Annotated in this window: 59 protein-coding genes and 1 tRNA gene (2 of these 60 cut by a window edge); 32 read left to right on the top strand and 28 right to left on the bottom strand. The window is 66.3% G+C overall.

The features are described from left to right. Positions 1-1,607 carry the 5' portion of a phycobilisome rod-core linker polypeptide gene (locus KBZ19_RS12215; RefSeq protein ID WP_255101111.1) on the bottom strand. It extends 1,411 nt beyond the left edge of the window, so only the first 1,607 of its 3,018 coding nucleotides appear in the window; the start codon lies at positions 1,605-1,607; the stop codon falls past the left edge of the window. A gap of 116 nt (positions 1,608-1,723) precedes the next feature. Here KBZ19_RS12215 and KBZ19_RS12210 point away from each other — a divergent pair, with 116 nt between their 5' ends. The 13 genes from KBZ19_RS12210 (at position 1,724) to KBZ19_RS12150 (ending at position 11,734) form a co-directional block, all read left to right on the top strand. Then, the gene (locus KBZ19_RS12210) at positions 1,724-2,971 is read left to right on the top strand and encodes a class I SAM-dependent methyltransferase (protein WP_261346542.1); all 1,248 of its coding nucleotides are present in this window, start codon (positions 1,724-1,726) and stop codon (positions 2,969-2,971) included. Between the two features lie 51 nt (positions 2,972-3,022). Continuing rightward, on the top strand, positions 3,023-3,616 hold the full coding sequence (locus KBZ19_RS12205) for an ATP synthase subunit I (RefSeq protein WP_255101109.1): 594 nt from the start codon (positions 3,023-3,025) through the stop codon (positions 3,614-3,616). Positions 3,617-3,688: 72 nt separating this feature from the next. After that, positions 3,689-4,417: a F0F1 ATP synthase subunit A gene (atpB, locus tag KBZ19_RS12200; RefSeq protein WP_094512732.1), complete on the top strand. Its 729-nt coding sequence runs from the start codon at positions 3,689-3,691 to the stop codon at positions 4,415-4,417. Positions 4,418-4,566: 149 nt separating this feature from the next. Next, positions 4,567-4,815 carry an ATP synthase F0 subunit C gene (atpE, locus tag KBZ19_RS12195; protein WP_010315318.1) on the top strand — a complete coding sequence of 83 codons (249 nt, stop codon included), beginning with the start codon at positions 4,567-4,569 and terminating at the stop codon, positions 4,813-4,815. 141 nt (positions 4,816-4,956) lie between these two features. After that, positions 4,957-5,427, top strand: coding sequence for a F0F1 ATP synthase subunit B' (locus KBZ19_RS12190; RefSeq protein ID WP_094512731.1), 471 nt, complete (start codon positions 4,957-4,959; stop codon positions 5,425-5,427). After that, the gene (locus KBZ19_RS12185; RefSeq protein ID WP_094512730.1) at positions 5,424-5,966 is read left to right on the top strand and encodes a F0F1 ATP synthase subunit B; all 543 of its coding nucleotides are present in this window, start codon (positions 5,424-5,426) and stop codon (positions 5,964-5,966) included. Before KBZ19_RS12190 ends, KBZ19_RS12185 begins: the two co-directional genes overlap by 4 nt. Next, positions 5,966-6,514, top strand: a complete 549-nt coding sequence (gene atpH, locus KBZ19_RS12180; protein WP_094512729.1) for an ATP synthase F1 subunit delta — start codon at positions 5,966-5,968, stop codon at positions 6,512-6,514. Before KBZ19_RS12185 ends, atpH begins: the two co-directional genes overlap by 1 nt. 79 nt (positions 6,515-6,593) lie before the next feature. Beyond that, complete coding sequence (atpA, locus tag KBZ19_RS12175; protein ID WP_094512728.1) at positions 6,594-8,111, top strand: F0F1 ATP synthase subunit alpha; 1,518 nt, start codon at positions 6,594-6,596, stop codon at positions 8,109-8,111. Between the two features lie 26 nt (positions 8,112-8,137). Further along, the gene (locus KBZ19_RS12170; RefSeq protein WP_094512727.1) at positions 8,138-9,091 is read left to right on the top strand and encodes a F0F1 ATP synthase subunit gamma; all 954 of its coding nucleotides are present in this window, start codon (positions 8,138-8,140) and stop codon (positions 9,089-9,091) included. Then, entirely contained in the window at positions 9,072-9,797 is a 726-nt protein-coding gene (locus KBZ19_RS12165; protein WP_255101108.1) for a TIGR02466 family protein, read from the top strand. Before KBZ19_RS12170 ends, KBZ19_RS12165 begins: the two co-directional genes overlap by 20 nt. A 260-nt stretch (positions 9,798-10,057) precedes the next feature. Then, positions 10,058-10,381, top strand: a complete 324-nt coding sequence (locus KBZ19_RS12160) for a 2Fe-2S iron-sulfur cluster-binding protein (protein WP_094512726.1) — start codon at positions 10,058-10,060, stop codon at positions 10,379-10,381. Positions 10,382-10,505: 124 nt separating this feature from the next. Continuing rightward, positions 10,506-10,637: a hypothetical protein gene (locus KBZ19_RS12155; RefSeq protein ID WP_255101107.1), complete on the top strand. Its 132-nt coding sequence runs from the start codon at positions 10,506-10,508 to the stop codon at positions 10,635-10,637. Further along, on the top strand, positions 10,634-11,734 hold the full coding sequence (locus tag KBZ19_RS12150; RefSeq protein WP_255101106.1) for a DUF3326 domain-containing protein: 1,101 nt from the start codon (positions 10,634-10,636) through the stop codon (positions 11,732-11,734). The genes KBZ19_RS12155 and KBZ19_RS12150 overlap by 4 nt, the downstream gene beginning before the upstream one ends. A 28-nt stretch (positions 11,735-11,762) precedes the next feature. Here KBZ19_RS12150 and ald read toward each other — a convergent pair whose 3' ends face one another. From ald to KBZ19_RS12125, 5 genes are all read right to left on the bottom strand, one after another. Further along, a complete protein-coding gene (ald, locus tag KBZ19_RS12145) occupies positions 11,763-12,902 on the bottom strand; it encodes an alanine dehydrogenase (protein ID WP_094512724.1) in 1,140 nt (379 codons plus the stop codon). Between the two features lie 75 nt (positions 12,903-12,977). Further along, positions 12,978-14,675 carry an NAD+ synthase gene (locus tag KBZ19_RS12140; RefSeq protein ID WP_255101105.1) on the bottom strand — a complete coding sequence of 566 codons (1,698 nt, stop codon included), beginning with the start codon at positions 14,673-14,675 and terminating at the stop codon, positions 12,978-12,980. Continuing rightward, complete coding sequence (locus KBZ19_RS12135) at positions 14,675-15,289, bottom strand: nicotinate-nucleotide adenylyltransferase (protein WP_094512816.1); 615 nt, start codon at positions 15,287-15,289, stop codon at positions 14,675-14,677. Before KBZ19_RS12135 ends, KBZ19_RS12140 begins: the two co-directional genes overlap by 1 nt. Next, positions 15,286-16,602: a GTP-binding protein gene (locus tag KBZ19_RS12130; protein WP_255101104.1), complete on the bottom strand. Its 1,317-nt coding sequence runs from the start codon at positions 16,600-16,602 to the stop codon at positions 15,286-15,288. The genes KBZ19_RS12135 and KBZ19_RS12130 overlap by 4 nt, the downstream gene beginning before the upstream one ends. Next, positions 16,599-17,615 (bottom strand): CNNM domain-containing protein, encoded by a 1,017-nt coding sequence (locus KBZ19_RS12125; protein ID WP_094512721.1) that lies wholly within the window; start codon positions 17,613-17,615, stop codon positions 16,599-16,601. Before KBZ19_RS12125 ends, KBZ19_RS12130 begins: the two co-directional genes overlap by 4 nt. Positions 17,616-17,725: 110 nt before the next feature. Between KBZ19_RS12125 and KBZ19_RS12120 the strand changes: the two genes are divergently transcribed. Next, on the top strand, positions 17,726-19,045 hold the full coding sequence (locus tag KBZ19_RS12120) for an aminopeptidase P N-terminal domain-containing protein (protein WP_094512720.1): 1,320 nt from the start codon (positions 17,726-17,728) through the stop codon (positions 19,043-19,045). 28 nt (positions 19,046-19,073) lie between these two features. Here the strand turns inward: KBZ19_RS12120 and KBZ19_RS12115 are convergent, their stop codons facing one another. Then, complete coding sequence (locus KBZ19_RS12115; RefSeq protein ID WP_255101156.1) at positions 19,074-19,850, bottom strand: TIGR01548 family HAD-type hydrolase; 777 nt, start codon at positions 19,848-19,850, stop codon at positions 19,074-19,076. 99 nt (positions 19,851-19,949) lie between these two features. Between KBZ19_RS12115 and KBZ19_RS12110 the strand changes: the two genes are divergently transcribed. Continuing rightward, the gene (locus KBZ19_RS12110; protein ID WP_255101103.1) at positions 19,950-20,408 is read left to right on the top strand and encodes a 30S ribosomal protein PSRP-3; all 459 of its coding nucleotides are present in this window, start codon (positions 19,950-19,952) and stop codon (positions 20,406-20,408) included. A gap of 762 nt (positions 20,409-21,170) precedes the next feature. On the opposite strand, the gene atpC is transcribed toward KBZ19_RS12110, so the two are convergent. Together atpC and atpD are read right to left on the bottom strand one after the other, a co-directional pair. Next, positions 21,171-21,578 (bottom strand): ATP synthase F1 subunit epsilon, encoded by a 408-nt coding sequence (gene atpC / locus KBZ19_RS12105; RefSeq protein WP_255101102.1) that lies wholly within the window; start codon positions 21,576-21,578, stop codon positions 21,171-21,173. Positions 21,579-21,620: 42 nt separating this feature from the next. Continuing rightward, complete coding sequence (gene atpD / locus KBZ19_RS12100) at positions 21,621-23,087, bottom strand: F0F1 ATP synthase subunit beta (protein WP_094512716.1); 1,467 nt, start codon at positions 23,085-23,087, stop codon at positions 21,621-21,623. A 244-nt stretch (positions 23,088-23,331) separates the two neighbouring features. On the opposite strand from atpD, the gene groES reads away from it, so the two are divergent. Then, on the top strand, positions 23,332-23,643 hold the full coding sequence (groES, locus tag KBZ19_RS12095; protein WP_255101101.1) for a co-chaperone GroES: 312 nt from the start codon (positions 23,332-23,334) through the stop codon (positions 23,641-23,643). Positions 23,644-23,761: 118 nt separating this feature from the next. After that, positions 23,762-25,399, top strand: coding sequence for a chaperonin GroEL (groL, locus tag KBZ19_RS12090; protein WP_094512714.1), 1,638 nt, complete (start codon positions 23,762-23,764; stop codon positions 25,397-25,399). Positions 25,400-25,673: 274 nt separating this feature from the next. Here groL and msrB read toward each other — a convergent pair whose 3' ends face one another. The 3 genes from msrB to gpmI form a co-directional block, all read right to left on the bottom strand. Then, positions 25,674-26,156 (bottom strand): peptide-methionine (R)-S-oxide reductase MsrB, encoded by a 483-nt coding sequence (gene msrB / locus KBZ19_RS12085; RefSeq protein WP_094512815.1) that lies wholly within the window; start codon positions 26,154-26,156, stop codon positions 25,674-25,676. A 16-nt stretch (positions 26,157-26,172) separates the two neighbouring features. After that, positions 26,173-26,403: a preprotein translocase subunit SecG gene (gene secG / locus KBZ19_RS12080; protein WP_094512713.1), complete on the bottom strand. Its 231-nt coding sequence runs from the start codon at positions 26,401-26,403 to the stop codon at positions 26,173-26,175. Positions 26,404-26,495: 92 nt separating this feature from the next. Next, on the bottom strand, positions 26,496-28,172 hold the full coding sequence (gpmI, locus tag KBZ19_RS12075; RefSeq protein ID WP_399220217.1) for a 2,3-bisphosphoglycerate-independent phosphoglycerate mutase: 1,677 nt from the start codon (positions 28,170-28,172) through the stop codon (positions 26,496-26,498). Between the two features lie 147 nt (positions 28,173-28,319). On the opposite strand from gpmI, the gene pyrR reads away from it, so the two are divergent. Further along, complete coding sequence (pyrR, locus tag KBZ19_RS12070) at positions 28,320-28,868, top strand: bifunctional pyr operon transcriptional regulator/uracil phosphoribosyltransferase PyrR (RefSeq protein ID WP_255101100.1); 549 nt, start codon at positions 28,320-28,322, stop codon at positions 28,866-28,868. 11 nt (positions 28,869-28,879) lie between these two features. Here the strand turns inward: pyrR and KBZ19_RS12065 are convergent, their stop codons facing one another. The 3 genes from KBZ19_RS12065 to KBZ19_RS12055 form a co-directional block, all read right to left on the bottom strand. Then, positions 28,880-29,101 (bottom strand): ferredoxin-thioredoxin reductase variable chain, encoded by a 222-nt coding sequence (locus KBZ19_RS12065; RefSeq protein ID WP_094512711.1) that lies wholly within the window; start codon positions 29,099-29,101, stop codon positions 28,880-28,882. 45 nt (positions 29,102-29,146) lie between these two features. Continuing rightward, positions 29,147-29,941 (bottom strand): hypothetical protein, encoded by a 795-nt coding sequence (locus KBZ19_RS12060; RefSeq protein WP_255101099.1) that lies wholly within the window; start codon positions 29,939-29,941, stop codon positions 29,147-29,149. Between the two features lie 193 nt (positions 29,942-30,134). Further along, entirely contained in the window at positions 30,135-31,730 is a 1,596-nt protein-coding gene (locus KBZ19_RS12055; protein ID WP_255101098.1) for an Hsp70 family protein, read from the bottom strand. Between the two features lie 110 nt (positions 31,731-31,840). Between KBZ19_RS12055 and KBZ19_RS12050 the strand changes: the two genes are divergently transcribed. From KBZ19_RS12050 to KBZ19_RS12040, 3 genes are all read left to right on the top strand, one after another. Next, on the top strand, positions 31,841-32,071 hold the full coding sequence (locus tag KBZ19_RS12050) for a DNA-directed RNA polymerase subunit omega (RefSeq protein WP_094512708.1): 231 nt from the start codon (positions 31,841-31,843) through the stop codon (positions 32,069-32,071). Positions 32,072-32,188: 117 nt separating this feature from the next. Beyond that, positions 32,189-32,605, top strand: a complete 417-nt coding sequence (locus KBZ19_RS12045) for a DUF1818 family protein (protein WP_094512707.1) — start codon at positions 32,189-32,191, stop codon at positions 32,603-32,605. 415 nt (positions 32,606-33,020) lie between these two features. Further along, complete coding sequence (locus KBZ19_RS12040; protein WP_255101154.1) at positions 33,021-33,239, top strand: DUF2811 domain-containing protein; 219 nt, start codon at positions 33,021-33,023, stop codon at positions 33,237-33,239. Here the strand turns inward: KBZ19_RS12040 and KBZ19_RS12035 are convergent. The 6 genes from KBZ19_RS12035 to KBZ19_RS12010 form a co-directional block, all read right to left on the bottom strand. Continuing rightward, positions 33,226-34,026, bottom strand: a complete 801-nt coding sequence (locus KBZ19_RS12035; protein WP_255101097.1) for a hypothetical protein — start codon at positions 34,024-34,026, stop codon at positions 33,226-33,228. The two genes, KBZ19_RS12040 and KBZ19_RS12035, sit on opposite strands and share 14 nt — an antisense overlap. After that, complete coding sequence (locus KBZ19_RS12030; RefSeq protein WP_255101096.1) at positions 34,023-34,484, bottom strand: EVE domain-containing protein; 462 nt, start codon at positions 34,482-34,484, stop codon at positions 34,023-34,025. Before KBZ19_RS12030 ends, KBZ19_RS12035 begins: the two co-directional genes overlap by 4 nt. A 35-nt stretch (positions 34,485-34,519) precedes the next feature. Continuing rightward, a complete protein-coding gene (gene murD / locus KBZ19_RS12025; RefSeq protein WP_255101095.1) occupies positions 34,520-35,962 on the bottom strand; it encodes a UDP-N-acetylmuramoyl-L-alanine--D-glutamate ligase in 1,443 nt (480 codons plus the stop codon). A gap of 18 nt (positions 35,963-35,980) precedes the next feature. Next, a tRNA-Val gene (locus tag KBZ19_RS12020) sits at positions 35,981-36,052 on the bottom strand. Positions 36,053-36,130: 78 nt separating this feature from the next. Continuing rightward, positions 36,131-36,946 (bottom strand): photosystem II S4 domain protein, encoded by an 816-nt coding sequence (locus KBZ19_RS12015; RefSeq protein WP_094512703.1) that lies wholly within the window; start codon positions 36,944-36,946, stop codon positions 36,131-36,133. Next, complete coding sequence (locus KBZ19_RS12010; RefSeq protein ID WP_399220212.1) at positions 36,943-37,461, bottom strand: hypothetical protein; 519 nt, start codon at positions 37,459-37,461, stop codon at positions 36,943-36,945. The genes KBZ19_RS12015 and KBZ19_RS12010 overlap by 4 nt, the downstream gene beginning before the upstream one ends. 109 nt (positions 37,462-37,570) lie before the next feature. Between KBZ19_RS12010 and serA the strand changes: the two genes are divergently transcribed. The 4 genes from serA (at position 37,571) to KBZ19_RS11990 (ending at position 41,134) form a co-directional block, all read left to right on the top strand. Continuing rightward, on the top strand, positions 37,571-39,157 hold the full coding sequence (gene serA / locus KBZ19_RS12005) for a phosphoglycerate dehydrogenase (protein ID WP_094512701.1): 1,587 nt from the start codon (positions 37,571-37,573) through the stop codon (positions 39,155-39,157). Then, the gene (prmA, locus tag KBZ19_RS12000) at positions 39,154-40,119 is read left to right on the top strand and encodes a 50S ribosomal protein L11 methyltransferase (protein ID WP_255101094.1); all 966 of its coding nucleotides are present in this window, start codon (positions 39,154-39,156) and stop codon (positions 40,117-40,119) included. Before serA ends, prmA begins: the two co-directional genes overlap by 4 nt. A gap of 145 nt (positions 40,120-40,264) precedes the next feature. Next, positions 40,265-40,564 carry a ferredoxin gene (locus tag KBZ19_RS11995; protein WP_094512700.1) on the top strand — a complete coding sequence of 100 codons (300 nt, stop codon included), beginning with the start codon at positions 40,265-40,267 and terminating at the stop codon, positions 40,562-40,564. Positions 40,565-40,699: 135 nt separating this feature from the next. Next, entirely contained in the window at positions 40,700-41,134 is a 435-nt protein-coding gene (locus KBZ19_RS11990) for a hypothetical protein (RefSeq protein WP_255101093.1), read from the top strand. Between the two features lie 160 nt (positions 41,135-41,294). Here the strand turns inward: KBZ19_RS11990 and psbV are convergent, their stop codons facing one another. Together psbV and rnz are read right to left on the bottom strand one after the other, a co-directional pair. Then, the gene (gene psbV, locus KBZ19_RS11985; protein ID WP_094512699.1) at positions 41,295-41,816 is read right to left on the bottom strand and encodes a photosystem II cytochrome c-550; all 522 of its coding nucleotides are present in this window, start codon (positions 41,814-41,816) and stop codon (positions 41,295-41,297) included. A 127-nt stretch (positions 41,817-41,943) separates the two neighbouring features. Next, positions 41,944-42,894, bottom strand: a complete 951-nt coding sequence (gene rnz, locus KBZ19_RS11980) for a ribonuclease Z (protein WP_094512698.1) — start codon at positions 42,892-42,894, stop codon at positions 41,944-41,946. Between the two features lie 113 nt (positions 42,895-43,007). Here rnz and KBZ19_RS11975 point away from each other — a divergent pair, with 113 nt between their 5' ends. Then, on the top strand, positions 43,008-44,462 hold the full coding sequence (locus KBZ19_RS11975) for a SpoIID/LytB domain-containing protein (protein ID WP_255101092.1): 1,455 nt from the start codon (positions 43,008-43,010) through the stop codon (positions 44,460-44,462). Beyond that, on the top strand, positions 44,420-45,262 hold the full coding sequence (locus KBZ19_RS11970; RefSeq protein WP_255101091.1) for a glucosamine-6-phosphate deaminase: 843 nt from the start codon (positions 44,420-44,422) through the stop codon (positions 45,260-45,262). Before KBZ19_RS11975 ends, KBZ19_RS11970 begins: the two co-directional genes overlap by 43 nt. Positions 45,263-45,311: 49 nt before the next feature. Here KBZ19_RS11970 and KBZ19_RS11965 read toward each other — a convergent pair whose 3' ends face one another. Beyond that, the gene (locus tag KBZ19_RS11965; protein WP_255101090.1) at positions 45,312-46,160 is read right to left on the bottom strand and encodes a YebC/PmpR family DNA-binding transcriptional regulator; all 849 of its coding nucleotides are present in this window, start codon (positions 46,158-46,160) and stop codon (positions 45,312-45,314) included. A 49-nt stretch (positions 46,161-46,209) separates the two neighbouring features. Beyond that, the gene (gene truB, locus KBZ19_RS11960) at positions 46,210-47,136 is read right to left on the bottom strand and encodes a tRNA pseudouridine(55) synthase TruB (protein WP_255101089.1); all 927 of its coding nucleotides are present in this window, start codon (positions 47,134-47,136) and stop codon (positions 46,210-46,212) included. Between the two features lie 129 nt (positions 47,137-47,265). Between truB and KBZ19_RS11955 the strand changes: the two genes are divergently transcribed. Together KBZ19_RS11955 and KBZ19_RS11950 are read left to right on the top strand one after the other, a co-directional pair. Then, on the top strand, positions 47,266-48,009 hold the full coding sequence (locus KBZ19_RS11955) for a queuosine precursor transporter (protein WP_255101088.1): 744 nt from the start codon (positions 47,266-47,268) through the stop codon (positions 48,007-48,009). Between the two features lie 74 nt (positions 48,010-48,083). Continuing rightward, complete coding sequence (locus tag KBZ19_RS11950) at positions 48,084-48,848, top strand: bifunctional 2-polyprenyl-6-hydroxyphenol methylase/3-demethylubiquinol 3-O-methyltransferase UbiG (RefSeq protein ID WP_255101153.1); 765 nt, start codon at positions 48,084-48,086, stop codon at positions 48,846-48,848. Positions 48,849-49,115: 267 nt separating this feature from the next. Here the strand turns inward: KBZ19_RS11950 and rpmA are convergent, their stop codons facing one another. Together rpmA and rplU are read right to left on the bottom strand one after the other, a co-directional pair. Beyond that, complete coding sequence (gene rpmA, locus KBZ19_RS11945; RefSeq protein ID WP_094512693.1) at positions 49,116-49,379, bottom strand: 50S ribosomal protein L27; 264 nt, start codon at positions 49,377-49,379, stop codon at positions 49,116-49,118. Positions 49,380-49,430: 51 nt separating this feature from the next. Then, positions 49,431-49,829: a 50S ribosomal protein L21 gene (gene rplU / locus KBZ19_RS11940; protein ID WP_255101087.1), complete on the bottom strand. Its 399-nt coding sequence runs from the start codon at positions 49,827-49,829 to the stop codon at positions 49,431-49,433. A 177-nt stretch (positions 49,830-50,006) separates the two neighbouring features. Here rplU and KBZ19_RS11935 point away from each other — a divergent pair, with 177 nt between their 5' ends. From KBZ19_RS11935 to kaiC, 3 genes are all read left to right on the top strand, one after another. Continuing rightward, positions 50,007-50,885 (top strand): circadian clock protein KaiA, encoded by an 879-nt coding sequence (locus tag KBZ19_RS11935; protein WP_255101086.1) that lies wholly within the window; start codon positions 50,007-50,009, stop codon positions 50,883-50,885. Next, positions 50,882-51,238 carry a circadian clock protein KaiB gene (kaiB, locus tag KBZ19_RS11930; protein ID WP_094512690.1) on the top strand — a complete coding sequence of 119 codons (357 nt, stop codon included), beginning with the start codon at positions 50,882-50,884 and terminating at the stop codon, positions 51,236-51,238. The genes KBZ19_RS11935 and kaiB overlap by 4 nt, the downstream gene beginning before the upstream one ends. A gap of 66 nt (positions 51,239-51,304) precedes the next feature. Next, entirely contained in the window at positions 51,305-52,846 is a 1,542-nt protein-coding gene (gene kaiC, locus KBZ19_RS11925) for a circadian clock protein KaiC (protein WP_094512689.1), read from the top strand. A gap of 26 nt (positions 52,847-52,872) precedes the next feature. On the opposite strand, the gene nblS is transcribed toward kaiC, so the two are convergent. After that, positions 52,873-54,509, bottom strand: partial view of a two-component system sensor histidine kinase NblS gene (gene nblS, locus KBZ19_RS11920; protein WP_255101152.1) — the 3' portion only. 400 nt of this gene lie beyond the right edge of the window; 1,637 of the gene's 2,037 nt are visible here — the last part of the coding sequence; its start codon lies off the right edge, out of view; its stop codon occupies positions 52,873-52,875.

Here is a 54,509-nt window from a genome sequence, read left to right as displayed (position 1 = left end):
ACGGAGGCGCCACCGGTGGAAATCTGCTGGAGGCGAACCACCTTCGGCCCCACCCGTCGCGGAGTGGACGCGCGGAATTGGGGGCTGTCCATCTGACCCGGCTGCTTCATGCCGTTGCCCACCAGGATGCGGCGGGTGTCGTAGCCGAAGGGCGCTGGCCGGGTGGCCACCGAGGCCGTGGACGACGGAAAGATTGCCCCGTACGTGAGGCCCAGAGGGTCGTTGCCGCCGCCGTAGACGTGCTGGTCGGGCAGAGGCTGCCTGTAAGCGGCGTAGAGGGTGATGTATTGAGGCGCGCCTTCGAACGGGGCGCTGAACCGAAAGAGTTTGCGGTTGGAACCCCAGCCGGCACTCTCCTGAGCTTCTTCACCGAGATCGCGCAGGTAAGGAACCGTTTCCTCCCCGAACACCTGGGCGTACTCCATGGAATTGATCAGGGAGTCGACCAGGCCGGCCAGGCCCTGGGCGCTGACAATCGCGAAGTAGCGGCGGAACTCCTCAATCGAACTGACACCGCGTCCGAGGAAATGACGGAAGGCCAGCTCCACCACCCGGCTGTTGGAGAATCTGCCGTAAAACTGGCGGCGGTATTCCTTGCTGCGACCGAGGGCGCGGATGAAATCGCGCATCGCCAGCTGGCCCTGCCGCAGCTGGGTGGCTTCCACCGGGCACACCACCTGGGAGTAGCCCTTGACGATGTCGCGTTCGAAGACCTGGCGATAGGCGGCCCGGATCACCTCGGCCTTCTCACGCCCGGAGAGGCCTGGCTTCATCACGAAGCGCTGGGGGGATTCGGCTGCGAGGGCGTAGATCGCCGGCAGCTGCAGGCCCTGGTTCTCCGGGCTGCCGAGGCGCTGGCGCGGTGAAGGCGTGGGAACGTCCAGTTCCTTGAGCAGGACGTTGAAGCAGTCGATCACCAGCTGACGGGCCTCTGATTCCTGCCGGAAAAGATTGGCCGCTGCTGCACGCATTTCCTGCAGCGCCACATTGGTGGCGGCCAGGGAACAGGCTTTCTCCAGGACATCGCGGAGGCCCCGGGTGTTCACCGCCAGGATGCTGGGATCACCCGCCACGACGGCGTATCCCACGTAGCGCAGAAACCAGCCCATGTCCCGCAGGGACTTGCGCATCCGCTCAGTGCCGTAGCGAGCCACGCTGATCGGCGTGAAGCCCGTGGGCAGCACCACCCGTACGTCGGCGTCGGCTTGCAGACCCTCGAGCACCCGCCCGAGCAGGCCACTTCCGCCGGTTCCCTGGGCGAAGGTGCGCACCGAACGGCTGAAGGCGGCCTGGTCGGCGGCAAGTACGGCCTCTTCAGGCACGGTGACCGCAAAGGGCGTCAGCGGCTCATCGAGATAGGAGAGCGGTGTGCCGCCGGCGAAGATGCGGTTGGCCGCCTTGGCGACGATGGCATCCGCATTGGCCGAGAGTCTGCGGGCCGCTTCCATGCGGGTGGCGCCGCTCTGAAAGAAGGTGAGGAGCGTGTCGAGCTCCCCCTTTTCGGGAAAGCGATCCTGCTGCTCCGCCTGACGGACGCTGGAGAGCGGCAGGGTGTCGTAGCGCTGAGGGCTGACCCTGTTGCTGCCGCTGCTGGCGGTCACGGTCATGGAGAGGGGCGTGTACCAGGCCTGGCCAGGGTACGGCTCAGCTTCCGGCCCTTTTGAACGCCATAGACAAATGTTTGCAGCCCTGAGGGCACGAGGGGCACAGGCTGGGCCCGGCCATGAAAAGCTCGCCTTTCCCCTTCTCCATTCCTTTGCCTGTGTCCGAGCCAGTCGCCGATGCCGCCACACCGGCGGTGCGCTCCTTCTACGACCGCTTCCCTTATCCCGGCGATCCCCTGCAGGACGGCCCACCGCCCGGGTACAACTGGCGCTGGTGCTACCCCTGCGTGGTGAGCGCCTGCACGGGGATGCTCCCGGAACAGGCGGGGCCCTTGCGCCTACTTGATGCCGGCTGCGGTACGGGCGTGAGCACCGACTATCTCGCCCATCTCAACCCTGGAGCCGAGATCCTCGCGGTGGACATCAGCCCTGGCACGCTGGAGGTGGCCCGCCGGCGGTTGGAGCGCTCGGGCGGCACCAGGGTGGCCGGCTCCTTGCGGATCGAGCAACGCAGCCTGCTGGACCTCCAGGGCGAAGGCCCCTTCGACCTGATCAATTCCGTGGGAGTGCTGCACCACCTGCGGCAACCGGAAGCTGGCCTGAAGGCCCTGGCAGCGTTGCTGCGCCCAGGCGGACTCCTGCACCTTTTCCTCTATGCCGATGGAGGGCGCTGGGAGATTCATCGTGTTCAGGCCGCCCTCTCTCTGATGGGGGTCAATGGCGATGGCGAAGGACTGCGCCTGGGGCGCCAGCTGTTCGATGCTCTGCCGCCAGCCAACCGCCTGCGTCTCCACCATGAGCAGCGTTGGGCGCTCGATACGGCGGCCGACGTCAACTTCGCGGACATGTATCTCCACCCGCAGGAGACCAGTTACGACATCAAGCGTCTCTTCGATTTCGTCGATCAGGCCGACCTGAGTTTCGCTGGCTTCTCCAATCCCCAGGTCTGGGATCCGGCCCGGCTGTTGTCAGGAGAACTGCTCGAACGCGCTCGTGCCCTGCCCGAACGGGAGCGTTGGGCGCTGGTGGAGGCCCTCGACCCGGACATCAGCCATTTCGAGTTCTTCCTCAGCCGTGGCGAGCTGCCCAGGCAGACCTGGGAGGACGACTCCACGCTGCTGGCTGCGCACGGCTGCCGCAACCCCTGCCTCTGGGGCTGGCCCGGTGCCAGCCTGCTGGACCCCGATCTGCGGCCACGCGATCTCACCCCGGATGCCGTGGAGCTGCTCACTCAGATCGAGCAGGCGCCACTGGGCACAGCGCTCAGGGCACTGCCGCTCGACTGGGAGCCCGCCCGCATCGCCGGTACTGCCCGCTGGCTCTGGCAGCACCGTTTGCTGTTGCTGAGCGCACCAGTGCCAGCCTGAAACGTCAAGGGAGCTGTGCGGGCTCCGTGATAGATTCCGGCCGCCTTTCCAATGGATTTGGAGCGTTTGCAGGCTCTTCCCGACGCGTCCAAGATCACATCCGGCATGCCTGCCGGGGGTGTTTCGGGCGGCTCCCGTCAGGCCCTGAGCCTCGAGCCCACCACAGACGTTTTTCCTCCTCAGGAAATCAATGATCTGCGGGCAGCGCTCCTGCGCGATCTCTCCGGGCGTTCCTCGGAAGTTCCGCTTCTGATCCAACCGGTTCAACCTGACGCAACGCTCCCAACCGAGGCCCCGCTGGCCAACGGTATGGACGACTACGCCAGGTTGCAGCGCCGCATTCAGCTGGCCACGCTGATTCTTTCCGCGTTTGCCGTTGTTCTTGCTGCCCTCCTGTTCGATCGTTCCACGGCTTTGAGCCTCGCTGTAGGCGCACTGGCCGGCATGCTCTACATGCGGATGCTTGCCCGCAGTGTCGCTCGCATCGGCGGCGACAAACGCGCGGTCGGCAAGTCCCAGTTGCTTGTGCCGATCGTGCTTGTGCTGGCAGCCTCCCGGTTGCCATATCTGGAGATCGTGCCTTCGCTTGTTGGATTTCTTCTCTACAAGCCGGCCTTGATTCTTCAGGCTCTCACCGACCGCTGATTCCCGGCCACCGTCCCGTCGATCCGGGCCTCCTGTCCTTTCTCGTCGCTTCTGCGTCACCCCAGCACACCGATGGCACCGTTGTCTCTCTTGCTGCCCCTGGCCGAACTGGAGGTTGGAAAACACCTCTACTGGAAGATTGGTGGTCTGGTGATCCACGGTCAGGTGTTCATCAGTTCCTGGGTTGTGATCGGCGCCCTGCTGGCACTGGTCGTGGTGGGCACCCGCAAGCTGGAGAGAGATCCCAGGGGTGTTCAGAACCTGCTGGAGTTCCTCTGGTCCTACGTCCGTGATCTGGCTCGTGAGCAGATCGGCGAAAAGGCCTACCGCGATTGGTTGCCGTTCATCGGCACCCTTTTTCTGTTCATCTTCGTCAGCAACTGGGGCGGCGCCCTGGTTCCCTGGAAGTTGATCCACCTTCCGAGTGGAGAGCTCGGTGCTCCCACCGCCGACATCAACACAACCATCGCCTTGGCGCTGCTTGTTTCTCTCGCCTATTTCTACGCAGGTCTCAGCCGGAAAGGTTTCCGGTATTTCGAGTACTACGTGGAGCCCACTCCGATCATGCTTCCATTCAAGATCGTTGAGGATTTCACCAAGCCTCTCTCCCTTTCTTTCCGTCTGTTCGGCAACATTCTTGCTGACGAACTTGTGGTGGCCGTTCTGGCCTTCCTGGTGCCCCTGATTGTGCCGCTGCCCGCCATGTTTCTTGGCCTCTTCACCAGCGCCATTCAGGCCCTGATCTTCGCCACCCTTGCTGCCTACTACATCGGCGAGGCTGTTCACGAAGAAGCTCACTGAACCTCTGCCGCCCAGGCACGTCCCAGCGATCTGCTAAACCTCCTGCGCGTAGGTCCGGCCATTGCCGGGCCCATCTCCGATCCGGGGATGTCCCAAGCGCCAGGTCCAACCCGCGCTTCACCGGCGCCTTCCATCCCCCCCGTTCCAAAATGGATTCCATCACTTCCGCCGCCTCCGTCGTGGCTGCCGGTCTTGCCGTCGGCCTCGGCGCCATCGGCCCCGGCATCGGTCAGGGCACCGCTGCCGGCGGCGCTGTTGAGGGCATCGCCCGCCAGCCCGAAGCCGAAGGCAAGATCCGCGGCACCCTGCTGCTGTCGCTGGCCTTCATGGAAGCTCTGACCATCTACGGCCTTGTTGTGGCCCTGGTGCTCCTGTTCGCGAACCCTTTCGCAGGCTGATCGCCGTCCGTCGGGATCGGGAGACCAGCCCATTCATTTGGTGCGGCCCCGATCCAGACCCTGGCTTCGTTTGAACCGTCCAGACCCATCTGCCGTGCTTTGCACGGCAGCCGTACCTGATCCTTCCAGCGTCCCTGCCCCATGACCAGCTGGCTTCTGCTCGCCGCAGCCGGTGCTCCAGAGGGAGGTCTCTTCGACCTCGATGCCACCCTGCCGCTCATGGCGGTGCAGGTGGTGCTCCTCACCTACGTTCTCAACCTGCTGTTCTTCCGGCCAATTGGTCGCACGGTTGAAGAGCGCGACAGCTACATCACTCTGAGCCGTGCGGATGCCAAGCAGAAGCTTGCACAAGCCGAGCGCCTCGCCGCCGATCTCACCGCCCAGCTGAAGGACGCTCGACAGAAGTCCCAGACGCTGATCGTGGAAGCCGAGGAGGAGATGGACCGGCTGTATCGCTCGGCTCTTGCTGCTGCACAGGCCGATGTCAACGCCAGCATGGAAAGCGCACGCCGCACCATCGAGGCTGAACGTCAGAAGGCCATGGAGCACCTTGAAGGCGAATCCGATCTTCTCAGCGAACTGATCGTCAACCGTCTCCTGGCTGCGAAATGACCCCTTCCCTCTTTCTGATGGCGCCCCATTCCCCGCTGTTCGCCAGCGAGGGACATTTCGGGCTCAATCTCAATCTTTTCGAAACCAACGTCATCAACCTGGCGATCGTGATCGCCGCGCTGGTGTGGTTTCTTCCCAAGGTTCTCGGCAGCGCTTTGGAGCGAAGGCGCGAAGTGATCCTGAGCGATCTCCAGGACGCCGAGGAGCGGCTTGGCGCAGCCACAGCCGCCCTTGCCACTGCCCAGAAGGATCTGGCCGAGGCTCAGATCAAGGCGGATCAGATCAGGGCCGACGGCAAAGTGCGCGCTGAGTCCATCCGGCTCGAAAGCGAGCGTCGCACGGTGGAAGCCATGGCGCTGCTGAAACAGGGCTCAAGCAACGATCTTCAATCAGAAGCCGACAGGGTGAGCGAAAAGCTCCGCCGCGAGGCGGCCAGGCTGGCGGTTGAAAAGGCTCTTGCAGCTCTCCCCTCTAAGCTCGATGCCGGTGCCCAGCTCGCACTGATCGACCGTTCCATCGAATCGCTGGGTGAAGTCTGATGCCCTTGCTCAATACCATCGCTTCGCCCTACGCCGAAGCCCTTCTCCAGATCACCGATCAATCCGGTGAGAGTGAACTCGTTGCCGAGCAGGCCAAGCAGTTGCTTGATCTCTGGCACCAATCCGCTGAGTTGCGCCAATCCTTCGTTTCCCCTGTGATTGAGCCGGAAACGAAGAAAGCCATTGTGGTGGCCCTCTTCCAGGATCAGCTCACTCCGTCGTTCCTGAACCTCCTCAAGCTCCTCGCTGATCGTCAGAGGATCTCAATCCTTGATTCGATCCTGGAGCGCTTCCTCACACTCTTCCGTGAGCAGCGCCACATCGCTCTGGCCAGCGTGGTTTCCGCCACGCCTTTGAGCGACGAGCAGCAACAGGCCCTGCGCACCAAGGTGCAGGCGCTGGCTGGTACCGAAAACGTCGAGTTCAAGCTCGACGTCGATCCCTCGTTGATTGGCGGGCTGATCGTCAGATTCGGATCCAAGGTGATCGACGCCAGCCTCTCCGGCCAGGTCCGGAGGCTTGGACTGGCGCTCGCCAAGAGCGGCTGAACCCCAAGGTTCCCGGCTTTCTCCTTCTTCCCCTCCCCTCCTTTCCTTCCATCGCCTCCCCGCGCGGGGAACTGAACCCATGGTTTCCATCCGTCCCGACGAGATCAGCGCCATCCTCAAGCAGCAGATCGAGGACTACGACAAGTCCGTATCGGTCAGCAACGTCGGCACGGTGCTCCAGGTGGGCGACGGCATCGCCAGGGTCTATGGCCTTGAGCAGGTGATGGCTGGCGAACTGCTCGAGTTCGAAGACGGCACCGAGGGCATTGCTCTCAATCTGGAAGACGACAACGTCGGCGTGGTGCTGATGGGCGAAGGCATCAGCATTCAGGAAGGCAGCACGGTCAAAGCCACCGGACGCATCGCTGAAGTGCCGGTGGGCGACGCCATGCTCGGCCGGGTTGTGGATCCGCTGGCCCGGCCCATCGACGGCAAAGGTGAGATTGCCACCTCGGAAACCCGCCTGATCGAATCGCCCGCACCTGGAATCATCCAGCGCAAGTCGGTGCATGAGCCGATGCAGACGGGCATCACCGCGATCGACGCCATGATTCCGATCGGCCGCGGCCAGCGCGAACTGATCATCGGTGACCGCCAGACCGGCAAGACGGCCATCGCCATCGACACCATCCTGAACCAGAAGGGTGAGGGTGTTGTTTGCGTCTATGTGGCGATCGGCCAGAAACAGGCTTCAGTGGCCAACGTCATTGATGTGCTGCGTGAGAAGGGAGCCCTCGATTACACCATCGTTGTGGCAGCCTGTGCCTCCGAGCCGGCGGCCCTTCAGTACCTCGCCCCTTATGCCGGCGCGGCTATTGCTGAGTACTTCATGTACAAAGGCCAGGCCACCCTGGTGATCTACGACGACCTCACCAAGCAGGCCCAGGCTTACCGCCAGATGTCCCTGCTGCTGCGCCGCCCGCCCGGCCGTGAGGCCTACCCCGGCGACGTCTTCTATTGCCACAGCCGTCTGCTGGAGCGGGCCGCCAAGCTGTCCGATGCCATGGGCAAAGGCAGCATGACAGCCCTGCCCATCATCGAAACCCAGGCTGGAGACGTTTCCGCCTACATCCCCACCAACGTGATCTCGATCACGGATGGCCAGATCTTCCTCACATCCGACCTCTTCAACTCCGGCCTGCGGCCCGCCATCAACGTGGGTATCTCGGTGAGCCGCGTGGGCGGTGCAGCTCAGACCAAGGCCATCAAGAAGATCGCCGGCACCCTCAAACTGGAACTGGCCCAGTTCGACGAACTCGCTGCCTTCTCCCAGTTCGCTTCTGACCTGGATGCCGCCACACAGAAGCAGCTTGGCCGGGGCAAGCGCCTGCGTGAACTGCTCAAGCAGCCCCAGTACAGCCCGCTGATTCTGGCCGAACAGGTGGCCGTGGTCTATGCCGGGGTCAAGGGCCTGATCGATGACGTGGCCATCGACCAGGTGACCCAGTTCGTTCGCGAGCTGCGGGAATACCTCAAGACCAATGCGGCTGCCTATATCGAGCAGGTGCAAACCGAGAAGCAGTTGAGCGAATCCTCCGAGGCCATGCTCAAGGCGGCCATCAGCGAAGTCACCTCCACCCTTCTGGCTTCGGCCTGATCTCCCTGAAGCGAAGCACCTGAACCATGGCCAACCTCAAGGAAACCCGCGACCGCATCAGTTCGGTCAAGAACACCCGCAAGATCACCGAGGCCATGGGGATGGTCGCGGCAGCCAAGGTGCGGCGTGCCCAGGAACAGGTGCTGCGGTCGAGGCCGTTTGCCGACCGCCTGGCCCGGATGCTCGAAAACCTGCAGACCCGTCTGCGTTTCGAGGATGTGGCCAACACCCCGCTGCTTGAACAGACCCGGCCTGTGCGTCACATCACCCTTGTGGTGGTGAGTGCTGACCGTGGCCTCTGTGGTGGCTACAACGCCAACATCATCAAGCGCACGGAACAGCGTTTCGCTGAGCTCAAGGGCCAGGGTTTCACGGTGGAACTGGTGCTGATCGGACGCAAGGCCGCCGGATACTTCAAGAACCGTTCCTATCCGATCCTCACCACGTTCACCGGCCTTGAGCAGGTGCCTACAGCGGATGAGGCGGGCAAGATCGGCGACGAAGTGCTGGCGGCCTTCCTCTCCGGCAGCACAGACCGGGTGGAGATGATCTACACCAAGTTCATCAACCTCGTGAGCAGCGGCCCTGTCTCCCAGACCCTGCTGCCGCTCGACCCCCAGGGCATTGCCGCCCAGGATGATGAGATTTTCCGTCTCACCACACGGGAAGGTCGGCTGGCGGTTGAACGGGGCGTGCCTTCCGGCAACAGCGTTCCGCCTTTGGAGTCGGAGTTCGTGTTTGAGCAGAGCCCGGATCAGCTGCTCAATGCCCTGCTGCCGCTTTACCTCGACAACCAACTGCTTCGTTCCCTCCAGGAAGCCGCCGCGAGTGAGCTGGCCAGCCGCATGACGGCCATGAACAGCGCCAGCGATAACGCCAAGGAGCTCGCCAAGTCGCTCACTCTCGATTACAACAAGGCCCGCCAGGCAGCGATCACCCAGGAGATCCTGGAAATCGTGGGTGGCTCGGCGATGGGCTGAGGCCATCATCGAGATCCAGCCGCTGTTCCCGCTGGCGCTCGGCCGCCAGCAACTGCGCCCCGACCCGCTCGACTCAGCCGTGATGCTGCAGGAGGCCCTGCAGCTTCGCGGTGCAGCCAATGGCAATCCGTCCGAAGGTTGCGCCTGGACGGGCGACCTGAATGACGCCTGGCAGGTGCATCGCCGCCCTGCTTTTGGCTGGCTCGTGACGCAGCTTGAACGTGCTGCGCCGGCCTATCTCCGAGCGCTCGGTTTTGACACCGAGCAGATTGACTTGCACCTGCAGCGTGCCTGGCCCGTGGTGAGCGAGCCGGGTCAAGCCGTCGGCCGCCACCATCACCCCAACGCCCATCTCAGTGCGGTGTACTACATCACGGGGGATGGCAGTGGTCGCTGCGGCTGCCTGCGGCTCTTCCCGCACCGTCAGGTGAACGAGCTGGTGCCGGGCCTGGCCGTCGGTCACAGCGGGCCGATCACCCCTGATCACTTCCTCAACGCCCCCTGGCAGGACGTGGCTCCTCAGGCTGGTCTGCTGGTGCTTTTTCCTGCGAGCACCGATCACGCGGTGCTGCCCAATGAGGACGACGAGCGGCGCTGCTCGGTGAGCTTTGACCTTTTCCTCTCGGCCCGGTCCTCCAGCAGCCATCCCCCTGAGTTTCTCGCTCCCCACCCCGGCGCGTGGACACCGTTTGCGCGCACGGCCTGAGCGTCCGAACCAACAGCTTCCAGCCAGCAGCTTTCAGGAAGCACCTTTCAGCCAGCAGCTTCCCGCCAGCTGCCTCGCTCCCCGCATGGTTTCGCCCGGCGCCAAACAGCGGCGTTTCCCCGATTCCTTTGCCAACGGGCTTCGCTCCCTGCTTCGGGCCCTTCGGTGAAGACTGAGAGCTCCGTGCTGGCCCTCCGTCCGGGAAGATGGGGCCGCTGCCCTCCCTGAGCGGAGTTGCTCCGCTGCTTGCATCCTCTGCCATGAGTGAAACCTTCACCATCGTCGCTGCGCTCGACGGCGCGACCCATACCTTTTCCTGCTCGGCCGATCAGACGGTGCTGTCGGCGGCGGAAGCCGCTGGCGTGCCACTGCCCAGTTCCTGCTGCTCGGGGGTCTGCACCACCTGTGCGGCTGTGATCACAGAGGGAACGGTGCATCAGCCCGACGCCATGGGTGTCAAGGCCGACCTGCAGACCCAGGGCTATGCCCTGCTCTGTGTGGCCTACCCGCGCAGTGATCTGCAGCTGAAGGCGGGCCAGGAGGATGCGTTGTACGTGGCCCAGTTCGGGCAGTATCAGAAGTGAGCGCCTGGCCCGTGAAGCCAGAGATGCCGTGCGGTTGATCGCCAGGGAGGTGTGGGTGCCGCTTCCAGTCACTGCGTCGTCGCCCGCCCCAGCACCAGTCGCGTCATCGCCCTCCGCTTCGGTAGTGGCCGCTGTGTTGGCGGCTCTCGATCGCGAGGAGGGCGTGCCGCTGCGCTGGGCGATCACGGCCGTCGAGAGCGCGGAGCACGGGGCCAGGCGCGCGCGGCTGGAAGCAGTGCTGCTGGTGGAGCCATGACCCCTGCCATCGGCCCAGCGGCGCCTTTGCCGCTCCTGCTGGTGATCCCGACCGGGATCGGATGCTGCATCGGCGGCTATGCCGGTGATGGTCTGCCTGCCGCGCGCCTGCTGGCGGCGGCCAGCGGCTGCCTGATCACCCACCCGAACGTGATGAATGGTGCCGCTCTCTACTGGAGCGACCCGAGGATCCACTACGTGGAGGGCTGGGCGTTGAACCGCTTCGCCGCCGGGGATCTGGCGCTCGCACCCGTGCGTCAGCGCCAGGTGGGACTGTTGCTGGATGCCGGCATCGAGCCGGAACTGCGTCAGCGGCACCTGCAGGTGGCGGATGCCTGCAGGGCCACGCTCGGCCTTGCCGTTGGCCCGGTGCTCACCACCGAGCGGCCCCTGGGGGTGGCGTTGAGCCGCAGCAGCAGCGGAGCGAGCGGTGGTGGGCTTGAGCATCCAGCCGAGCTGCTGCGGGCCGGGGAACGCCTGCGAGAGGCGGGGGCCACAGCCATTGCGATCGTGACCCGCTTCCCGGACGACAACGGCCCGCAGGAGCTTGCGGCCTACCGCGGCGGCGCTGGCGTCGACGGGCTGGCCGGTGCCGAGGCGGTGATCAGTCACCTGCTGGGACGCCACCTGGGGATCCCCTGCGCCCACGCGCCCGCCCTGGCGCCACTGCCGCTGGAGGTGGGCCTTGATCCACGCGCCGCAGCTGAAGAACTGGGGCACACGTTTCTGCCCTGCGTGCTCGTGGGCCTGAGCCGCGCCCCTGATCTGGTGCCGCTGCAGCCGGCATCCCCCCTGGTCGGTGCGGCGCTGCCCGCCGAGCTGATCCACCCCGCCCGGATTGGCGCCGTGGTGGCTCCCGCCGGCGCGCTGGGGGGGGAGGCGGTGCTGCGCTGCGCCGCCCGCGGCCTGCCGGTGATCGCCGTTCAGAGCAATGCCTGTGTGCTCGAGGTCAGCGGCGACGCCCTCGGGATTCCGGTGCTTCCGGCCGCCACCTATGCCGAGGCGGCGGGTTTGGTGCTGGCTCTGCGCGAGGGGATCGCACCGTCAGCGCTGGTACGCCCTCTCCCCTCGCTGGCTGTTGGCGCGGCGGCGGATTGATCCGGATCAGCGCTGGCAGTGATCCCGATCAGCGCAGGCAGGCCATCGGGTGGCGGGTGGGCACACCCAGCGCCTTGGCCACCCCGGGATGGCACACCGCGCCATCCACCGTGTTCAGTCCCGAGAGCAGTTCGGGCCGCTCGGTGACCGCCTCCACCAGCCCCCGGCCGGCAATGCCGACGATGTAGGGCAGGGTGACGCTGACCAGCGCTTCGGTGGAGGTGAAGGGGACGGCGCCGGGCATGTTACCGACGGCGTAATGCTGCACGCCATGGATCGTGACCACTGGATCCGTGTGGGTGGTTTCGCGGCTGGTGGCGATGCAGCCGCCCTGGTCGATCGCCACATCGACGATCACGGAGCCGGGCTTCATGCGTCGGACCAGATCTTCGTCGACGAGGGTGGGCGCCCGGCCGCCGGGGGTGAGCACCGCTCCGATCAGCAGATCGGCGCCGGGCACCATGCGCTCGATCAGGCCCCGGCTGCTCACCAAGCTCACCAGCCGGCCGCTTCGGTCGGATTCCAGGCTGCGCAGACGCTGAGGGGAGTGATCGAGCAGGAACACCTCCGCATCCATCGCCGCCGCCAGGCGGGCCGCATTCCACCCCACCGTGCCGGCCCCAAGCACCACGACCCGCGCCGGCCTGACGCCGGTGCAACCGCCGATCAGAACCCCGCGTCCGCCATGGGGCTTTTCGAGCAGGTGCGCGCCCACCTGGGCGGCGAGCCGGCCGGCGATTTCACTCATCGGCGCGAGCAACGGCAGGTTGCCGTTGTCGAGCTGAACGGTTTCGTAGGCCACCCCGGTGGTGCCAGCCTCCAGCAGCGCCCTGCCCACATCCGGGTAGGCCGCCAGGTGCAGGTAGGTGAACAGCACCAGGTCGCTGCGCAGAAAGCGGAACTCTTCGGCCTGGGGCTCCTTCACTTTCACCACCAGATGGGCCGCCCAGGCCTCTTCCTGGCTCACCAGCTGCGCCCCGGCTTCGGCGTAGCTGGAATCGTCGATGCCCGCACCATTGCCGGCGCCGCTCTGCACCCGCACCTCCAGGCCATGGGACACCAGCTCCCTGACACCATCGGGGGTGAGGGCCACGCGTTGTTCGTCCCGCTTGATTTCCGTGGGCACGCCGATGCTCGCGATCGGCGCGGTGGGACCGGGGCTGGCCATGCAACTCTCAATCTGCTTACACACTGGCGGCGGCGGGGCCGCACTGCCAGGAATTGGTCCGCATCGGCAGACGATTCAGTCGATGGCGGCAGCAATCGGCATGCGCCAGCCACTGCCGAAGGCCCGGCCGCTCACCTTGATCAGCGGCGCGGCCTGGCGCCGTTTGAACTCGGCCCGGCGCAGCAGGCGGTATACACGCTGGGCCACTTGAGCATCCGTGCCGGCGGCCACCAGTTCCTCCGGGCTGCGCAGCTCTTCGATGAACTGCCGCAGCAGGGGGTCCAGCACGGCGTAGTCGGGCAGGGAATCAGTGTCGCGCTGATCAGGCCGCAACTCAGCGCTTGGTGGCTTCTCGCGGATCGCCGCGCCGATCAGCTCCCCCTTGGCCGGCAGCCCGCAACTGCGGCGGCAGTCGGCGGCGGCGGGGCTGTCCAGCCAGGCGCAGAGGCGGAACACGGTGGTCTTGTAGAGGTCGCCGATCACCGCCAGGCCGCCGTTCATGTCGCCATAGAGGGTGCAATAGCCCACGGCCAGCTCCGATTTGTTGCCGGTGGAGAGCAACAGCCGGCCCTGGGTATTGGCCATGGCCATCAGCAGAGTGCCGCGGATGCGGGATTGCAGGTTCTCGGCCGTCAGCCCTGTGGGTGCGGCTCCGATCGGCGCTTCCAGGGCCTGATCAAATCCCCGCATCAGCGGCTCGATCGCCACGCAGCCGTGGGCGACGCCGAGGCGATCCGCCAGCGCGATCGCATCGGTGCGGGATCCTGCTGAGCTGTAGGGGGAAGGCATCAGCAACGCGAACAGATGGTCAGCCCCCAAGGCCGCCACGGCCACGGCGGCCACCAGCGCTGAATCGATGCCGCCGCTGAGCCCGAGCAGCGCTTGCCGGAAGCCGCATTTGCCGGCGTAGTCGCGCACCCCCAGCACCAGCACCCGGAACAGTTGCTCCATCGGATCCGGAGGTGGGGCGACGGGGCCCGTGGGTTCAGCCCCTGGGTCGCTTTCCCACACCGCCAGACTCTCGGCGGCGCAGGGCAACTGAAGCCGCATGGCACCGGCTGCGTCCACCACGAAGCTGCCGCCGTCGAACACCAGCTCATCGTTGCCGCCCACCTGGTTCACGTACGCCACCGGGCACTGCAGCCGGGCGGCAGCCGCCTGGGCAAGCCGGCAGCGCACTGCGCCTTTGCCCTGCACGAACGGGGACGCCGAGAGGTTGAGCAGCAGGTCGGGCTGCAGCGGCATCAGGGCGGCGATCGGGTCCGCCCCGCGCAGCCGATGCCCCTGCAGGCGTTCCTCCACCCAGAGGTCCTCGCAGATGGTCAGGCCGATGCGCCACGGGCGCCCGCCCCACTGGCGTTCGATCAGGCAGGCCGCGTCGGCCGGCTGAAAGTAGCGGCGTTCATCAAAGACGTCGTAGCTAGGGAGCAGGCGCTTACGGGCGACGATGCTCCAGCCGCCCTGCTCCACCAGGGCCACGGCGTTGTGAAGCGCCGGCAGCCCGTTGCCAGCCACCGGCTCGGCGACGCCCACCAACAGAGCCAGCCCGCCGGGCAGCTCATGGGCCAGCGCATCGAGCACCTGCACCTGCTGGCGCAGCAGCGCAGGCCGCAGCAGCAGATCCCGTGGCGGGTACCCCCACAGCGACAGCTCGGGGCTGGCGACCAGATCAGCCCCGGCAGCGGCGGCCTGACGGCTACGTTCCAGAAGCAGTGCACCGTTGCCGCGCAGGTCTCCCACCAGCGGGTCGATCTGGGCGAGGGCGAGCCGCATCAGCGCAGCGGCGGGGTGGCCGGCCGCCTGCTGGCCGCCACGTCGCCTAGGCCGTAGAGGTTGCGCTTGCGCAGCTCCGGCCACAGTTCCGCCGGGATCAGCTGGGGATCGGGATGGAGGCGCAACTGGGAACTGGCCGTGGCCGGGATCTGCAGCGGCAGCACCTCCACCCGGCCTCCCCGTTGCACCAGGCCATCGATGTGCAGCGCGTCGAGCGGCCAGCCCAGGCGAGGCACCACGGCCAGCCGGCAGGCGGCGAGCAGGGCATCCGCCGCGTACCAGCGGGGAATCTGCGGCAGCAGATCGCTGCCCACCACGAAGATCAGGTCGGCTTCAGGCCAGAGCCGGCGGGCCTGCTCCAGGGTGTGGAGGGCGCGGCTGTGGCTGAGGCTCTGGTCCACCTGAATACGAGGATTGCCGATCCCCTCGACCAGCGCCCGCAGCAGCACGGCGCGCACCTCAATGGGGGCCCCATGCTGCTTGAAGGGGTTGTCGCTGGCCCAGGTGCGCACCAGCGGGTAGCGCTCTCCCAGGGCCTGCAGCAGAGCGCGGTGCCCGAGGGTGGGCGGATCGGCGCTCGTGCCGAACAGGGCCACCTGGTCGGGCGCGCTCATGGCTGCAGCCCCTGCAGGGCCGGATCCCAGCCCCGCGGCGACCATTGCTGCAGCCAGGCCTGGGTCTGGGGATCCTGCCGGGCCAGGCGCCGCAGCAGGGCACCGGGGCGGGCCGGGCCCTGATGGGCCGCTTTGAGCAGTTCCGCGGCGGTCAGCCGGCCGGTGAGCCGGGTGGTGTGAACAGCCAGCGCCGCCTGGGCCAGGGCCACTGGCGCGGCAGGGGCCAGCGAGAGCCCGCCGGTGAATGGCGCTGCCACCAGCAGCGCCTGGCGCAGGGCGCCCAGCAGCAGCTGGATGCCGATCTGGGTGCCGCCCAGCAAGGCGCTGTGGCCTGACAGCCGGGCCAGCATCCGCCGCGCCTGAGCGCCATTGATCGTGAGTCCGTACAGCCGGCAGAGCTGCATCACCAGGGCGGTGTCGCAGGCGAGCGAACCAGCCAGATCCAGCAGCACCAGTGGATTGGCGGCAACGCCGGCGGCTTTGAGGGTGGCGTACCGCCCGATCACCCCATGGGCCTGGCGTTGCTGCTGGTGCAGGCGCTGGGCCTGCAGACGCTGAGCGAATCGATCCCCTGCCTTGAGGCTGTTGAGGGCGAGGAACAGGGCCCCGTGACTGGTCAGCAGGTCCACCAGCCGCTCCTGCAGAGGCTCGATGGCGGGCGGCCGGGCTTCGCTGCGCACACGGCCGTCAGCCAGCAGCTGGGCCTGTCTTGGCGCCGCCGACACCGCCACCAGATCCAGGCCGGCGGCGGCGGCCGGCAGCCGCCGGCGAATGCTGTCGAGCAGCTGGACGCGTTCGCCGGCCGGCCAGCAGTCGATCCGGTTCACCACCAGCAGCAAGGGCTTGCCCCAGCCGAGCACGTGCTCCAGGGCTTCGCCTTCCGGGCTGGTGAGGTCGCCATCGAGCACAAACAGCAGCAGGTCGGCGCCAAGAGCCACCCTGGCGGCCAGCCGCTGGCGGGCCGGGCCATCCACCTCGTCGATACCGGGGGTGTCCACCAGCTCCACGCCGTTCAGACCCGCGATCGGCTGCTGCCAGCGTTCTCGTTCCTGCAGGCGGGTGCTCCCGTGGGCCAGGTCGGTGGCGAAGCGGGAACGCCCGAGCAAGGCGTTCAGCAGGCTGGATTTGCCCACACCCACGCGGCCGAACACCGCCAGCCGCAGGCGCCCCTGCTCCAGCCGCTCAATCTGGCGATCCAGGGCCGCCAGCTCCGGACCCAGGGCCGAACACTCGCGAGGGGTGAGGTTGAGCTCCGAGCGCCAAAGCCTGAGCAACTGGCGGCAGCGGGTGGGGGTGTCGGGCGTGGGCCTCATTCGCCGGGGACCTCCACAGGCGACTGCGGCCGCCGCCACCAGCCGGCCAGCACCGCCAGTACGGCGTCGGCACCGATCACACCGACGAAGCCACCGAATTCATCCACCACCACGCGCACGGAATGGCTGCTGCGCCGGAAGGCGGTGAGCAGACGGTCAGCGCGGATCATCTCCGGCACGAACTCCACCGGGCTGATGAGGTTCTCGATCGTGGTCTCACCGCGCCCTTCCACCAGGGCCTGCAGAAGGCTTTCCTGGCTGGCCACCCCCAGCACTTCGTCCACCTCTTCGCCCAACACCACCCACCACGGAGCGTGCTGGGCAAGCAATTGAGGCTTCACGCTCTGGAGGCTTGCCATCCCAGGCAGGGTGGGGGCTGCCACGCGGGGCACCATCAGATCCCGCGCTGTCAGGTCGTTGAGTTGGAACACCTTGCCGATCATGGCGGCTTCGTCGGCTTCGATCTGGCCGGTGCGGGAGCCAAGCCTGGCCAGCAGGCGGATCTCCTCCTCGTCGGTGCTGAGCTCGCTCTCGGCGGTGATCGCCGGCATCAGCCGTTCGAGCACCAGCACCAGCGGCAACATCAACCGCAGCAGCACGTTGACCGTGGCGGCGCTCGCCAGGGACACCGGCATGGCCATGCTGCTGCCGATCGATTTGGGCAGGATTTCCCCCAGCAGGATCACCAGCACGGTGAGGCCGAACGAAAAGAGGGGCAGGGCCATGCCGGAGACGCCCAGCTGCGCGAACACCCAGCCGGCATAGCTGCCGATCATCAGGCTGCCGAAGATGTTGAAGCCGTTGTTGAGAATCACCAGCACCGCCAGGGCGCGGCCCAGACGGTTTTTCAGCCGTTGCAGGGCCCTGGCACCGCGCGGCGGCACCGGACGGCCCGCCAGTTCGTGCACCTTGAGGGGATTGACCGTGAGGATGGCCGCCTCGACGCCTGAGCACAGCGCTGATCCCGCCAGAATCACCACCACCAGCGCTGCCAGGCCAAACAGCTCATTCATGGTGGCGCGCCCTTCCCAGCTCGCTCATGTCGGCGCCTTCATCAAGGCAGGGCATTCCATGCCCTTATTTAATCGTCTAAGTCTCTGTCCCGCCGTTTCGTGGTTCCTCCATGGTGATTTCCGCTGCCACCTTCCAGCAGCGTCGCGCGCTTTTCCTGGAACGGCTCGGTGCCGTGGCCGCCGTGATTCCCGCTGCTCCACTGGTCACCCATCACGCCGATGTGGAACATGGCTTCCGCCAGCACAGCGATTTCTGGTACCTCACGGGGTTCGATGAGCCGGGGGCCGTGGCCCTGTTCCTGCCGCACCGCAGTGAGCACAGGTTCGTGCTGTTCGTAGAACCCAAGGACCCTGCGGCCGAGGTCTGGAACGGCTTCCGCTGGGGGTGTGAAGGCGCGGTGTCCCAGTTCGGCGCCGACCTGGCCCATCCGCGGGCGGAACTGGCCGAACGGCTGGCGGAGTACCTCCAAGGGGCCGAAGGCATCGCGTTCCGGGTGGGTCGTCATCCGAGCGTGGAGCCGCTGGTGCTTTCCGCCTGGGCCGCCCAGCTCGACCGGGCACCGCGCAGCGGTCAGGCGGCGCTTGGCCTGGTGGCACCCTGCCCGCTGCTGCACCAGTTGCGCCTGCGCAAGACCGAGGACGAACTGGAGCGCCTGCGCGAGGCCGCCCGGATCTCCGCCGAAGCCCATGAGCTGGCGCGGCAGGTGGCGCGGCCCGGGCTGAACGAGCGGCAGGTGCAGGCTGCGATCGAGCAGCACTTTCTGCTTCAGGGCGCCCGTGGTCCTGCCTACGGCTCGATCGTCGCCGGCGGCGACAACGCCTGTGTGCTGCACTACACGAGCAACAATGCACCCTTGCTGGACGGCGATCTGCTGCTGATCGACGCCGGTTGCAGCCTCAGCGATTACTACAACGGCGACATCACCCGCACCTTCCCGGTAGGCGGGCGCTTCAGTGCGGAGCAGCGCGCCCTCTACGACCTGGTGCTGGCTGCCCAGCAGGCGGCGATCGCCTGCGTGAAGCCAGGGGCCGATGCCGAGCAGGTGCATGCGGCCGCGGTGCGGGTGCTGGTGGAGGGACTGGTGGAGCTGGGTCTGCTGCAGGGGGAGGTGGATGGCCTGATCGAGCAGGGCGCCTACCGCCACCTCTATATGCACCGCACCGGCCACTGGCTGGGGCTCGATGTCCACGACGTGGGTGCTTACCGCCTCGGCGAGCATCCGGTGCCGCTTGAGCCCGGCATGGTGCTCACAGTGGAGCCTGGGCTCTATGTGAGCGATCGGCTGCCCGTGCCGGATGGCCAGCCCGCCATCGACGCGCGCTGGAAGGGGATCGGCATCCGCATCGAGGACGACGTGGCCGTGACCCCCAGCGGGCACGAGGTGCTCACAGCCGCTGCGCTCAAATCAGCAGACGCCATGGAGCGGTGAAACCGGGTGCACGGTCCGGGCCGTTCGCTCAGCCGAGCAGGCGGTTCAGCAGCGCGGGAGCCTCCGCCGTGGTGGTCAGGATGTGGTTGGCGCCTGCCTGGCTCAGGTGGTGTTCGTAGACCTGCCGTTGCGCAACGGCTCCCGGGTCCTGCAGGTGAGGCGGAGCCACCGCCAGGCTGACGAAGGCCTGATCGGGATGGCACGCCCGAGCACGCTGCACCGTTTCCACATCCGCCACGGTGTCGCCCACATAGGCCACCAAGGGGGCTTCATGGCCCAGGTCGGTGGTGGCCAGGCGGGCGGCAAGCGTGAGCAGGCCGGTGGGATCGGGCTTGTCCGGAGCGTCGCCCATGGCGATCAGGGGAGGCTGCGGCAATCCGAGCCGCTGATGCAGCACGAAGCGCGCGGAAGCCGGTTCAGCGCCGCTCACGAACCCCCAGGCAAAGCCGTGCTGGCTCAACTGCTCGAAGAAAGGCGGCTGTACCAACAGCGTTTCTTCCCGGATGAAGCCCTGCCACGCTTCTGGCGGGCCCTCCGGGTCCCCTCCGAAATAGAGCTGGCTGAACACCTCCACCAGGGCGTCAAAGCTGGGTAGCGGGTCATGCCCGTGGCGCCGCAGCAGCTCCAGCGATGCCTCCCAGTCGTTGTTCCACAGACCTTCGCTCTTGAGCGCATCCACCTCGGTCTGTCCGGGCCGCCAACCGCTGTAGTGGTGAACGGTTTCAGCCAGGGCGCGGCGGTAGCTGCCGCTCACGTCGCGAATGACCCCGTCGATGTCGAACAGCAGAACAGCGCGGGGCTTCAGGGCAGGGAGGCCGGGGCTGGTAGGTTACTCGTTTGATTGTTGTCCTTGAGCGCCGAACCTATGACGGCCAGCGATAGCCCTGACGCGGCGGTTTCTGCGATGCCCGCCGTGTCCGCCATGCCTGAGATCCTTCCCGCCGCCGCGGATCCGAGTGGCGCCCGCGAAGGGCGTCCCGTGCTGCGTGGCGCCAGCGCCGCACTGGCCACGGCCACCCTCGACGAAGATGGCGTTCCTTCCGGCCACACGCCGAAAGCGGATGAAGGCCGCTTCCTGCTCAAGATCCTCTGGCTGCCCGACAACGTCGCTTTGGCCGTTGATCAGATCGTGGGCGGTGGTCCCAGCCCCCTCACCTCCTACTTCTTCTGGCCGCGGGAAGATGCCTGGGAAACCCTCAAAGGTGAACTGGAAGCCAAATCCTGGATCACCGACAATGAGCGGGTGGAGATCCTCAACAAGGCCACCGAGGTGATCAACTACTGGCAAGAGGAAGGCAAAGGCAAGTCGCTCGACGAAGCCAAGCTCAAGTTCCCCGACGTCACCTTCTGCGGAACCGCCTGATCCTCAGCGGCGGGCTGCATTGGCTTACGGCCTACAGCGCAGTCCACTTCCTTTCACGCTTCGTTTGGCTTGGCTTGGCTTGGCTTCACTGGCCAGGTTCAAGAACGGAACGGCTCAACACCTGCTGAAGCGAACGGTCGATGGGTGCCGCTCTTCAGCAAATCGCTCACCGACACTCGCTAGAACGTCTAGCACGCTAAAGGCCCCAAGCAGGGGCCTTTTCTCTGTCGATCAAGCGTTCGATTGCCACACTCGCCCTCGGCCAACTCGAATTCATCAACAAGTTGGGTCGACGGTCAAGTTCCATCCACGGTCGAGTTGAATCCGCTTATCGGGTTGCATCCGCGGTCGAGCTGCATCCTTCATCGATTGTCATTCGCAGCAAAGTTCCAGCCACCATCAGATTGCATTCAGGATCAAGTTCACCAGGCTTGATCGCCGAATGGCATGGATCGATTGACAGCGATTCTCCACTCTGACTTCGCCACGTTGATGATGACGTTCGTGGGAAGTTGAAGTGCCCGAATTCAGCGCTAGTGGCTAGTGAGCCGGCGCTGAGCGTTGCAGGGCCTGCTGGCGGAGATCCAAGGCCTCTTGGCCGAGAACCAGGACCAGCTGGCAGAGCTCAAGGGCCAGCTGGCAAACATCCAGGGCATGCATAAAAAAGTCTTGGACCGGGCTTGTAGAGCCGATCCAAGACTGTTGATGGCATTGCGGCCATGAAGATTGGGACTGCCCGGAAAGGACGACCCCGTTGATGGATCAGGCCTTGCGGGTGGCCTGAAGCCGGGCCCGGGCCCGAGCCAGGTTCTGGACGGCTTTCACCTTTTCCGTGCTGGGCGGCTGGCCTTCGAAGCTGGCTGCACGCAGCTGGGCTTCTTCCACCTGCTGCTCGGCGGCGGCGGCATCGATTTTGTCTCCGAGCTCTGCGGTGTTCACGAGCACAGTGACTTCGTCGGCTTCGACTTCGGCAAAACCACCCATCAAGGCAATGGCGGTCCAGTCTTTGCCGCTGCGCAGGCGCATCACGCCCACATCGAGAGCGGTGAGCAAGGAGACGTGTCCGGGGAGGATCCCCAGCTGCCCAGTGGTGCTGGGCAGGATCACCTCATCCGCGCTGCCGTCGAAAACGCTCTGGTCAGGTGCCAGAACACGGAGATTGAGAGTCATGGCGAGAAGGTGACAGGGAGATCAGAGGCAGTCCGTCGCAAATCAGGACTTGGCGTCAGCGAGGATCTTGGCGGCCTTGGCCTTCACCTGATCGATGTTGCCCACGAGGTAGAAAGCAGCCTCGGGAAGATCATCCAGCTCACCAGCGAGGATCATGTTGAAGCCGCTGATGGTGTCTTCGAGCTTCACGTACTCGCCGGACTGGCCAGTGAAGATTTCGGCCACAAAGAAGGGCTGAGACAGGAACTTCTCGATCTTGCGCGCGCGGTCGACGGTGCGACGGTCGTCTTCGGAGAGTTCGTCGAGGCCGAGGATGGCGATGATGTCCTGCAGCTCTTTGTAGCGCTGCAGGGTGGATTGCACGGCACGGGCGGTGCGGTAGTGCTCGTCGCCCACAACGGCCGGCTGGAGCATGGTGCTGGTGGAGTCGAGCGGGTCGACGGCCGGGTAGATGCCCTTCGAAGCCAGGCCGCGGCTCAGCACCGTGGTGGCATCGAGGTGGGCAAAGGTGGTGGCGGGAGCGGGGTCGGTGAGGTCGTCGGCCGGCACGTACACAGCCTGGATCGAGGTGATTGAACCTTCGAGCGTGGAGGTGATGCGTTCCTGAAGCTCACCAACGTCGGTGCCGAGGGTGGGCTGGTAGCCCACAGCGGAGGGCATGCGGCCGAGCAGGGCGCTCACTTCGGAGCCGGCTTGGACGAAGCGGAAGATGTTGTCGATGAACAGCAGCACATCCTGCTTGTTCACATCACGGAAATGCTCGGCCATGGTGAGTGCCGACAGACCCACGCGCATGCGGGCGCCGGGGGGCTCGTTCATCTGACCGAAGCAGAGCGCCACCTTGGATTTCGGGAGGTCTTCGGAGTTGATCACTCCAGATTCCTTGAACTCTTCGTAGAGGTCGTTGCCCTCACGGGTGCGCTCGCCAACGCCACCGAACACGGAAACACCGCCGTGCTCCTTGGCAATGTTGTTGATGAGCTCCTGGATCAGCACGGTTTTGCCCACGCCGGCGCCACCGAACAGGCCGACCTTGCCACCCTGGCGGTAAGGAGCCAGGAGGTCGATCACCTTGATGCCGGTTTCAAACACCTTGGGCTTGGTTTCGAGCTCGATCAGCTTCGGCGCATCCCTGTGGATGGGAGATGTGAGGGTGGAGGTGACCGGCCCACGCTCATCAACCGGCTCGCCGAGCACGTTGAAGATGCGGCCAAGAGTGGCCTCTCCCACGGGGACGCTGATCGGGGCGCCCGTGTCGAGGGCAGACATGCCACGCACGACGCCGTCGGTGCCGCTCATCGCAACCGCACGCACCCGGTGATCGCCGAGGAGCTGCTGGACTTCGGCGGTGAGGGCGATGTCCTGACCCGAGGAATTGCGGCCTTCAACGCGAATGGCATTGAAGATGCGGGGCAGCTTGCCGGCCGGAAATTCAATGTCGAGAACGGGGCCGATCACCTGACGGACAACACCCTTGGAGCCGGTGTTGACGGGAGCAGCAGCAGCCATAGGAAAGGAAGGAAGATCGCGCAGCGGGACGCGCGCCCGCCTGAAGCCGCGCCACCTTACCACCGCGAATGGCCTGGTCTTCAGAGCCAGAGGCCGGTGCCGCGTGCTGGGTTCGGTCAACCGCACACCGTACCGATTGCACTGCACCCTTCCACCGCCATAGGTTGGCACTCAGGCAGGGCGAGTGCTAATTCGCTCTCCCCTGTGGCGCCCCGGCGCCGCACCACCGCATTTGAAACGATCCATGGCTGCTGTCTCCCTCAGCGTCTCCACTGTCAAACCCCTTGGAGATCGCATTTTCATCAAGGTGTCCGAATCGGAGGAAAGAACCGCGGGCGGCATCCTGCTCCCCGACACTGCAAAGGAGAAGCCCCAGGTGGGCGAAGTGGTCCAAGTGGGCCCCGGCAAGCGCAATGAGGACGGCTCCCGCCAGGCTCCTGAAGTGAGCGTGGGCGACAAGGTGCTCTACAGCAAGTACGCCGGTACTGACATCAAGCTCGGCACCGATGAGTTCGTGCTGCTCTCAGAAAAAGACATTCTCGCCATCGTCGACTGATCGCTCCGGCACATGAGGTTCCTGTGAGCCTCAACTGCCCTCACTGATCACGTCCTGACCCCCGACGACTCGTCGGACGGTCAACCCTTTACCAACTACTTCAAGGAGCATCCCTTCCATGGCCAAGCGCATTATTTACAACGAGAACGCCCGCCGGGCCCTCGAAAAAGGCATCGACATCCTCGCTGAGGCCGTTGCCGTCACCCTCGGCCCCAAGGGCCGCAACGTGGTGCTGGAAAAGAAATTCGGCGCTCCCCAGATCATCAATGATGGCGTCACGATCGCCAAAGAGATCGAACTGGAAGACCACATCGAGAACACCGGTGTGGCCCTGATCCGTCAGGCCGCCTCCAAAACCAACGACGCCGCCGGCGACGGCACCACCACGGCCACCGTCCTGGCCCACGCCATGGTCAAGGCCGGTCTTCGCAACGTGGCTGCGGGCGCCAACGCCATCACCCTCAAGAAGGGCATCGACAAGGCTGCCGATTTCCTCGTCAAGAAGATTGAGGAGCACGCCAAGCCGATCGCCGACAGCAACGCCATCGCCCAGGTGGGCACCATCTCCGCCGGCAACGACGAAGAGGTGGGCCGCATGATCGCCGACGCTATGGACAAGGTCGGCAAAGAAGGCGTGATCTCCCTGGAAGAAGGGAAGTCGATGACCACCGAACTGGAGGTCACCGAGGGCATGCGCTTCGACAAGGGCTACATCTCCCCTTACTTCGCCACCGACACCGAGCGGATGGAAGCGGTGCTCGACGAGCCCTACATCCTGCTCACCGACAAGAAGATCGGCCTGGTGCAAGACCTGGTGCCCGTGCTTGAGCAGATCGCTCGCACCGGCAAGCCCCTGCTGATCATCGCCGAGGACATCGAGAAGGAAGCCCTCGCCACCCTGGTGGTGAACCGCCTGCGCGGTGTGCTCAACGTGGCCGCCGTCAAGGCCCCTGGTTTCGGTGACCGCCGCAAGGCCATGCTTGAGGACATCGCTGTTCTCACCAACGGTCAGCTGATCACCGAAGACGCCGGCCTCAAGCTGGAGAACACCAAGCTGGAGATGCTGGGCACCGCCCGCCGCATCACCATCAACAAGGACACCACCACCATCGTCGCCGAAGGCAACGAAGTGGCCGTCAAGGCCCGTGTGGAGCAGATCCGCAAGCAGATCGACGAAACCGACTCCTCCTACGACAAGGAGAAGCTGCAGGAGCGTCTGGCCAAGCTGAGCGGCGGTGTGGCCGTGGTGAAGGTGGGTGCAGCCACCGAAACCGAGATGAAGGACAAGAAGCTGCGCCTGGAAGACGCCATCAACGCCACCAAGGCGGCTGTTGAGGAAGGCATCGTTCCTGGTGGCGGCACCACCCTGGCCCACCTGGCCCCTGCCCTCGAGGAGTGGGCGGCTGCCAACCTCACCGGCGAAGAGCTGATCGGTGCCACCATCGTGGCCTCCGCCCTCACCGCTCCGCTGATGCGGATCGCCCAGAACGCCGGCGTCAATGGCGCCGTCGTCGCTGAGCATGTCAAGGGCATGCCGTTCAACGAGGGCTACAACGCCGCCACCGGTGAATACGTCGACATGCTGGCTGCCGGCATCGTTGATCCCGCCAAGGTGACCCGCTCCGGTCTGCAGAACGCCGCCTCGATCGCCGGTATGGTGCTCACCACCGAGTGCATCGTGGCCGATCTGCCCGAGAAGAAGGAAGCAGCTCCCGCCGGCGGCGGTGGCGGCATGGGCGGCGACTTCGACTACTGATCGTCTGCCCCTGGATTCGCAGGGTGACCCTGCGAATCCAGCTCCGATCAACCGTCACTGCTTCAAGCCAGCAGCTTCGAACCGCCAACTTCGAGCGATCAGCTGCCAGCCAGCAGCAGATCAGTTGCGACCGATCAGTGCATCACCGGAGCAGGCCAAAAGCCTGCTCTTTTTTTGTCCTTTGTCCATGTGGCCGGCGGGGAGGCGCCACGGTGCATGCTCAGAGGTATGCCGCAACGGCGCAAGGGCTCAACGTCCCTGCCGCAGCAAGTTCCTACTTGCCGGGCACGAAGGCAAGCGCGACGCCGTTGTTGCAGTAACGCTTGCCGGTGGGCCTGGGTCCATCGTTGAACACATGGCCCTGATGCCCGCCGCAGCGGCGGCAGTGGTATTCCGTGCGGGGCACGATCAATTTGAAATCCAGCTGGGTGACCACCGCATTCGGCAGGGGCTGCCAGAAGCTGGGCCAGCCGGTGCCACTGTCGAATTTCGTGGTGGAGGAGAACAGCGGCAAACGGCAGCCAGCACACACGTAGGTACCGGCTCGCTTTTCGTTGTTGAGCGGGCTGGAGAACGGCCGCTCCGTGCCCTCACGGCGCAGCACTGCAAAGGCGGCAGGACTCAGGCGCTCCTTCCAGGCAGCCTCACTGAGTTGCCAGGCAGGATCGCCCGCCTTGCTCGCAGCCTCAGCTTTTCGGCCTCCCAACAGGGGAGAGAGCAGGAGGGCCAGGGAGGCCAGCAAGCCACGGCGTTTGATTGGTGTCACGGCAGAGTCAGCGCAGCCAGCCGGCGCTCAGCACCACGGCGAGGCCGAGAAACAGGGCAAGCAGGGTCCAGGTGACGCGGTTGAGCGTGGCTTCGGCGCTGCGGGCGCTGCTGAACATCGACCCGCCGCTGCTGGCCAGGCCTCCCATGCCATCGCCCTTGGGGCTGTGCAGCAACACGCTGGCGATCAGGAGCACGCCGAGAGCGGCCCAGATCCAGGAAAGAACCGTGGTGATCATCTTCAGACCCTACCCAAACACCAGGCCCGAACGCCAGGCCGATCGGCCCTTCAGAGTGCGGGCAGGCTGACGGCCCTGACGGCCCGCCGGGCTCAGACCTGCAGCGCCCGTGGCCGCAAGGGCTCAGGAGTGGGCAGCAGTGGCGATGGCTCGATCAGGGAGGTCCCCGTCATGTTGGCGGGCACAGGCAGCTCAAGGATCTCCAGCAGGGTGGGGGCGATGTCCGCCAGGCCGCCCCCTTGCCTCAGGCGCACATCCGTGCCGTGGCCAGCCAGCTTGCGCCGTTCCCCTTCCACCAGGATCACCGGAACCGGGTTGGTGGTGTGGGCCGTCCAGGGCCGCCCGTCCTCCCCTTTCATCACTTCGGCATTGCCGTGATCGGCGGTGATCAGCAGGGTGCCCCCCTGCCGATTGGTGGCTTCCATCAGTCGGCCCACGCAGTGATCCACGGTGGCGATGGCGGCGGCTGTGGCCTCCATCTGCCCCGTATGGCCCACCATGTCGGGATTGGCGTAGTTGATCACCACCAGGGAGTAGATGCCTTTATTGATGGAGGCGATGCAGCTGTCGGTGAGGGCAGCGGCGGACATCTCGGGAGCCTGGTCGTAGGTGGCCACCCGCGGGGAGGGCACCAGGTGGCGGTCTTCGCCGTTGAAGGGCTGCTCGATGCCGCCGTTGAGGAAATAGGTGACGTGCGGATACTTCTCCGTTTCGGCGGTGCGCAACTGGCGCAGCCCGTGTTCGGAGACCACCTGGCCGAGCAGACCATCGAGTGACTCGGGGGGGAAGGCCACCGCCACGTCGAGGGCTTGCTCGTACTGGGTGAAAGTGACCAGGTGCAGAGGCTCGATGCGCTCCCTGGAGAAACCGCTGAAGTCTTCGAGCACAAGGGCGCGCACCAACTGACGCACCCGGTCGGGGCGGAAGTTGAAACAGATCAGGCCATCGCCTGGGCTCAGGTGGCCGGAGCTGAGGCGGTAGGGCTCAAGGAACTCATCGTTGATGCCGTTCTCGTAGGCCGCCAGGACCACCTGCTGGGCCGTGAGCGGGCCGTCGGCCGGTCTGGCCTCGGTGAGCAATCGATAGGCCTTCTCGGTGCGGTCCCAGCGGTTGTCGCGGTCCATGCTCCAGTAGCGGCCGCAGATCGTGCTGATCCGCCCCACGCCGGCGGCTGTGATCTGGGCATCGATGCGGTCGAGGAAGGCGATCGCGCTCTGGGGCGGGGTGTCGCGCCCGTCGGTGACCACATGGATGCAGACGTCGCTGAGGCCGCGGCCTGCGGCCCACTGCAACAGCCCGCCCAGGTGATCGATGTGGCTGTGAACGCCGCCGTCGGAGCAGAGGCCGATCAGGTGGAGTGCGCCGCCGTTCACCAGCAGGGTGTCGGCCAGGGCATTGAGGGCGGGATTGGCGGCAAGGCTGCCGTCCTTCACCGCTTTGCCGATCCGCACCAGCTCCTGCCGGATGATCCGCCCGGAGCCGATGGTGAGGTGGCCCACTTCCGAGTTGCCCATCTGGCCGTCGGGCAGGCCCACGTCGCCGCCGCTCGCCTGGATCAGCGTGTGGGGGTACGCCTCCCACAGCGCATCCATCACCGGGGTGCTGGCCGCGCGGATCGCATTGTTATCGCTGGCTTCGCGGTATCCCCAGCCATCGAGAATGGCCAATACCACCGGTGGCACGTAGCGGTGATCCACGGGGCCGGAGGAGGGAGGGGGGAGAGAGCCGCTCGGGCGAGAGCTGGAGCTCGTGGAAGGAATGTCGGTCACCGATTCTTCCGCAAAGCCCTGATACAGGCTGATCGCCCTCAAAATTACAGTGTGATCTCTTCGTCACAGAAAGCAGGCCGGTAAGCGTCAGCTAATGGGCATAAGCGCAAGGAGACTCCCGTACCATTTCACCCCCGGGATCCCCACATGGTGTCGTCAATCGGTGACCATTGCGTGGAGATTCTCTCCGCCCAGGATCTGACCCGCACGGTTCATCGCCTTGCCTCCCAGGTGCTGGAGAGTGCGCCGGACAGCCGCCAGCTGTTGCTGCTCGGCATCCCCACCCGCGGCGTGGAACTGGCACGGGTGCTGGCCGCCCAGCTCGAAGCCAGCTGCGGTCATCCAGTGGATCAGGGCAGCCTTGATCCCACCTTCCACCGCGACGACCTGGCCCGGGTGGGCACCCGCATGGTGCAGGCCACCCAGCTGCCTGCAGCGCTCGAAGGCCGCCATGTGGTGCTGGTGGACGATGTGATCTTCACCGGACGGACGGTGCGCGCCGCTCTGGAGGCGTTGCACGCCTGGGGCCGGCCGGCGGTGGTGCGTTTGCTGGTGATGGTGGACCGGGGGCACCGGGAGCTGCCGATCCAGCCTGATTTCTGTGGTCGGGTGGTGCCCACCAGCCGCCAGGAGTCGATTCAGCTCTGGCTGGCGGGTGTGGATGGGCGCGATGGTGTGGTGCTGCTCAAGCCCTGAGGCAAGTCTCTTCAGGCCACCGGCTCGAGCTCGTCCGGGCGGAAATGGGCGCGATAGCGACCGAACGCCACCACCACCGGCAGGGTCGGGCTGATCGGACGACCTTTCCAGTCGTCAAGCACCTGGAACACCTCACCTTCCAGTCCCTGGAGGTCGAAGGGCTGACCGCGGTGCTCTGGATGGGTGTACACCACGACGCTCTGGCAGACCCTGACCTGTTCTCCCGGCTTCATGAAGGATGCGGTGGCGGACGGCGGCAATCCTGTCACGGCAGCCCTTCAGCGTTGACAGGTGGTTTCGGGGCCGCTCTCCACCACCTTCCCGCCGAGTTGCCGGCAGGCCCGGGTGAAGGCCGACCAGTCGTCGACCCCCTGGGCGAGCAGACCCTTGATGGCCGCATCCAGCTCGGCCACGGGCACGGAGTTGGCTGCCGTAGCGCCATGGCTGTGATGCTCCTGCTCCTGGGTTTTCAGACCAGAGATGGCGGTTTCCACCTGCCTGCGCAGCACGGCTGACTGCGATTTCCACCAGGGATGATCGATCCGGTTGAGGGCTTCAAGCGCTTCCCACCAGCGTTTCTGCTCCACCAACTGGGTGGCCCTCTCCTGCTGAAAGCGGTTACGGCTCCAGAACTCCCTGAGGTTGTCACCGAGCGCGTCACCCGCGGGGTGGCGGTCTTCGCCCATCGGTTTGAGGAACACCATCGCCCCCTCCAGATCTCCGGCCTCGAAACGGGCCATCGCCTTGGTGCGCAGCTCTTCCTGCCAGGAGCGCAACCGGTCGCGGTCAGCGTGGATGCCTGCTTCGGAATTGGCCAGCAGCAGTTGCAGCTGAAGTGCCTCCTGCCAGCGCTTCCCCTGCCAGAGCCGCTCGGCGCGCGCACGGCGGCAGCGGCCTTGTTCGCGCGGTGCGCGCCCTGTCATCCAGCGGAGTGAAGCCAGCTGGTCGCTGTAGGCGAGGCAGGCCTCGTAGCGCCCCTCGCTGGCCGCCCGCTCGAGCCGGCCAGGCAGTTGGCCTTCCCACCAGCGTGCCGCACCGATCACAGCGGCCACGAGGCCGAGAGTGAGCGCCAACCAGAAACGCGGAAGCCTGTGGCGGCGGATGGCCAAGGCAAGGAACAGGCAATCCTCCCTTTCTATGAACACGACCCGCGGCTTTCAGCCTGGCGGGGTCAGCCGCGCTGTCGTCCACTGCCTACGCGTGGGCTGATTGATCACCGCGGGTGGGGCCAGCGGAAGCGCTTCGTCTCAGTGGAAGCGAGCGGTCTCAACGCACGGGGCCAAGCGGCTGAGGGGGTGAGCGCCGCGACGTGCTCAGGTCTTCGCTTTCCAGCACCAGCTGGCCCTGCCCATCGATCTGAAAGTGGAGCCGCAGGCAATCGCTGCCACGTTTTCCGGGAGTATCGAGACTGATCGGCGCGGGTTGCTGCCCCCAGGGCTGCACCTCCGCCTCCCCTGCGGGCCGCCGCCGCAGCTGGGGCAGTCCATCGCGAAACACCACCTCGGAGCGTTCGTCGTCGCGGGGCTCCCCCAGCACCAGGTCGATCTGCTCCTGGCCGTCGTCGCTGCAGGCGAGCAGCAGCTCCAGCGGCTGGGTGGTGGGCCAGTTCTGCCCTTCGACAAACAGCGGATGCCAGCGATGGCTGCCGCTGCGCTGGTCCCAGCAGCGCAGGGACACGCCCCGGGCGAGCACGTCCTTGATCCGCACACCCGGGGTGAGCGCCAGCGCCCCCAGGGCCACCGCCTCGATCGGCCGTTCGTCGCGCAGGGGCACACCGGGGCATCGCTCCTGCAGCCAGCGGCGCACGAGCGGAATCCGGCTGCTGCCCCCCACCGGCAGGATGGCCTCCACGTCCGCCAACGCCAGCCCCTCGGCCCTGGCGGCGGCGAGCACCCGCTCCAGCAGCTCCTCCAGCAGAGAGAGAAATCCCTGCTCCAGAAGAGTGGTTTCCAGTACCTGGCGGCTCAGCTGCAGCAGGCGGCTGGTGCCCCCCGGCAGCATCGTCAGCACCGACGCCTCGGCGCTGTCGCTCAGCCGGCACTTGAGGGATTCCGCAGCTTCCAGCAAGGTGCCGGGTGGCGGGCCCTGGCCGTTTACCTGCGCCCAGAGCGCCGCGGCGATCCAGCGGTCGATGTCCCGGCCGCCGAGGGCCACGCCCGCCTTGCCCACGACCCTGGCGCAGCGCAGTTTCTGGCTGCTGTTTCTGAGGTCGCGGCCGGCGAAGCGCAGCAGCTGGGCCACCGGCGCGGCGCGCCCCTCACCGCCTTCGAGCGCCACCAGCGAAAGATCGATCGTGCCGCCACCAAGATCCACCACCAGCACGCGGCTGCCGGGGGGCAGTCCGGCGCCGATGGCCGCAGCGGTGGGCTCATCCACCAGGGCCACCTCCTCAACAGCCAGGTCCTGGCTGACGGCGTGCAGCCATTCCCGATAGCCGCGGTAGCCGTCGATCGGCGCGGTGAGCACCAGACGGGTGGGGGCCAGCTGCGCTGGCAGGTGGCGCCAGAGCTGGCGCAGCAGCATCGCTCCGGCCTGCTCCGGGGACAGCACAGACGCAGCGGCGGCGCCACCGGCTCCTTCTTCGCGGCCGGCATCGGCGCAGCCGCCGATGCCGCGCTTGAAATCGCGGCAGAGCTCAGGGCCTTCACTGCCGGCGAGGCCGGCCTCGATCACCTGGCGCCCGATCAACGGCTGCTCCGCTGTGGCGCTGGCAAGCCACAGCAGGCTGGGGACCACGCAGGGGTCAGCGCAGCTGTAGGGGGGGATCTCCACGAGCTGGGGCGCGCCGCCTTCGGCGGACTGGAAGGCCACCACCGTGGTGGTGCTGCCCAGGTCAATCGCCAGGGTGCCAGGTGTCGCCATCGTGAGCGGGCGAAGGGCTCCGCGCAGCTTGGCGGATGGCCGCCGGCATCCGCTTGGCGGCTGACCCTTCCGCCCGAGCTGGCCTAAGGTCAGGGAAATCAACATGACCTATGTATTCCGGCGCCACGGTGAACCCGAAGGAACTGGCCCAGCGTGCCGAAAGCCTGATTCGTCAGTCGAGCAACCGCTACCTCACCACGGTGAAGATCGCCTTTCGGGCCAAGCAGCGCCGTTTCGATGATTTCGACGGGCTCCTGGAGGATTCGATGATCAAGCCAGTCCAGCGGGCCATCGTGGAGCTCTCCGATGAGCAGGATCAGCCCGATCTGCTGCCCGGCTGATCGATCCGCCGCTGGCAGCGCCGTTGTTTCTGGCTCAGGAGTGCCGGCTGGGGTCGTTGCACCTGAGCTGGCCGTGCCGGCTGGTTCAGTGCTCTCAATTGCGGCCCCTGCAACCTGATGCACCCGGCAGGATTTGCCACTGAGGGGGAGGGATGGCGGCTGGCTCTTGAGGCTGGCCGCCATCCCTTTGGCGTGTTGATCGGCGGTGATGGCTGGGCAGCGGAGCTGAGCCTGGCCGAAGCGGCCGAACTGCGCCGGGGCCTGCTCGAGCTGATCGAGCAACACACCGCCATTGCCGGCCAGCTGATGGCAGAAGAGAGCCTGGAGCTGGAGCTGGAGCGTGGCCCTTGGTGGCTCGGCCTCTGTGGCGATCGCCGCTGTTGGGCGCTGCGCTTCGTGCTGGCGCCCAGCGATGGGCAGCGGGGCCTGGAAGGGAGCTGGACGCCTGCCGCCAGCGCCGCTCTGGCGCAGGCCTTGGCACCCCTGGTGCTGGAGCCGGCAGGGTGTGAGACCACGGAGGGATTGGGCGGCTGATCAGCACTGCTGATCAGCAACCTGTTCCCAGCCCAGCCCCCGGATCGCGGCGGGTTTTGCCCAGCTTTTCCACAGGCTGGACTGCCCGGACCGGCTGCCCTGGCAGTCACCTGTGGAGAACCGCCCCGCCGCAGGTTCTCCCCTTGACACGCGGCGTCGATCGCTTCAAGGGCAACCCTTAACGCGCTCGTTACCACCCTGGAGCGAAGCTGGGCCCGCAATCTCACGCTGGGATGGGCAATGTCAGCCCCTCTGCCCTCGATTTGACGCCATTGGAAGCTTGTGGAGAACTGGGTGACGACCACCCTCCTGCCGCGCCTCGATGGATCCTGCCTCCGTTGTCGACAGCTACCCGCGTTGCCCGTCCCGCGTCCGTCCGCCTGACGCTGCCGAGGGCAGCGATGGTGCCGCCGGGGTGGTGAGCATCAGGGCAGAGGTGCCGGAGGCCTTGCTGGGCTCGATGCGCACCTTCATCGATGCTCATCCCAACTGGGACCAGTACCGCCTGTTCCAGGCCGCTCTGGCGGGCTTCCTGGTGCAGAACGGGGTCAACAGCCGCGCCGTGACCCGTTGCTACGTCGGCAACATGTTCAACTGGAACGCCTCAGAGGACGGCTGCTTCAGCGCTCGCTGAGCGTCCGGGTGATCCCGCCCTGCACGAAGCCTTGGCCGAACAGGTCGCTGTAGCCGGCCATGAGGGTGCCGATCATCACCGGCCAACCGATCAGCAGCCCCACCGCCAGCAGCACCGCCAGAGCGGCGAAGGGGGTGGGCACCAGCAGCACCATCACCACCTGGAGGCCATGGAGGGCCAGCGTCAGCAAATACAGCGGCGCCCAGCGGCGTGTCTTCCTCGACCAGCCGCGCTGAAAGGCCCGTACCGGCCCCAGCCCTTCCACCACCAACAATGGCAGCTGAAACACCTGGCTGGCATTGAGGATGAGCAGGGCGGCGCCCCCCAGCACCAGCGCCAGCATGCCCAGGACTGGAGTGAGCAGACTCAGCACCCCTGCCACCAGCCCGCAGGTGATCAGCACCAGCGCGTTGACCAGCAGCATCAGCACCGCCATGCCCAGGAGGCGTAGCACGGCCGCACCTTCCCAGCGAGCCAGCTCGGCGAAGCTTGGTTGCCCTGCCGCCAGGGCGATCCGGTTGCCGCGGAGGAGCCCCACGTTCAGCCAGATGTTGCTGGCCCCCCCAGCGGCCAGGCCGGCCAAAGCCAGGAACAGATAACCCGCCGGCCCGCCCTGCTGGAGCCCGTCACTGCCACGGTTCTGCGCCAGCTGGCCGATCAGGTTGAGCACCCCGCCCAGCAAGGTGAAACCCATGAACCGCAACGGCGCCTGCCCAAAGGCGCGCCAGCCCCGCCGCAGGCAGGAACCGATCGCCAGCGGGGCCATGGACCCGCCGGCGGTTGTCATGGGGCCTGCAGCAGCAATGCCATCAGGCGCGCTGCGATGGCATCGGCAACGGGCAGGATCGAAAGCCGGTTGCCGCGCCGCACCACCATCAGCTCTTCGGGCGTGAACGATTCCCGCAGGGCATCCAGGCTCAGCAGCTGATCGAAGGTGCGGCGATAAGCCAGCCGTACGCAATCCCAACGCGGCGCCTCGGGCTTCGAGGCAGGGTCGAAATAGGAGGAGGTTGGATCGAACTGGGTGGGATCGGTGAGCCCGGTGGCGACCACCTCCATCAGGCCGATGATCCCGGGGGGCTTGGTATTCGAGTGATAGAAGAAGGCCTGATCGCCCACCTGCATGCTGCGCATGTAATTGCGCGCCTGGTAATTGCGAATCCCATCCCAGAGGGTGGTGCCCTCGCTGGCGAGATGCTCGATTCCGTAGACGTCCGGCTCGCTCTTCATCAGCCAGAAGGCCATCGCAGCGCCGGCTCCTTGCTCAGCTGAACAGGAGCTCACTCTATGGCGGCAGGTGTGGCATTCAGCGCGGAGACAAGCGCGCGGAAGTGGTCGCCACGGGCTTCAAAACTGCTGTACTGGTCAAAGCTGGCGCAGGCCGGTGATAACAGCACGGTCGGTGATTCGGAGGCCGTGGCCAGGGCGTTGGCCTCCTGCACCGCGGCTCCGAGATCTTCAACATTGCGCACCTCGCCGCTGAAGCCGCTGTTGCGCAGCAGCCCGGCGAAGTGGTCGCGGGCGGCGCCGTATACCACTACCGCCGCCGCCTGCCGTTGCAGCGCCGCGAGCCAGGCGGAGGCATCGCCCTGTTTCGCCTGCCCGCCCGCCAGCACCACCATCGGCCCCGGCAGAGCCTTGAGTGCCACCTCGGCGGCGTCGTAATTGGTGGCTTTGCTGTCGTTGTACCAGGTGATCCCGGCGCGGTCGCAGATCCGCTCAAGGCGGTGCGGAACCCCGGGGAAGCTGCGAAAGGCAGCGGCCATCACGGCAGCATTCAGGCCGAGCTTGAGCCCCACGGCGGCGGCCAGCACCAGGTTCTGTCGGTTGTGCTGCCCTGGCAGGGCCAGGCTGGCAGCGTCGAACAGCTCGCCTTCGCGGCTGAAGAGCCTGCCGTTTTCGATCCAGATCAGCGGATCGATCCCGGCGGGAAGATCGGCGCGGGGGCCGGCCGATACCCAGTCGGCCCGGTCCCAGCTGGGGGCCTGGGCCCTGAGATCGGCGTCATCGGCGTTGAGCAGCCGCACGGTGGCGTTCTCCAGCAGCCGCCGCTTGATCGCGCGGTAGTTGCCGAGCGTGCCGTGCCGCTCCAGGTGGTCCGGGGTGAGGGTGGTCCACAGGCCGAAGGCGGGGGCCAGCTCGGGGGAGGCCTCGATCTGGTAGCTGCTCAGCTCCATCACCACCCAGTCAGGGTTGGTCTCGCCCCGCAGGTGGCGCTCGAGCAGCAGCTCGGCCGCTGAGGTGCCCATGTTGCCGGCCATCGGCGCATCGAGGCCGGCGGCCTGAAGCAGATGGCTGACCAGATGGGTGACGGTGGTCTTGCCGTTGGTGCCGGTGATCCCGATCCAGGGAATGCCGCGACTGGCGGCCCAGGCCACCGACGGTTCGCCGCAGAGCCGCACGCCCCGGTTACGTAGCTCCACCAGGGTGGGGTGGTCCCAGCGGACGCCCGGACTGACCACCACCGTGGCCGGCAGCCGCTCAAGGGCCTCGAACAGCTCGACCGAGAGAGGGCTGTCGAGCTGCACCTCAATGCCGCCGGCCTGCAGATCGTTGGCCAGGAGATGCTGCGCCGGCGTGCCGGAGCTTTCCAGCACCAGCACCTGGCTGCCAAGTGCCTGCAGCAGGCGTGCCGCCCCGGCGCCGGATCGACCCAGGCCGATCACCACGGTGAAGGCACCGAAGGGCGGTGAAACTTCCCGCAGCGGCAGCGGTTGGGTCAACGGGAGAACGTAAAGGAGTGGGCGATACTGGAATCGAACCAGTGACTCCTACCGTGTCAAGGTAGTGCTCTACCTCTGAGCTAATCGCCCGGGTCGGGAGTCATGAAGACGACACCCGGAGCCGAAACTTAGCAGCCGGCCTCTCCCCCCTCACCGCAGCCAGGCGCATCAGCTGCGCAGCAGGGCCAGCCGCCAGCGGTCGCGCTTGGTGAGCTCCACCTCCAGCACGGTGAGCTCTCCCCGGTTCTCCAGCCGCACCCGATCGCCGGCCCTGAGCTCCCTGCTGGGGCTGCGCACGTCGTCCCAGTTGACGCGGACCGCCCCGTTGCGGATCTGCTCGGCCATACGGCTGCGCGGGATGCCGAAACCGGCCGAGCCCACCGCATCGAGCCGCAGCGAAGCCTCCACGGTGGAAAAGCGACGGGGCTGGGGCCGGGCCGGAGGCTGGAGGCGCTCCAGGGGCGTGGTCTCCAGCTGCACCTCCACGCTGCGCACCAGGGCGGTGCCCCCATCAAAACGCCCGGCCAGTTCCGGGGTGACCACCAGCTGGGCGCCGCGGTCACCGCGCAGCCAAAGATCCCCCAGCTCCGCCTCCTGCGCTCCCGCCTGCAGCAGCCCGCGGCGGAAATCGCCGGCGCTGGCGGAATCGAACAGAAAGTTGCCGCTCAGCGTCAGTCCGATCAGCGGCAGGGCGGTGTCCGTCGCCTGGCTGGTGCCTGGTGGCGGGGCGTCCAGCTCGGCGCGCGTCAGTTGCAGCCGGCAGCGCTCGGCGCCGGGGTGCCCCCCTTCGGCGTGAAGGGTGAGCTCGCTGAGGCTGCCGAGGCGCGCCGCGGCCTCCTCACGCAGGAGTGGCGTCACGAAGGAGCTCCACACCGGCTGCCAGGTGCGCAGGGCCTCTTCCGCGTGATCAATCAGCTCTGCCAGCCGTTCGGGGGCGTGGCTGCCCTGCAGCAGCTCGCCGCGCGGGAGGGTGACGGCGCTCAACGCTCCGCCAGGCGCACCACCGCCTTGGGCCGGGTTTCCTGAATCAGGGTCCAGGGAATCTCCTGGCCTGGGGCGCTCTCCACCAGCAGCAGCCAGTTGCCCTCCTCGAGGCGGTTGCGCAGGCTGCGGATGCGGTCGTCGGGATCGGAGGTGACGCTGGCGGCGGCGGCGAAGCTTCCCATCCAGCCCGAGCCCATGCCCAGCAGGCCGCCGATCAGCGGCTCGCCATAAGGACCGGCGAAGGCGAAGGTCTGCAGATCGGTCATGAAGGTGAAGGTGAGGCCGGCGAAGAACCCGAACGGCATCAGCCAGCGCACCATCCCCCGTTGACGGCGTTGGCGGGCCAGCCCCGGGTTGAGCAGCTCCACGCTGTCGATCGAGGTTTCCCCCTCACCGATGGTCAGCAGGGTGGCTGGCGCCGGACGGACCCCATCCAGCTTGTCCTTCAGGCGTTGCAGGCTCTTGCGATCCGCCAGCACCACCACCACGCACAATCCCAAGGCCCGGTGTCCCAAAGCACGATTCTCTTTGCTGAGCGCAGGAGCTGTGGCGGCGGATCACTACACTTCACCCCCTGCGGTGTCTGGCGCGTTCCGGACCGCTCCTTCCCCAACGTCGCGGGTCATGACAAAGGTTCTGGTTTCCGATCCCATCGATCAGACGGGCATCGACATCCTCTCCCAGGTGGCCCAGGTGGATGTGCGCACCGGCCTACCGCCCGACCAGTTACTCAGCATCATCGGCGACTACGACGCTCTGATGATCCGCTCAGGCACTCAGGTGACCGCCGAGCTGATCGCAGCAGCTCCACGCCTCCGCATCATCGGTCGTGCCGGTGTCGGTGTCGACAACGTGGATGTGCCCGCCGCCACCCGGCAGGGGGTGCTGGTGGTGAACTCGCCCGAAGGCAACACGATCGCCGCCGCAGAACATGCGCTCGCCATGATGCTGTCGCTCTCGCGGCACGTGCCCCAGGCCCACGCCAGCACCATGGCCGGTGGCTGGGACCGCAAGAAATACGTCGGCAACGAGCTCTACAAGAAGAAGCTCGGCGTGGTGGGACTCGGCAAGATCGGCTCCCATGTGGCCCGGGTGGCCAAGGCGCTCGGCATGGAGGTGCTCGCCTACGACCCGTTCATCTCCACCGAGCGGGCCCAGATGCTCCAGGTGCGGCTGATGGCAGTCGCGCCCCTGTTCGCCGAAGCCGATTACATCAGCTTGCACCTGCCCCGCACCCCGGACACGGAGAATCTGGTCAACGCCGAACTGCTGGGTTCGATGAAACCCACCGCCCGGCTGGTGAACTGTGCCCGTGGCGGCATCGTGGATGAGGCCGCCCTGGCAGCTGCGCTGGAAGCCGGCACCATCGCCGGGGCGGCGCTGGATGTGTACGCGAACGAGCCGCTGAAGCCCGATTCGCCGCTGCTGGCCGTGCGCGATCGCCTGATCCTCACGCCCCACCTGGGCGCCTCCACCGAAGAGGCCCAGGAAAATGTGGCGATCGATGTGGCCGAGCAGATCCGCGATGTGCTGCTGGGCCTGCCGGCCCGCAGCGCCGTGAACATCCCCGGCATGACCCCGGAGGTGATGGAGCGACTCAAGCCCCACCTGCAGCTGGCCGAAACCCTGGGCCTGCTGCTCAGTCAGATGGCCGGGGGCTCGGTGCAGGAGCTGGAGGTGCGGCTGCAGGGCGAATTCGCCAACCACCCCTCCCAGCCGCTGGTGGTGGCCGCGCTCAAGGGGCTGCTCTCCAGCGCCCTCGGCGACCGCATCAACTACGTGAACGCCTCCCTCGAGGCGAAGGGGCGTGGCCTGCACGTGCTGGAAGTGAAAGACGACTCCAGCCGTGATTTCGCCGGTGGTTCGCTGCAGCTCACCTCGCGCGGTTCCCAGGGCAGCCACACCGTCACCGGGGCGGTGTTCGCCGATGGCGACCTGCGCATCACCACGATCGATGAGTTCCCGGTGAACGTGGCCCCCAGCCGCCACATGCTGTTCACCCGCCACCGGGACATGCCCGGCATCATTGGCCACCTCGGCTCCCTGCTCGGCGAGCACAACGTGAACATCGCCTCGATGCAGGTGGGCCGTCGGATCGTGCGCGGCGATGCGGTGATGGTGCTCAGCCTCGACGACCCCATTCCGCCAAGCCTGCTCGCCTCGATCGGCAAGATCAACGGCATCCAGGAGGCGCACCCGGTCACGCTGTGACCGGCGACCCGACGGCCGCACGGCTGAGCGACCACCGCTGGTGGCGCCTGGAGATGGCGGCTCCGCCGGAGCTGGAGGAGTCGCTGCTGTGGAAGCTGCAGAGTCTGGGGATCTCCCGGGTGGCCGTGCGCCATCACCCCAGCACCCCCGACCAGCACCAGCTCGTGGCCTGGCTGCCGGCGATCGACTGGCCCGAGTGCGAACGCGCCCGGCTAGCTGAGGCCCTGGCCCCACTGGCGGCCACCTTCGATCTACCCCTGCCCCCGCTGGCCTGGGCCCTGCAGGACGACGAGGACTGGAGCCTCAGCTGGAAGCAGCACTGGCAAGCTGATCCGGTGGGGGAGCGGCTACTGATCCTGCCCGCCTGGCTGGAGGTGCCCGACGACCAGACCCACCGCCTGGTGATCCGCATCGATCCCGGCAGTGCGTTCGGCACCGGCAGCCACCCCACCACCCGGCTCTGCCTGGAGGCGCTCGATCAGCTGGCGCAGCAGGCCGGCGGCACGCTGACGGGCCGGCGGGTGGCCGATCTCGGCTGCGGCAGCGGCATTCTCGGCTTCGGCGCCCTGCGCCTGGATGCCGCCTCCCTGGCCGCCACCGACAACGATCCGCTGGCGGTGAGAGCCACCCGGGAGAACGGCCGTCTCAACGGCTTCAGCGAAGGGCCTGGCGGGCTGATGCAGGTGGCGCTGGGCTCGGTGGAGGGCCTGGCCGAGCTGCTGGCGGGGCAACCGGCCGACATCCTGCTCTGCAACATTCTGGCGCCGGTGATCGCAGAGCTGGCCGTGGGGTTCAAGGCGGTGCTGGCGCCCGCTGGCGTGGGGTTCCTGAGCGGCCTGCTGGTGGATCAGGCGCCGGCGCTGGAGCGCACCCTTTCCTCCCTGGGCTGGTTGGCCGAGCTGATCGCCGACGAGGGCGGCTGGGGGCTGATGCGGATCCAGCAACAGCCGCCTGTCATATAAATCACGCTTATCCGTGCTCACCCTTTGATTGCGCTTCCGGGGCTCCCACCCCAAGACCGCCGCCATCGCCCCTGTCCGATGTAGGAAGGTGCGGTCCTACAGGCCCGGATCCTCCAGGAGCCTGTGAGCCCCAAATTTCCCTTCCATGGCTTCCTACAAGGTCACCCTCATCAACGAGAGCGAGGGCCTCAACAAGACCATCGAGGTTCCCGATGATCAGTACATCCTCGATGCTGCTGAAGAGCAGGGCATTGACCTCCCCTATTCCTGCCGCGCTGGCGCCTGCTCCACCTGCGCCGGCAAGCTGACCTCCGGCACCGTTGACCAGTCGGACCAGAGCTTCCTCGACGACGACCAGATCGAAGCTGGCTTCGTGCTCACCTGCGTGGCCTACCCCACCTCCGACGTCACCATCACCACCCACGCCGAAGAAGAGCTCTATTGAGCTGACGGGCCTTACCCGCCGCCAGCCCGGCGCACTGTCGGGCGCTCTCCACATCCAACAGGCGGAACTGATCGCTATCCGGCGCCCCGCTTGTTTCCTTTCTCCTTCTCTGCCACCCTTCGGGGTGGCTTTTTGATGGCCGTGCAGGTCGACACTCTCCAGGACCACGGCAGCGAACATTGCAGCCCCGGGGGCCAGTACAGCTACCGCGTGATCGGAGCGTGCTGCCGCCTGTTCGACCGGGAAGAGTTGCCTTGGCCCTGCTGCCGCCTGGCCTGGCGCAGCAAGGAACCCAGCTGGCGTCGCATCGGCCGCCGCTTTGTGGCCGATCTGGCCTCGCGGCGCTGCCCCTCCTATGCGGTGGAGGTGCTGGAGCCGGGCTCCCGCCCCACCCGCACCGTGATCACGCTGTTTCCGCTGCGCCTCTCGCCGGCGCTCCAGGAGTGGTGGTACAGCAAGCAGCCCGCCTCGCTCGATCCCGCCTGCCAGCGACCACCTGCCGCCTCGGCCGGTAGTGCGGATCCCAACGACCCTGCAGCCTCGCCCCCCGTCTCCCTCTCAGGCCTCTGAGATGAGCCGCGGGAGCAGCGGCGCATGAACTGCCTGCAGTAGTGCTGCACCGCTGCCAAAAAAAAGCCCCCTGGGCAAGGGGGCGGTGGCGTTGATTGGCGGGTAGAGCCTGCCGGTGGGCGAGGCTCAGGCGTGCGCCTGGCACGGATAGAGGCCTGGATCAGAAGTAAACCTTGCCGCCACCCCACTGGGTGCCGCTCACCTTGGGGGCCACCAGGATGTAGCCGGCGATCAGGCGGAGGTCGTCGTCGCTGAGATCGCGCATTTTGACGAACACATCGCTGCTGCGCATGCTCGGGTGGACGTCGGCGATGCTGTATTCACCGTCGTAAGAGGTGGGGTCCTTGATGTAGTCAACGAGGGAGTCGACCGAGTTGCGCGGCGGGGTGGCCAGGGCCAGGGTTTCCGGGTCGAGGCCCACGTTGTAGTTCGTCTTGGTGACACCGCCGGCGTGACAGGTGCCGCAGCTGTCGTTGAACAACTTGCGACCACTCTTGATCTCCGATTCGCTGAAGGTGACCAGGCCACCATCCGGTGTGCCGCTGACCGTGAGCGTTTCTGCATCCCATTGGGCGGCCTGCAGAGGAGCCACCCAGACTCCGAAGGTCAGCAGCAATCCCAGCGGCAGCACCAGCAGAAGGCGGGCGATCGACCGGAGGGCGGCGGGAAGGGAAAGGGCCATGGAGGGAGCTGGCGAATTGGCGGTGGACACCGCACCTGAGACCTTGTATCACGGGCGAAGGGCACTCCGGGGCGGGATCAAGAACTGTTGCAGGCACAAGCGGCCCGGCCAACCCGCGGCCTGTGCCTCAACCCTCGTCGGGGTTGACCTCAAGGGTGAGGAAATCCTTGGCCACCAACGTGTTCGGGAAGATCGCCCTTGCCTCGTCGAGCAGATCATCGGGGGTGACCGTGTTGCCCTGCACGTAACGGGGGCTCAGGTGGGTGAGCGCCAGGGTTTTCACCCCGGCGAGGGCCGCCGTCTGGGCCGCCATGGTGCTGGTGGAGTGCTGCCGTTGGAACGCCATCTCCGCTTCCCCGTGAGCAAAGGTGGATTCGTGCACGAGCAGATCGGCGCCGCGCGCCAGCTCCACCGCCGCTTCGCAGAACACGGTGTCGGTGCAGTACACGAAGGTGCTCCCGGGCCGCGCCGGGCCGCACAGCCGCTCTCCATGGATGATCCGCCCGTCCTCGAGCGTGACGCTCCGACCCGCCTTGAGCTCGGCGTAGATGGGGCCGGGCGGGATGCCCAGCGCGCGGGCCTGCTGCACATCGAAGCGCCCGGGGCGGGGCTTCTGCTCCACCCGGTAGCCGTAGGCGGGGATGCGATGGGTGAGCGGCGCGCAGCGCACGATCAGATCGTCATCGTCGAGCAGCACCGTGCCGGCAGTGGCGGCCTCGCGTACCCGATGGCTGGCCAGGGGATAGCCGATGCGCGTCGATGAGGTTCGCAGCACGCCTTCGAGGTAATCGCGCAGGGGGTCGGGGCCGTAGAGATCGATGCCCTGGCAGCTGCCAGCCATGCCCAGGCTGGCGAGCAAACCCGGCAACCCGAAGATGTGGTCGCCGTGCATGTGGGTGATGAAGATGCGCCGCAGCTGCGACACCCGCAGGTCACTGCGGAGGAATTGATGCTGGGTACCTTCGCCGCAGTCGAACAGCCACAGCTCGGCGCGTTGCGGCAGCCGCAGCGCCACGGCCGACACGTTGCGGGCCCGGGTGGGAACGCCCGAACTCGTTCCGAGGAAAGTGACCTGCAAGCCAGTTGCGCTTTGCCGCATGCTGCCACGTCGATCACTGGCCGGCGGAGGGCTGGCGCGGTGCCCGGATCGTCGTGACAATGACCCCCTTGTGAGCTCCGCTGCTGGTCGCCATGGCTGGGATGTTCGCCCGCTCGGCGCTGCCGAAGGCCTTCCATCGGTCCGCTGCACCTTCACTGGCGCCACGCCTTGGCCTTGCCGGCCTGGCAATGCCGCTGGCCTGGGCGATGCTGCCCGGCCTGCCAGCGGCCCATGCCCAGCAGCCGGCCATCCGGCCGGTGCCCCAGACGGCCAGCGCCAGTCCCGATCCGAGCCTGCGGGTGCTGCTGCTGGAGACGGCGGAGGTACGGGTGGGCGGCGCCAGCGGCCTGCGCCTGCTTGATGCCAGCGGCCGAGAACGGCTGCGCCTCCCCGAAGGCGGTGCCATTGCCCTGCGCCCTGCCGGCAGCGGCGTGCGGGTGGAGGTGGTGGCGCCCCGGGGGCTGGGCACGGCGCCTGCATCGCTGAGCCTGGCGGAGCTGTGGATCGATGCCGGCCAGTCCCCCGGTGGCGACGCCGTGCTGCAGCTGAAGAACCGCGCCTACCGGGGACGGCTGGTGGTGCGCCCGGCCGCCTCCGCGTTGCGAGTGGTCAATGTGGTCGCCCTCGAGACCTACCTTCCCAGCGTGGTGGGAAGCGAGATGCCCGCCAGCTGGCCCCTGGAGGCCCTGCGGGCCCAGGCCGTGGCGGCGCGCACCTACGCCCTCCGCCAGCGCCGCCCCGACCAGCCCTTCGACCTCAAGGCCACCGTCAGCAGCCAGGTCTACAAAGGGGTGGAGGCGGAGACCGCGTCCACCAGGGAGGCGGTGCGCGGCACCCGCGGATTGGTGCTGACCCACCAGGACGCCCTGATCAATGCGGTGTTCCACAGCAGTGCCGGTGGCACCACCGAAAACAGCGGCGATCTGTGGCAGCGCCAGATGCCCTATCTGGTGAGCGTCGCCGACTTCGATGAGGCCTCACCGGTGAGCCGCTGGCGCCAGGAACTGCCGCCGCCGCTGCTGGCCCGCGCCTTCGCCGAACTGGGCGGGGTGCAGCGCATCGACATCCTCTCCACCACCGCCAGTGGCAGGGTGCGGCAGGCCCGCGTGGTGGGCCCCAGTGGCCAGCTTCTGGTGAGTGGGGCGGAGCTGCGCAGCCGGCTGGGCCTGAAGAGCACGCTGGTGCGTTTCGAGGCAGCCCCCTTCAGCTTCACTGAGCCTCAGGTGCCGCCTTCCACCTGGTTGTCGGCCACGGGCGTGCTGCTCTCGCTGCCTGCGCCGCCGCCGCTGCTACCTCCCCGCAACCCCACACTGGTGGCAGTGGGACGGGGCTTCGGCCACGGGGTGGGCATGAGCCAGTGGGGGGCCCTTGCTATGGCCCAGCGAGGCAGCAGCTTCCAGGAGATTCTCCGCCACTACTACCGCGGCGCCCAACTGCGTCCGTACGGTGACATCGCCACACCACGACTGGCGGCGGATGCGGGCTCTGCATCAGGCTCCTCACCATGGAGTCCCCGCCACGCGGCCCTGCGTTCCGCTCGCCTCTGAGCGCGCTGGCCCTACCCTCTCTTTGCCCTGAATCCATCGCTCCGATCCCCGGTTGGCACCACCGGCTGGAGGTCTTTCCGGATGGGGAGCAACTGAGCGAGGCGGTGGCAGAGGCCCTGTTCGACCAGTTGCTGCGCCCTCAGGCCCTGCCGCTGGGGCTGGCCACGGGCCGCACGATGGTGGCGGTGTACGGCGCCCTGCGGCAGCGCATCGCGGCGCTGCCGCCTGCAGAGCGGGCCCGCCTGCTGGCCGGATGGCGCAGCTTCAACCTCGATGCCTACGTGGGGCTGCCCCGGCACGATCCCCGCAGCTTCGCTGCTGAGATGGAGGCCCGGCTGATCGCACCGCTTGGTCTCGCTCCGGAGCAGGTGGCCCTGCCTGATGGCCTGGCCGCCGACGCTCAGGCCGAAGCCGTCCGCTACAGCACCACGCTGGAGGAGGCCGGCGGCATCGGCCTCCAGCTGCTGGGGCTCGGCAACAACGGCCATGTGGGCTTCAACGAACCCCCCTGTGAGGCCAGCCAGCGCTGTCATGTGGTGGAGCTCGATGCCGCCACCCGCGCCCAGAACGCCCCGGCGTTCGGCGGTGATCCAGAGGCCGTGCCGCGGTGGGCGATCACGCTCGGTCTGGCGGAGATCCTGGCGGCGCAGCGGATCCTGCTGGTGGTGAGTGGCTCTTCCAAAGGGCCGATCCTGAGACGGCTACTGCAGGAGCCCCCCAACGCCCAGCTGCCGGCCAGCTGGCTGCAGCAGCACCCCCGGCTCCGGCTGATGGTCGACCGGGCTGCGCTCACTGGCTGAAGCCAGCACCTGCCGGCTCACCTCCCCGCCAGCGACGGCAGGCCAGCCATTACGCCAGGAACGCTTCGATCAGGGCCTCGTCGGCCTCCAGGTTGGCGGTCACGCTGCGGACGTCATCGAGGTCGTCGAGGGCATCGAGCATGCGCAGGCAGTGGCGCAGCGCCTCGGACTCCTCCAGGCGGCAGGTGGTGGATGGGATCCAGCGGTGCTCCCAGCCCTGCACGCTCCAGCCCTGGTGCCGCAGGGCATCCTGCAGGCCCTCCAGGTCGGCATAACTGCACACCACTTCCGCGGAGGCGTCGCCAGCTCCAGCTCCACCACGACCTCCCCCCCCAGCAGGTTCGCCCTTGCCGGCTGCCGTCCCCCCTGCCGCTGGCTCGAACGTGTAGGTGAGCGCGGCGGGACCGCCTGCCATCTCCAAGGCCAGCAGGCTCTCCAGCAGGGCGTTCTCCTCAAGGTGGGGCTGCGCGATCCGCACCACGCCGCGGTGCTCGAACAGGTACCCCACACAGCCCACATCGCCCAGGTTGCCCCCGTGCTTGCTGAAGGCCAGGCGCAGGTCCGCCGCCGTGCGGTTGCGGTTGTCGGTGAGCGCCTCCACCAGCACGGCCACCCCGCCGGGGCCATAGCCCTCGTAGCGGACCTCCTGAAACTGATCGCCGTCACCACTGCCCTGGCCAGCTCCCTTGGCGATTGCCCGCTCGATGTTGGTGTTGGGCAGCCCGGCGGCTCTGGCCTTCTCCAGGGCCGTCCGCAGCTGGAAGTTGCCGGCCGGATCGGCCCCGGCGCGGGCGGCCACGCTGATTTCCCGGGCCAGGCGGGTGAACACCACGCCGCGTTTGGCATCGACCACCGCCTTCTGGCGTTTGATCTGGCTCCATTTGCTGTGGCCGGCCATGGCTGGGTGCTGGGTGCGGGATCGGGAGGGAAGCGCCGACGCGGCGGCCTTAGCCGGCCGCGTCGAACACCAGCCGCGGTTGCAGGCGACCGCCCGGGGCGGTGCGGGCCATGCCGGCCAGGTGGCCCTGCGGATCGAGGATCACCACGGGCTGGTCGAGCACGCTGGGATCGAAACCGGGCCGATCGGGGCTGGAGACGGCGCTGGCGCAGAGGCTGCGGCCGCAGCGCCAGCCTGCCAGATCCGCCGCATCCAGCTGTCGCGAGGGCAGGTGCCTGAGCGGCTGGAGTGGATTGTCGAGAGCCGGCAGGGGCGCCCCGCTCTCGAGCGCCTCCAGGCTGACGCTGCCACTCAGAGAAAAGCCGAGCGCTTCGGTGCGACGCAGGCTGGCCAGGGTGCCACCGCAACCCAGGGCGTCGCCCAGGTCCCTCGCCAGGGAGCGGATGTAGGTGCCAGCGGAACAGCGCACCGCCAGCTCCAGCTGCTGGCTGGCGGGCTCCCAGCTCAGCAGCTCAAGCGCATCGATCTGCACCGGCCGCGCCGCCAGCTCCATCGTTTCGCCCCGCCGCGCCCGCACATACGCCCGCTCCCCATCCACGTGCACCGCCGACACCTGGGGCGGTTGCTGCAGGATCGAACCGCGGAAGCGCTCCAGGCAGGCGTCCAGGTCGTCGTGGCTGAGGGCGGGCACCGGACGGCGCTCCAGCAACTCACCGCTGAGGTCGTCGCTGCTGGTGCGCCAGCCGAGCTGGATCATGCCGCGGTAGGCCTTGCCACTCGGCAGGTAGGGCAGCAGGCGCGTGGCGGCGCCCAGTGCCAGAGGCAACACGCCGGTGACGGCAGGATCGAGGGTGCCGCCGTGGCCGACCCGCTTGAGCCCGTAGCAGCGGCGCACCCTGGCCACGCAGGCGTGGGAGGTGAGACCTGCCGGCTTGTCGAGCACCAGGAAGCCGCAGGGCGAAGGGGAGGCGGTCACCGCGACATCGCTGCAGATGGCAAACGCCGGGAAAGGGAAGGCCGGCGGCGGTGCATCATCGCCGCCAGGGGGTGGCAGGAGCCAGGCGGGGCTTCAGGCTGGGGTGCCTGTTCCCCCGGTACCGCGTCTGTGCCTGTGCAACACCGCCGTGATCTGGCCTTCCTGGTGCTGGCCGGCCTCTTCCTCGGCACCATGGGCATGCTCAACATCCTCGGCCTCACGCGCTTCCTGAGCCTGGGCTCGATCGGCGGCTGGCCGATCGTGGTGGCGGTGGGTGCCCTGCCCTATCCGGTCACCTTCCTCTGCACCGATCTGATCAGCGAGATCTGGGGCGAGCAGAAGGCGGGACAGGTGGTGTGGGTGGGGCTGCTGCTCAACGGATGGATCGTGCTCATCCTCTGGCTTGGAGGGGTGCTACCTGGCCTGGCCGGCACCGACTCCAGCACCTTCTTCGAGATGCGGCGCCTGGCCTTCGGCGCCGTGGGGGCCTCCATGGTGGCGTACCTGGCGGCCCAGTTCACCGACGTGCGCCTTTTCCATTTCTGGAAGCGCTTCAGCGGCGGCAAGGCCCTCTGGCTGCGCAACAACGGCTCCACCCTGGTCAGCCAGCTGGTGGACACCACAGCGGTGGTGTTGATCAGCCACTACGCCGCCCATGTGCTGCCGATCCGTTCTGGTGAGCCGGTGCTGCCCCAGCTGTGGGCGTTCATCCTCAGCGGCTACCTGTTCAAGTTTCTGGCCGCCCTGCTCGACACCCTGCCCTTCTACCTCCTGGTGGGCTGGCTGCGGCGCTGGCTTGAGGTGCCCGGCGACGGGGTGGAACTGGGCCATGAAGACCCCCGCCCCCTCCCGCTCCCTCAGCCCCGGCGCTGAGCCGGCCGTGAGCGGCGGCCCCTTACCCTGACGGTCTGCCAAGGGGACCAGGAGTGTCCGAGTCAACCCAGACCATGACGGCCCCATCGGTGCTGCCCAGCCTCGATGTGGAGCGGTTCCTGCGGGACGGCTTCGGCCTGTTCGACCAGCTGGCGGCCTACGTGCAGCTGAGCCCCGGCGAACTGGAGCAGCGCCTGGCCCACAGCCGCAGCGACCTGGCCGCCCTGCACCCCGGCGCCACCGGCTTCGACCCGGAACGGGTGGAGGCCTTCTACGAGGAAACGGTGGGCCACGGCCACCTGCTCGAGCTTTCGGCCTGGCACCTGGGCAGCGGCGATTACATCGCCGACACCCTGCGCCTGCAGCAGCATCTGGCCCGGGGCCAGGTGCTCGACTTCGGCGGCGGCATCGGCACCCATGCCCTGGCGGCGGCGGCGCTGCCCCAGGTGGAGCGGGTGTGGTTCGTGGACCTCAACCCCGACAACCGGGCGTTCGTGCGCCAGCGGGCGGAAGCCCTGGGCCTCGCCCATCGCCTCGGCTTCTGCCGCGATCTGAGCGATCCGGCCCTGCCGGCCGCGTTCGACACCATCGTCTGCCTGGATGTGCTGGAGCACCTGAGCCATCCGGCCGATCAGCTGGAGGTGTTCGCCTCACGCATGTCGAAGGAGGCGGTGGCCCTGCTCAACTGGTATTTCTTCAAGGGCTTCGCTGGCGAGTATCCGTTCCACTTCGATGACCCGCAACTGGTGGAGTGTTTCTTCCGCAAACTCCAGAGCCGCTTCCTTGAGGTGTTCCACCCCTTCCTGATCACCACCAGGGCCTATCGCCTCGCCGATTGACCAGCCTGGTGACCGCCGCATGCGCGGAGGCGGAGGCGAAAGACTGACGCCGGAGCGAAGCCAGACACCACAGCGGAGCCAGATCCTCTCGCACCCGGGTGTGCACACGCACCAGGCTGGCACCCAAACGAAAAGACCGGGAGGCTGGAGAAACAGCAGTCCCGGTCTTGTGCTGCAGTCCTGTGGCTTTCAGGAAAGATGGGCCTTTTGCGTTGAGCCCAGCCAGCCCTGGCCTGTGTGTTCAAGGCCAAGGCTGGCCGTTGGCGTTCAGCCCAGGGCCACGTGGATGCGCTTGCGGTTGCGGAGGCCGCGCTTGATGGTCTCGAAGTTCACGACGCCATCGATGAGGGCAAAGAGGGTGTCGTCGGAGCCGCGGCCGACGTTGTTGCCAGGCAGCACGGAGGTGCCGCGCTGACGGATCAGGATCGAACCGGCGCTCACGGTTTCACCGCCATAACGCTTGACACCCAGCCGTTTGGAATTGGAATCGCGGCCGTTGCGGGTGGAGCCTGTGCCTTTCTTGTGGGCCATGGGGGCGAGAAAACGAAGGGTGGGCGAAAGAAGGAGGAAGTGGAGCCGGGATCAGGCGAGCGCCTTGCCCGCCACGGTGATCGACTCGACCCGCACACGGGTGAGCTCCTGGCGGTGGCCGTTTTTGCGGCGGGTTTTCTTCTTGGGCCGCATTTTGTAGACGATGATCTTGGGGCCGCGGCGATGCTCAAGCACCTTGAGCTGAACGGTGACACCGCTCACATAAGGGTGGCCCAGTGTGGTGGCGCCGCTGGCGTCACGCACGAGCAGCACGTTCTCCAGGGTGACGCTCTCGTCGACCTCTGCCGCGATGCGGTCAAGGTCGTAGTAGCGGTTCGGCTGGAGCCAGAACTGCTGGCCTGAGGCCTCGGCGATCACGTAGGTGCCGGCGCCCGGCGCTGGAGAGTCTGTGCTCGGCGCTGAGGTGCCGGTGGCGGGGGTGGTGCTCATGGGTGCGAAGGCGTGGACAGGCTGCCCGCTCCTGGCCAGCGACCCTGTTGGGGATCACCGGACGGCTCGGCATTCAGGCCTGGCGCACATCCTGAAGAATGGACAAGTGTCCATCCTCCACTCCCAGAGCCCCGCCCGTCAACCTTAAGGTCTCCCAAACGTGGTTCCACGCGCCGCATGTCCCAGCCGGCCTTCACGATCGCCTCGCTGATTCGCGATCCCGGCCTTGATGCTGCCTGCGGGCAGTGGCTGCAGGAGGGGCGCTACGACGTGGTGGCGCTCGGCCTGGCCCCTGACCCCTGCGCGTTGCTGGCCGAGAGCTGGGAGAACTTTGACGCGGTGCTGCTGGAACAGGGTGCCCTGCCTGAGGCACTCGATGATTTACGCCATCAGGGTTTGCTGCTTCCCGCCGTGGTGGTGGGCCCGGTGAGTGGGCAGCTGGATTACCACGATGCCGAGGTGCATCTGCCCGCCGACCAACTGGAACAGCTCAGCTACAGCCTGGATGCGGCGATCTCCCGCTTCCTGCGACGTGGCAACGTGGAGGGGACTCTACCGAGCGAGCCCGGCGGCGATGGCTCCTGGAGGCTGTCAAGCCGCCTGCAGGAGCGGCTTGGCTATCTGGGGGTTTTCTATAAGAGGGACCCTTCGCGGTTTCTCCGCAATCTGCCTCCCCTGGAGCAGAAGGAGTTGTTTCTCTCCCTGGAGCGCACGTACAGAGATCTGCTGGTGAGCTACTTCAAGGACGAGGCCGCAGCGAATCAGGCATTGGAAAGCTTCGTGAACACCGCATTTTTCAGTGATCTCTCCATCACCAAGACCGTGGCCATCCATGCAAATCTGATCGACGAATTCTGGAAATTGCTCAAGCTCAAAGGACAGAAAGACGATTTTCTTCGTGATTACCGCCTGGCCCTCCTTGACGTGATGGCCCATCTCTGCGAGATGTACCGTCGATCCCTGCCCGTCAACGAGCCGGCCCCAGGGCCGCGCGCCGTCGCTGCCACCACGCTTCAGGACCTTCGATCCAACCAACCTTCTGAGGTGCACCCTTGAGCATTCGCAAGACCTACATCCTCAAGCTCTATGTGGCGGGGAACACTCCCAATTCCATGCGCGCCCTCAAGACCCTGCGCAACATTCTGGAGCAGGAGTTCAAGGGGGTGTATGCCCTGAAGGTGATTGATGTGCTCAAGAACCCCCAGCTGGCCGAAGACGACAAGATTCTGGCCACCCCCACGCTCGCCAAGATCCTCCCACCGCCGGTGCGACGCATCATCGGCGATCTCTCTGATCGGGAGCGGGTGCTGATCGGCCTTGATTTGCTTTACGACGAGCTCACCGAAAATGATCTCTTCAATCCTGAACCCCAGGCTGATGATGCCGGTGGCACGGGCCAGATTCTGTAGATCCTCCTAGTAATTTCCGGGCTTTGTTCAGCTGGGCCTTAGGTTGATGCAGGCACCTGACCAGCCATGACGGATTCTCCTTCCCATCCCCATTCGCAGATGCAGGTTCAGAAGCTTCCGACCGGGGTGGAAGGCCTTGATGACATTTGCCAGGGCGGCCTGCCGATTGGGCGTTCCACGCTGATCAGCGGCACATCCGGAACGGGCAAGACCGTTTTCTCGCTGCACTTTCTCTACAACGGCATTCATCATTTTGATGAGCCAGGCATCTTCGTTACCTTTGAGGAATCGCCCCGGGACATCATCCGCAATGCTTCCAGCTTTGGTTGGAATCTGCAGGAGCTGGTGGATCAAGGCAAGTTGTTCATCCTTGATGCTTCCCCGGACCCCGATGGCCAGGATGTGGCTGGAAGCTTCGATCTCTCGGGATTGATTGAGCGAATCAACTATGCGATCAGAAAATACAAGGCCCGGCGCGTGGCCATCGATTCAATCACGGCGGTTTTCCAGCAATATGATGCTGTGTCGGTGGTGCGTCGGGAGATTTTCCGCCTGATTGCCCGGCTCAAAGAAATCGGCGTCACTACGGTGATGACCACCGAACGCATCGATGAGTACGGCCCAATCGCCAGATACGGCGTCGAAGAGTTTGTCTCCGACAACGTGATCATTCTGCGCAATGTCCTGGATGTGGAGCGCCGCCGCCGCACGGTGGAGATCCTCAAGCTGAGGGGAACCACCCACATGAAAGGAGAGTTCCCCTTCACCATGGGGCCACAGGGTGTAGCGATTTTCCCGCTGGGCGCGATGCGCCTCACGCAGCGTTCTTCAAATGTGCGCCTGAGCTCGGGAGTACCGCGCCTCGATGAGATGTGTGGCGGTGGTTTCTTCAAGGATTCGATCATCCTCGCCACCGGTGCCACCGGCACTGGCAAGACACTGCTGGTGAGCAAGTTCATTGAAAACGCCTACAGAAACAAAGAACGGGCCATCCTCTTTGCCTACGAAGAGTCAAGGGCGCAATTGCTTCGCAATGCCACCAGCTGGGGCATTGACTTTGAGCAGATGGAGCAAGATGGCATGCTCAAGATCATCTGTGCTTATCCAGAATCCACCGGCCTGGAAGATCATCTCCAGATCATCAAAACCGAGATTGCCGAGTTCAAGCCCTCCAGAATGGCGATTGATTCGCTATCGGCCCTCTCCCGTGGGGTGAGCCACAACGCTTTCCGGCAGTTTGTGATCGGCGTGACGGGATACGCGAAGCAGGAAGAGATTGCTGGCTTCTTCACCAACACCTCCGAAGAATTCATGGGGAGTCACTCCATCACGGATTCCCACATCTCCACGATCACTGATACGATTCTGCTGCTGCAGTATGTGGAGATCCGCGGTGAGATGGCCCGCGCGATCAACGTGTTCAAGATGCGTGGCTCCTGGCACGACAAGGGCATCCGTGAATTCGTGATCACAGGCAACGGCCCAGAAATACGCGATTCCTTCTCCAATTTCGAGCGTATCATCAGCGGCGTGCCCCACCGTGTCACCTCCGATGAACGGGTGGAACTCTCCCGCATTGTGCGCGGTGTGGAGGATGACGCTTTCTGATCGGGATCTCCGTTCTGATCCAGATCTCAGGCAGCACTGGCAGCGGGTGGTGATGGCTGTGAGAACGCAGCACTGAATGTAGACGTGGCGGCGGCTGCGTTACTTCGCTCGCCTGCAATCGCCAGTTCATCGCTGTCGGCTTGCTCCAGGGGTAGATCGAACCAGAAGGTGGTGCCAACTCCCAGTTCGCTCACCATGTGGATGCGGCTACCGTGCTTTTCAATGATGCCTCTCACGATCGATAGCCCCAGACCGGTTCCCACTTCGGTGTGCACGGCATTCTCGACCCGGTAGAAGCGATCGAAGATCCGGGCCTGGTCTTCGCGGGAGATGCCGGCTCCCGTGTCGGCGATCTCCACCCGCAGCCGCGGCAGGGGTGAAGACAGACCGCAGCTGAGGCTGTCTTTGTCATGGACGGGGATGGAGAGGTCGATGTGGCAGGAATCAGGCCACGGATAGGCGCGCAGCCTCAAGCAGCCACCCGGCTGGGTGAACTTGAGCCCATTGCCCACCAGGTTGTCGAAGACCTGAAGCAGGAGGTCCCAGTTGCCACGTACGCGGGGCAACTGGGCGTCCACATCCATCGCCAGCGTCACCCCTTTCTCATCGGCATTGAGGCGGTAATTGCGAAGGGTCTGCTCGATCGCCGGGCGCAGTTCAATCGGCTCCAGCACCCAGGTACGGTCGGATTCCAGCCTCGACAGATCGAGAACATCGTTCACGAGGCGTGTGAGACGATCGGTTTCAGCGTTGGCGATGCCGAGGAACTCCTGGGTTTCCTCCTCACTCAGCTGGTCACGCATGTCGTGGAGGGTTTCCACATAGCTCTTGATGTTGAACAGCGGCGTGCGCAATTCATGCGACACATTGCTGATGAAGCGGCTCTGGGCGGCGTTCAGTTCCACTTCCCGGGTGAGGTCCTGGATCGTCATGGCAATCCCCTTCAGGCTTTCGCCGCTGGCATCACGCACGCTCTGCAGCACGATGCGCAGGGTGCGGGGCGGCTCGCCGAACGTGCAGCGCACATCGCAGCTGTCCCGCTCACCGGCCAGCAAGCCATCAAGCGGGGCTTGCAGTTCCATCGCCAGCAGATCTGGCAGTTCGCTGCAGAGATCACTGCCTTCCAGGTTGCGGCCTTCCCAGCGGAACAGGCGGCGGGCCGTGGGATTCACCAGCACGATCTGACCATCGCCATCGAGCAGGGCAGCGCCGTCGGCCATGCTGGCGATCAGGGTCTGCTGTTTCACCTGGGCGGCGGTGAGTTCCTCGATGTTGGCGGCGTCGTACACCTCCAGCTGGGAGGCCATGTCGTTGAAACCATTCAGCAGTTCCCCCAGCTCGCCGCCCACAGGCAGGGCGATGCGGGCCTGGAAATCACCGCCGGCGATCGCCCGCACGCCACGCAGCAATTCCTTCACCGGGCGGGTGATCGTGAGCGCGTTGAACACTGCCCCGAGGATCACCAGCACCCAGATCGAGATGAACACCGCCACGGTGACTTCCCGCGTCAATGCCGCACTGGCCAGCACCGCTTCATTGGGATTGATACCAAGCGCGAGCACGCCGAGGTAGCGCCCTTCGCTCACCATCGGCACGAACACATCGGTCACCTGGCCGTCTGGGCTGAGGTGCTGACGGATCAGCGGATTCTGGGAACGGCGTT

Source organism: Synechococcus sp. L2F (assembly GCF_024345695.1).
In the GTDB taxonomy this organism is placed as follows: Bacteria; Cyanobacteriota; Cyanobacteriia; order PCC-6307; family Cyanobiaceae; genus MW101C3.
The sequence above is the reverse complement of the archived record's forward strand: the minus strand, read 5'-3'. Positions and strand labels throughout refer to the sequence as shown.

Bases quoted from the DNA above. Each gene is read 5' to 3' on its own strand.
- KBZ19_RS12210 (WP_261346542.1), top strand. From the start codon at position 1,724: ATGAAAAGCTCGCCTTTCCCCTTCTCCATTCCTTTGCCTGTGTCCGAG.
- KBZ19_RS12205 (WP_255101109.1), top strand. From the start codon at position 3,023: ATGGATTTGGAGCGTTTGCAGGCTCTTCCCGACGCGTCCAAGATCACA.
- atpB (WP_094512732.1), top strand. From the start codon at position 3,689: ATGGCACCGTTGTCTCTCTTGCTGCCCCTGGCCGAACTGGAGGTTGGA.
- atpE (WP_010315318.1), top strand. From the start codon at position 4,567: ATGGATTCCATCACTTCCGCCGCCTCCGTCGTGGCTGCCGGTCTTGCC.
- KBZ19_RS12190 (WP_094512731.1), top strand. From the start codon at position 4,957: ATGACCAGCTGGCTTCTGCTCGCCGCAGCCGGTGCTCCAGAGGGAGGT.
- KBZ19_RS12185 (WP_094512730.1), top strand. From the start codon at position 5,424: ATGACCCCTTCCCTCTTTCTGATGGCGCCCCATTCCCCGCTGTTCGCC.
- atpH (WP_094512729.1), top strand. From the start codon at position 5,966: ATGCCCTTGCTCAATACCATCGCTTCGCCCTACGCCGAAGCCCTTCTC.
- atpA (WP_094512728.1), top strand. From the start codon at position 6,594: ATGGTTTCCATCCGTCCCGACGAGATCAGCGCCATCCTCAAGCAGCAG.
- KBZ19_RS12170 (WP_094512727.1), top strand. From the start codon at position 8,138: ATGGCCAACCTCAAGGAAACCCGCGACCGCATCAGTTCGGTCAAGAAC.
- KBZ19_RS12160 (WP_094512726.1), top strand. From the start codon at position 10,058: ATGAGTGAAACCTTCACCATCGTCGCTGCGCTCGACGGCGCGACCCAT.
- KBZ19_RS12150 (WP_255101106.1), top strand. From the start codon at position 10,634: ATGACCCCTGCCATCGGCCCAGCGGCGCCTTTGCCGCTCCTGCTGGTG.
- ald (WP_094512724.1), bottom strand. From the start codon at position 12,902: ATGGCCAGCCCCGGTCCCACCGCGCCGATCGCGAGCATCGGCGTGCCC.
- KBZ19_RS12140 (WP_255101105.1), bottom strand. From the start codon at position 14,675: ATGCGGCTCGCCCTCGCCCAGATCGACCCGCTGGTGGGAGACCTGCGC.
- KBZ19_RS12135 (WP_094512816.1), bottom strand. From the start codon at position 15,289: ATGAGCGCGCCCGACCAGGTGGCCCTGTTCGGCACGAGCGCCGATCCG.
- KBZ19_RS12130 (WP_255101104.1), bottom strand. From the start codon at position 16,602: ATGAGGCCCACGCCCGACACCCCCACCCGCTGCCGCCAGTTGCTCAGG.
- KBZ19_RS12125 (WP_094512721.1), bottom strand. From the start codon at position 17,615: ATGAATGAGCTGTTTGGCCTGGCAGCGCTGGTGGTGGTGATTCTGGCG.
- KBZ19_RS12120 (WP_094512720.1), top strand. From the start codon at position 17,726: ATGGTGATTTCCGCTGCCACCTTCCAGCAGCGTCGCGCGCTTTTCCTG.
- KBZ19_RS12110 (WP_255101103.1), top strand. From the start codon at position 19,950: ATGCCCGCCGTGTCCGCCATGCCTGAGATCCTTCCCGCCGCCGCGGAT.
- atpC (WP_255101102.1), bottom strand. From the start codon at position 21,578: ATGACTCTCAATCTCCGTGTTCTGGCACCTGACCAGAGCGTTTTCGAC.
- atpD (WP_094512716.1), bottom strand. From the start codon at position 23,087: ATGGCTGCTGCTGCTCCCGTCAACACCGGCTCCAAGGGTGTTGTCCGT.
- groES (WP_255101101.1), top strand. From the start codon at position 23,332: ATGGCTGCTGTCTCCCTCAGCGTCTCCACTGTCAAACCCCTTGGAGAT.
- groL (WP_094512714.1), top strand. From the start codon at position 23,762: ATGGCCAAGCGCATTATTTACAACGAGAACGCCCGCCGGGCCCTCGAA.
- secG (WP_094512713.1), bottom strand. From the start codon at position 26,403: ATGATCACCACGGTTCTTTCCTGGATCTGGGCCGCTCTCGGCGTGCTC.
- pyrR (WP_255101100.1), top strand. From the start codon at position 28,320: ATGGTGTCGTCAATCGGTGACCATTGCGTGGAGATTCTCTCCGCCCAG.
- KBZ19_RS12065 (WP_094512711.1), bottom strand. From the start codon at position 29,101: ATGAAGCCGGGAGAACAGGTCAGGGTCTGCCAGAGCGTCGTGGTGTAC.
- KBZ19_RS12055 (WP_255101098.1), bottom strand. From the start codon at position 31,730: ATGGCGACACCTGGCACCCTGGCGATTGACCTGGGCAGCACCACCACG.
- KBZ19_RS12050 (WP_094512708.1), top strand. From the start codon at position 31,841: ATGTATTCCGGCGCCACGGTGAACCCGAAGGAACTGGCCCAGCGTGCC.
- KBZ19_RS12045 (WP_094512707.1), top strand. From the start codon at position 32,189: ATGCACCCGGCAGGATTTGCCACTGAGGGGGAGGGATGGCGGCTGGCT.
- KBZ19_RS12035 (WP_255101097.1), bottom strand. From the start codon at position 34,026: ATGACAACCGCCGGCGGGTCCATGGCCCCGCTGGCGATCGGTTCCTGC.
- KBZ19_RS12030 (WP_255101096.1), bottom strand. From the start codon at position 34,484: ATGGCCTTCTGGCTGATGAAGAGCGAGCCGGACGTCTACGGAATCGAG.
- serA (WP_094512701.1), top strand. From the start codon at position 37,571: ATGACAAAGGTTCTGGTTTCCGATCCCATCGATCAGACGGGCATCGAC.
- KBZ19_RS11995 (WP_094512700.1), top strand. From the start codon at position 40,265: ATGGCTTCCTACAAGGTCACCCTCATCAACGAGAGCGAGGGCCTCAAC.
- KBZ19_RS11990 (WP_255101093.1), top strand. From the start codon at position 40,700: ATGGCCGTGCAGGTCGACACTCTCCAGGACCACGGCAGCGAACATTGC.
- psbV (WP_094512699.1), bottom strand. From the start codon at position 41,816: ATGGCCCTTTCCCTTCCCGCCGCCCTCCGGTCGATCGCCCGCCTTCTG.
- KBZ19_RS11975 (WP_255101092.1), top strand. From the start codon at position 43,008: ATGGCTGGGATGTTCGCCCGCTCGGCGCTGCCGAAGGCCTTCCATCGG.
- KBZ19_RS11970 (WP_255101091.1), top strand. From the start codon at position 44,420: ATGGAGTCCCCGCCACGCGGCCCTGCGTTCCGCTCGCCTCTGAGCGCG.
- KBZ19_RS11965 (WP_255101090.1), bottom strand. From the start codon at position 46,160: ATGGCCGGCCACAGCAAATGGAGCCAGATCAAACGCCAGAAGGCGGTG.
- KBZ19_RS11950 (WP_255101153.1), top strand. From the start codon at position 48,084: ATGACGGCCCCATCGGTGCTGCCCAGCCTCGATGTGGAGCGGTTCCTG.
- rpmA (WP_094512693.1), bottom strand. From the start codon at position 49,379: ATGGCCCACAAGAAAGGCACAGGCTCCACCCGCAACGGCCGCGATTCC.
- rplU (WP_255101087.1), bottom strand. From the start codon at position 49,829: ATGAGCACCACCCCCGCCACCGGCACCTCAGCGCCGAGCACAGACTCT.
- KBZ19_RS11935 (WP_255101086.1), top strand. From the start codon at position 50,007: ATGTCCCAGCCGGCCTTCACGATCGCCTCGCTGATTCGCGATCCCGGC.
- kaiC (WP_094512689.1), top strand. From the start codon at position 51,305: ATGACGGATTCTCCTTCCCATCCCCATTCGCAGATGCAGGTTCAGAAG.